Source organism: Chroococcidiopsis cubana SAG 39.79 (assembly GCF_003991895.1).
In the GTDB taxonomy this organism is placed as follows: Bacteria; Cyanobacteriota; Cyanobacteriia; order Cyanobacteriales; family Chroococcidiopsidaceae; genus Chroococcidiopsis; species Chroococcidiopsis thermalis.
This window is the reverse complement of the sequence record NZ_RSCK01000056.1, coordinates 1-43,222: the sequence shown is the minus strand read 5'-3', so window position 1 is coordinate 43,222 and position 43,222 is coordinate 1. Positions and strand designations below refer to the sequence as shown.

General features: G+C 44.8%; 38 protein-coding genes. 15 read left to right on the top strand and 23 right to left on the bottom strand.

From position 1 onward, the window contains the following. The coding region (locus DSM107010_RS25090) for a non-ribosomal peptide synthetase (RefSeq protein WP_148125936.1) at nucleotides 1-1,641 on the bottom strand (1,641 nt) is incomplete at its 3' end. Nucleotides 1,642-2,015: 374 nt separating this feature from the next. Here DSM107010_RS25090 and DSM107010_RS25085 point away from each other — a divergent pair. Together DSM107010_RS25085 and DSM107010_RS25080 are read left to right on the top strand one after the other, a co-directional pair. Continuing rightward, nucleotides 2,016-3,434, top strand: coding sequence for a 1-acyl-sn-glycerol-3-phosphate acyltransferase (locus tag DSM107010_RS25085; RefSeq protein ID WP_106168294.1), 1,419 nt, complete (start codon nucleotides 2,016-2,018; stop codon nucleotides 3,432-3,434). Between the two features lie 125 nt (nucleotides 3,435-3,559). Continuing rightward, on the top strand, nucleotides 3,560-3,742 hold the full coding sequence (locus DSM107010_RS25080) for a hypothetical protein (protein WP_015154178.1): 183 nt from the start codon (nucleotides 3,560-3,562) through the stop codon (nucleotides 3,740-3,742). 225 nt (nucleotides 3,743-3,967) lie between these two features. On the opposite strand, the gene DSM107010_RS25075 is transcribed toward DSM107010_RS25080, so the two are convergent. After that, entirely contained in the window at nucleotides 3,968-4,417 is a 450-nt protein-coding gene (locus DSM107010_RS25075) for a response regulator (RefSeq protein ID WP_106168295.1), read from the bottom strand. Between the two features lie 365 nt (nucleotides 4,418-4,782). Then, a complete protein-coding gene (locus DSM107010_RS25070) occupies nucleotides 4,783-5,430 on the bottom strand; it encodes a hypothetical protein (protein WP_106168296.1) in 648 nt (215 codons plus the stop codon). Nucleotides 5,431-5,914: 484 nt separating this feature from the next. Here DSM107010_RS25070 and DSM107010_RS25065 point away from each other — a divergent pair, with 484 nt between their 5' ends. Beyond that, nucleotides 5,915-6,394 (top strand): hypothetical protein, encoded by a 480-nt coding sequence (locus tag DSM107010_RS25065; RefSeq protein WP_041462430.1) that lies wholly within the window; start codon nucleotides 5,915-5,917, stop codon nucleotides 6,392-6,394. Nucleotides 6,395-6,451: 57 nt separating this feature from the next. Then, nucleotides 6,452-7,099 (top strand): hypothetical protein, encoded by a 648-nt coding sequence (locus DSM107010_RS25060; protein ID WP_015154173.1) that lies wholly within the window; start codon nucleotides 6,452-6,454, stop codon nucleotides 7,097-7,099. Between the two features lie 332 nt (nucleotides 7,100-7,431). On the opposite strand, the gene DSM107010_RS25055 is transcribed toward DSM107010_RS25060, so the two are convergent. From DSM107010_RS25055 to DSM107010_RS25045, 3 genes are all read right to left on the bottom strand, one after another. Then, a complete protein-coding gene (locus tag DSM107010_RS25055) occupies nucleotides 7,432-9,639 on the bottom strand; it encodes a BUD32 family EKC/KEOPS complex subunit (RefSeq protein WP_106168298.1) in 2,208 nt (735 codons plus the stop codon). A gap of 86 nt (nucleotides 9,640-9,725) precedes the next feature. Next, a complete protein-coding gene (locus tag DSM107010_RS25050; protein WP_127024177.1) occupies nucleotides 9,726-10,496 on the bottom strand; it encodes a hypothetical protein in 771 nt (256 codons plus the stop codon). Nucleotides 10,497-10,514: 18 nt separating this feature from the next. After that, nucleotides 10,515-11,363 (bottom strand): vWA domain-containing protein, encoded by an 849-nt coding sequence (locus DSM107010_RS25045; protein ID WP_015154170.1) that lies wholly within the window; start codon nucleotides 11,361-11,363, stop codon nucleotides 10,515-10,517. 186 nt (nucleotides 11,364-11,549) lie between these two features. Here DSM107010_RS25045 and ispF point away from each other — a divergent pair, with 186 nt between their 5' ends. After that, a complete protein-coding gene (ispF, locus tag DSM107010_RS25040) occupies nucleotides 11,550-12,029 on the top strand; it encodes a 2-C-methyl-D-erythritol 2,4-cyclodiphosphate synthase (protein ID WP_015154169.1) in 480 nt (159 codons plus the stop codon). Nucleotides 12,030-12,095: 66 nt separating this feature from the next. Here ispF and arsS read toward each other — a convergent pair whose 3' ends face one another. The 8 genes from arsS to pedR form a co-directional block, all read right to left on the bottom strand. Further along, nucleotides 12,096-13,094, bottom strand: coding sequence for an arsenosugar biosynthesis radical SAM (seleno)protein ArsS (arsS, locus tag DSM107010_RS25035; protein WP_106169820.1), 999 nt, complete (start codon nucleotides 13,092-13,094; stop codon nucleotides 12,096-12,098). A 97-nt stretch (nucleotides 13,095-13,191) separates the two neighbouring features. After that, the gene (arsM, locus tag DSM107010_RS25030) at nucleotides 13,192-14,160 is read right to left on the bottom strand and encodes an arsenosugar biosynthesis arsenite methyltransferase ArsM (RefSeq protein ID WP_106169817.1); all 969 of its coding nucleotides are present in this window, start codon (nucleotides 14,158-14,160) and stop codon (nucleotides 13,192-13,194) included. A gap of 171 nt (nucleotides 14,161-14,331) precedes the next feature. Then, a complete protein-coding gene (locus DSM107010_RS25025; RefSeq protein WP_015154166.1) occupies nucleotides 14,332-14,874 on the bottom strand; it encodes a hypothetical protein in 543 nt (180 codons plus the stop codon). A gap of 247 nt (nucleotides 14,875-15,121) precedes the next feature. Further along, complete coding sequence (gene ndhO, locus DSM107010_RS25020) at nucleotides 15,122-15,337, bottom strand: NAD(P)H-quinone oxidoreductase subunit O (protein WP_015154165.1); 216 nt, start codon at nucleotides 15,335-15,337, stop codon at nucleotides 15,122-15,124. 164 nt (nucleotides 15,338-15,501) lie between these two features. Beyond that, nucleotides 15,502-16,431 (bottom strand): DNA-formamidopyrimidine glycosylase, encoded by a 930-nt coding sequence (locus DSM107010_RS25015; protein WP_106216020.1) that lies wholly within the window; start codon nucleotides 16,429-16,431, stop codon nucleotides 15,502-15,504. Between the two features lie 3 nt (nucleotides 16,432-16,434). Continuing rightward, nucleotides 16,435-16,809: a photosystem I reaction center subunit IV gene (locus DSM107010_RS25010; RefSeq protein WP_015154163.1), complete on the bottom strand. Its 375-nt coding sequence runs from the start codon at nucleotides 16,807-16,809 to the stop codon at nucleotides 16,435-16,437. A 150-nt stretch (nucleotides 16,810-16,959) separates the two neighbouring features. Continuing rightward, a complete protein-coding gene (locus tag DSM107010_RS25005; protein ID WP_127024174.1) occupies nucleotides 16,960-17,622 on the bottom strand; it encodes a DUF6391 domain-containing protein in 663 nt (220 codons plus the stop codon). A gap of 117 nt (nucleotides 17,623-17,739) precedes the next feature. Then, nucleotides 17,740-18,015, bottom strand: coding sequence for a photosynthetic electron transport-dependent transcriptional regulator PedR (gene pedR, locus DSM107010_RS25000; RefSeq protein WP_015154161.1), 276 nt, complete (start codon nucleotides 18,013-18,015; stop codon nucleotides 17,740-17,742). A 341-nt stretch (nucleotides 18,016-18,356) separates the two neighbouring features. On the opposite strand from pedR, the gene DSM107010_RS24995 reads away from it, so the two are divergent. Beyond that, nucleotides 18,357-19,334: a carbohydrate kinase family protein gene (locus DSM107010_RS24995; protein WP_041463004.1), complete on the top strand. Its 978-nt coding sequence runs from the start codon at nucleotides 18,357-18,359 to the stop codon at nucleotides 19,332-19,334. Nucleotides 19,335-19,454: 120 nt separating this feature from the next. Here the strand turns inward: DSM107010_RS24995 and DSM107010_RS24990 are convergent, their stop codons facing one another. From DSM107010_RS24990 to DSM107010_RS24980, 3 genes are all read right to left on the bottom strand, one after another. Continuing rightward, entirely contained in the window at nucleotides 19,455-20,354 is a 900-nt protein-coding gene (locus DSM107010_RS24990; protein WP_015154159.1) for a hypothetical protein, read from the bottom strand. Between the two features lie 110 nt (nucleotides 20,355-20,464). Then, nucleotides 20,465-21,784: a 3-isopropylmalate dehydratase large subunit gene (locus tag DSM107010_RS24985; protein WP_015154158.1), complete on the bottom strand. Its 1,320-nt coding sequence runs from the start codon at nucleotides 21,782-21,784 to the stop codon at nucleotides 20,465-20,467. 237 nt (nucleotides 21,785-22,021) lie between these two features. After that, nucleotides 22,022-24,166: a peptidase domain-containing ABC transporter gene (locus DSM107010_RS24980; RefSeq protein ID WP_127024171.1), complete on the bottom strand. Its 2,145-nt coding sequence runs from the start codon at nucleotides 24,164-24,166 to the stop codon at nucleotides 22,022-22,024. 556 nt (nucleotides 24,167-24,722) lie between these two features. On the opposite strand from DSM107010_RS24980, the gene DSM107010_RS24975 reads away from it, so the two are divergent. Then, a complete protein-coding gene (locus tag DSM107010_RS24975) occupies nucleotides 24,723-26,120 on the top strand; it encodes a beta-barrel domain-containing protein (RefSeq protein ID WP_106167004.1) in 1,398 nt (465 codons plus the stop codon). 144 nt (nucleotides 26,121-26,264) lie between these two features. Here the strand turns inward: DSM107010_RS24975 and DSM107010_RS24970 are convergent, their stop codons facing one another. Beyond that, entirely contained in the window at nucleotides 26,265-27,665 is a 1,401-nt protein-coding gene (locus DSM107010_RS24970; RefSeq protein ID WP_199755727.1) for a tetratricopeptide repeat protein, read from the bottom strand. A gap of 299 nt (nucleotides 27,666-27,964) precedes the next feature. After that, nucleotides 27,965-28,672, bottom strand: coding sequence for a DNA/RNA nuclease SfsA (sfsA, locus tag DSM107010_RS24965; protein ID WP_015154154.1), 708 nt, complete (start codon nucleotides 28,670-28,672; stop codon nucleotides 27,965-27,967). Between the two features lie 101 nt (nucleotides 28,673-28,773). Here sfsA and DSM107010_RS24960 point away from each other — a divergent pair, with 101 nt between their 5' ends. Beyond that, complete coding sequence (locus tag DSM107010_RS24960) at nucleotides 28,774-29,538, top strand: HpcH/HpaI aldolase family protein (RefSeq protein WP_106167006.1); 765 nt, start codon at nucleotides 28,774-28,776, stop codon at nucleotides 29,536-29,538. 210 nt (nucleotides 29,539-29,748) lie between these two features. Here the strand turns inward: DSM107010_RS24960 and ftsH are convergent, their stop codons facing one another. After that, complete coding sequence (gene ftsH / locus DSM107010_RS24955) at nucleotides 29,749-31,695, bottom strand: ATP-dependent zinc metalloprotease FtsH (RefSeq protein WP_015154152.1); 1,947 nt, start codon at nucleotides 31,693-31,695, stop codon at nucleotides 29,749-29,751. A gap of 232 nt (nucleotides 31,696-31,927) precedes the next feature. Here ftsH and DSM107010_RS24950 point away from each other — a divergent pair, with 232 nt between their 5' ends. The 3 genes from DSM107010_RS24950 to DSM107010_RS24940 all read left to right on the top strand — a co-directional run bounded on the left by DSM107010_RS24950 (nucleotide 31,928) and on the right by DSM107010_RS24940 (nucleotide 34,017). After that, nucleotides 31,928-32,155, top strand: coding sequence for a hypothetical protein (locus tag DSM107010_RS24950; protein WP_106167007.1), 228 nt, complete (start codon nucleotides 31,928-31,930; stop codon nucleotides 32,153-32,155). A 54-nt stretch (nucleotides 32,156-32,209) separates the two neighbouring features. Further along, nucleotides 32,210-33,445, top strand: a complete 1,236-nt coding sequence (locus DSM107010_RS24945; RefSeq protein WP_106167008.1) for an AI-2E family transporter — start codon at nucleotides 32,210-32,212, stop codon at nucleotides 33,443-33,445. Nucleotides 33,446-33,786: 341 nt separating this feature from the next. Continuing rightward, nucleotides 33,787-34,017 carry a DUF2949 domain-containing protein gene (locus DSM107010_RS24940; RefSeq protein WP_015154149.1) on the top strand — a complete coding sequence of 77 codons (231 nt, stop codon included), beginning with the start codon at nucleotides 33,787-33,789 and terminating at the stop codon, nucleotides 34,015-34,017. A 232-nt stretch (nucleotides 34,018-34,249) separates the two neighbouring features. Here the strand turns inward: DSM107010_RS24940 and DSM107010_RS24935 are convergent, their stop codons facing one another. After that, on the bottom strand, nucleotides 34,250-35,401 hold the full coding sequence (locus tag DSM107010_RS24935; protein WP_106167009.1) for a pyridoxal-phosphate-dependent aminotransferase family protein: 1,152 nt from the start codon (nucleotides 35,399-35,401) through the stop codon (nucleotides 34,250-34,252). Between the two features lie 498 nt (nucleotides 35,402-35,899). Between DSM107010_RS24935 and DSM107010_RS24930 the strand changes: the two genes are divergently transcribed. After that, a complete protein-coding gene (locus DSM107010_RS24930) occupies nucleotides 35,900-38,221 on the top strand; it encodes a metallophosphoesterase family protein (RefSeq protein ID WP_106167010.1) in 2,322 nt (773 codons plus the stop codon). Between the two features lie 103 nt (nucleotides 38,222-38,324). Here the strand turns inward: DSM107010_RS24930 and DSM107010_RS24925 are convergent, their stop codons facing one another. Further along, nucleotides 38,325-39,590, bottom strand: a complete 1,266-nt coding sequence (locus DSM107010_RS24925; RefSeq protein ID WP_106167011.1) for a molybdopterin molybdotransferase MoeA — start codon at nucleotides 39,588-39,590, stop codon at nucleotides 38,325-38,327. Nucleotides 39,591-39,789: 199 nt separating this feature from the next. Between DSM107010_RS24925 and rpmG the strand changes: the two genes are divergently transcribed. The 3 genes from rpmG (at nucleotide 39,790) to DSM107010_RS24910 (ending at nucleotide 42,456) form a co-directional block, all read left to right on the top strand. Further along, nucleotides 39,790-39,984: a 50S ribosomal protein L33 gene (gene rpmG, locus DSM107010_RS24920; RefSeq protein ID WP_015154144.1), complete on the top strand. Its 195-nt coding sequence runs from the start codon at nucleotides 39,790-39,792 to the stop codon at nucleotides 39,982-39,984. 2 nt (nucleotides 39,985-39,986) lie between these two features. Further along, on the top strand, nucleotides 39,987-40,202 hold the full coding sequence (rpsR, locus tag DSM107010_RS24915; RefSeq protein ID WP_015154143.1) for a 30S ribosomal protein S18: 216 nt from the start codon (nucleotides 39,987-39,989) through the stop codon (nucleotides 40,200-40,202). A 196-nt stretch (nucleotides 40,203-40,398) separates the two neighbouring features. Continuing rightward, nucleotides 40,399-42,456, top strand: a complete 2,058-nt coding sequence (locus tag DSM107010_RS24910; protein ID WP_106216051.1) for a ribonuclease catalytic domain-containing protein — start codon at nucleotides 40,399-40,401, stop codon at nucleotides 42,454-42,456. A gap of 46 nt (nucleotides 42,457-42,502) precedes the next feature. On the opposite strand, the gene DSM107010_RS24905 is transcribed toward DSM107010_RS24910, so the two are convergent. Continuing rightward, nucleotides 42,503-42,991, bottom strand: coding sequence for a TIGR00725 family protein (locus DSM107010_RS24905; RefSeq protein WP_015154141.1), 489 nt, complete (start codon nucleotides 42,989-42,991; stop codon nucleotides 42,503-42,505). Nucleotides 42,992-43,222 lie beyond the last annotated feature (231 nt).

The following is a 43,222-nucleotide window of genomic DNA, read 5'->3' as shown; positions in this document are numbered from 1 at the left end:
TGCAACTTCAGTCATAGGCAGATTGGACTGCTCCTTCACGCGATCGAGTAGTGGCAGTTGGGACAAGACTAGATCGGTGTTAACTGGCACGTCTGCATTTTGGAGCGATAACGGCTTGGCAGCGGTACGCTCTTTCTTGGCATTGTAGATGACGACCTTAAACCCCCGTACCAGTGTCCAAAATAGCTCTAAGACCGAAATATCAAAGGACAAACTCGTGACTGCTAACCAGACTCCAGGTGGGTTATGTTCGATAACTCCATCCATTCCAGTAAAGAAGTTAACTACGTTGCGGTGTTCTACCATCACACCCTTGGGCTTACCTGTAGAACCAGAGGTATAGATAACGTAGCTCAAGTTTTCTGGCTTCACGCCACTATCGGGATTGGCGATCGCCTGTTGCTCAATCTCGTCCCACATCGTATCGATGGGGATAACATTGACATGTGGCTCGACAACCAAATTGCTAATTAACTTTTGCTGTGTGACGATAACCGGAGCTTGAGAGTCCTGCAACATGAAGCTGATGCGCTCTGGTGGAAAGTCTGGATCGAGGGGAACGTAAGCACCGCCTGCCTTGTGGATTCCTAGCAACGCCACCATCATTAAGAGCGATCGCTCTACGTGCAACCCTACGAGAACATCGGGACCTACGCCTTGTTGTTGTAAATAACGAGCTAGTTGATTGGCTTTGGCATTCAACTCTGCGTATGTCAAATGTCGATCTTCAAAAATTGCAGCAACCCCTTTTGGATTTTGTACTACCTGCTGCTCAAATAACTGATGGATGCATTTATCTCGGGGATAGTCTGTCTGAGTATTATTCAATTCTACAAGTAGCTGCTGTTGCTCTTGTGGATTTAATAGAGATAATTCAGAAATGGGCTGTTGTGCGTTAGCAACTATACTTGCTAGTAAAGTCTGAAAATGACCGTTCATCCGTTCAATTGTGTCTGAATCAAATAAACTAGCGTTATATAACCACCTTCCCCTTAATCCATTACTATTTTGTTCTATCAATAAAGCTAGATCCGCCTTTGCTGTGTTATCTTCTATTCCCCAAAGACTTGTAGCTAAGCTAGAAAGTTCGATGTCTTGTAAAAAAACATTTTCGTTAAAGGTCAATGTTACCTGGAATAGAGGTGAATAACTTGGATCTACCTCCATCTGTAATTTTGATATCAAGACTGAGAGAGGTACAATTTGATGATTTTGTGCTGACAAAATAACTGCTCGTACTCGCTCTAGTAGTTGCTGAAAACTAGGGTTTCCAGACAAATTTGTGCGAAGAACTAGAGCATTAATAAAAGTTAAGTCTATTGATGAATAATTCTGTTTAACAACAGGGGAACCTACTACGATATCTTCCGTACCTGTATAGCGGTAAAGCAAAGTATTCAATGCCGCTAATAAAGTTGTAAATAAGGTGACACCTTCCTGTCTGCTGAACAAGCTGAGTGCGGTTGTTAGTTTCCGAGACAGCACAAACGATTGAGAACTACCTCGATAAGTTCGATCTGTGCGTCGCGGTCGATCTGTAGGGAGTGATAACAAAGGTGGTAAACCTGCTAATTGTTGTTTCCAGTAGGTGAGAGAAGACTGGATCGAAACCGATTGCTCAAAATCTTTTTTAGTGAACATAATACTTTCTTTACTATGTTGTTTACTTGGTCTGTCTATTTTTAAAATGCTGTATTAAAATGAAAAATTTACGAAGTTCGGGTATAATCGAAAGTGGGACTTAGACATTTATTTATTGCTTGTCACTCGGTGCTTGTTGCTCTGTACGCTACTTATAACAGTATGCAAACCGATTGTTAGCGATCGCGTTCAGGAATATGTATAACTTGATGTATGCGTTGTATGTTTTCTGCTCAAACAGTAAGAATAGGATGCGCGATCGCCCGTATTCGGCAACATTAGGAAGTATCAACTCTTTTGACTTCAGCTACTCAACTTAACTTTCAGCACGAATGGTTTAGCATAAAAGCAAGTGGGACTTCAAAGGTTTGTTAATGGTTCGCGCCCAACCTTCGCTAGAATTTATTCCTCCAGCTCTCAATCCCTTTGTTCTGCGGGGAACTCAACTGCTGTTACCTGTCCTGCTACGATCGCAAACAGCGATTACTCACATTCAAGCAGAGAATACAGAAGTGTTAGTCGATCTTTATCGCGCTTTTGGGGCTGGTAAAACTCGTTTTATCATGGCGTTCCGGCATCCCAGCCCTGACGATCCATTTTGTATGGCATACCTGCTGCATCGTCTAGTCCCACAGGTAGCACGCCAACAGCAAATATCGCTGCCACGTCCAATTCACGCACATTTTCTCTACGATCGCGGTATTCCTTTGTGGGCGGGAGCGCATGTGAGTTGGTTATTTTCCAACTTGGGTGGCATTCCCATTCATCGAGGCAAGGTCGATCGGCTCGGGTTGCGAACAGCTCGAAATTTGTTCGTCAACGGCAGTTTTCCCATGGCAGTCGCTCCAGAAGGAGCCACTAACGGACACGGTGAAATAGTTAGTCCTTTGGAACCTGGAATCGCTCAGTTAGGATTTTGGGGCGTTGAAGATTTGCTGAAGGCTGGACGCGCCGAACAAGTTTTCATCGTGCCAATTGGAATTAAGTATTCCTACGTTCAACCTGCTTGGCAACCTATAGAAAAGTTATTGAGCGAATTGGAAGCAGATAGTGGTTTGAAGCAAGGGGGGGGAAAAGAAAAAATTGCCTCAATGGATGAAGCCCTGCTCTACCAACGACTTTATCGATTAGGCGAACACCTGCTGTCCTTGATGGAAGAATTTTACACTCGGTTTTACCGTCAAACATTGCCAATTTCAGTTAATGCAATTGCTACCGATACAGTGTCAGTAGAAAATACTTCAGGATTAAAACGATCTAGTTCCGAACGAGATTTTGCAGCGCGGTTGCAGGCACTCATGGATGCGGCATTGCAAGTAGCAGAGCAGTATTTCCACTTCCAACCTCAAGGTAGCACGATCGAACGCTGTCGTCGTTTGGAACAAGCGGGCTGGGATTGGATTTATCGAGAAGATATTAAGCAAGTAGAAGCCCTGTCTCCTGTAGAGCGAGGATTAGCCGATCGCATTGCCCAGGAAGCTAACCTGAGAATGTGGCACATGCGACTCGTAGAAAATTTTGTCGCCGTCACGGGCAAGTACGTTCGAGAGAAACCGACGATCGAGCGGTTTGCCGAAACAACTTTGTTAATGTGGGAAACGATCGCCCGAATTAAAGGTAGTAGTACCGTTCGTCGTCCTCGACTGGGTAAGCAATCAGTACAAATGACAGTAGGCGAACCAATTTCAGTTTCAGATCGTTGGCAAACATATCAAACTAGTCGTCGCAGTGCTAAGCAAGCTATTACAGATCTGACAAGAGATCTGCAAACTGCTTTAGAACAAACGATCTAACCTGCTGCTTAAATCTCCTCAAGGCGATCGCTCCTTCAATTTTTACTTTTTATTTCAACACGAGTCGTCTCTGAAAAATATCGGTAATTTAAAGATATATCTCTTCTAAAGTCAAGGAGGAGGAGATGGCAGAGCAAGACTCACATTCTAAGTTCTGGAATTCTGATTTTTGGGATAAATCTGTCCGAGCAACTCTAAGCCCGGTCATGCACAATCCCAGGCTGACACCAAAAATTTTATTTCTTTTGGCTGTAGTACCGTTTACCGTTGTTATCCTCGTGTGGGTGTTGACTCTGCTTGAGCAATAGAACCAGGTAAGTTACGAGCTTGGTTGGAGGCGATCGCCATGATGGGATTGGGACTATTTTGGTTTTTTGTGTTCTGCTTTATTGTTCTGATGGGCTTAGCACTTTTAGCGGAAGTCTTGTTCTACAACGAAGAGCAGCACTTTTGATAGCATGTCTAGGCGTTTAAGCCACGCTCCTATGCTTCTACGCCGCTGCGAAGCATTGTACCGTTTTATTTTTTTCGATTTACTGACAAATAACAGAGAAGCTGCGGGAATTTCTTTGACTACTCAGAGGAAACGGGGAAGCAAAGATCGCTTCTACTTGTGGAATTAATTCCTCCCACTCAATTGGCTTGTGGACTATTCCACTCACTAACTTCTGACATTCAACCGAAATAGAATCGCGACGACTAGGTGCAACTAGAATAACTGGTATGCGATCGTTGCGATAATTTTGACGCATACAGCGCGCGACTTCCATCCCATCTATTCCTGGCATCATCAGATCGAGTAAAACTAGGTCAGGCTTTGCTCGTTCTATCTGGGCGATCGCTGCTGCTCCCGAGTCTGCAAGTATAACTTCATAACCTTCAGCCTCCAAGATAACCTGGAGTAACAAGGCGTGGTCGTAAACGTCATCGCAGACAAGAATATTTTTAGTACCGTTCTTTTCAAAACGAGTAGATAAGTCCATCAGATGAAAATCTAGATAAATTTAATTTGTTAAAAACAGGCTTTATTAAACTACGGTCTTTGATATTTAAATTCCGCTATGATTCAATAGCTATAATTACTTACCAACAAAACTTAATATACCTCTTGTTCCAAAGCGATCTGAGGATAAATTAAGATTATTTTAATAATAGAGCGATGGAGCAGGGCGATCGCCACCTTGGGGTAGTAACCCAATTTTGGCAAATCAGCTCGTAACTATACTTAAAAAAATAAGTCCGCACCTGCGAACTTATCAACCTTCACTCAAATTGACTTTTTTAATTCATTGCTCTCACGGAAGGTCTATACGAATTGCAATAGGAACTTTTATGTCTACTATTTTTCCTATCTCACACTAGACTCTACATAAGTTTTCCGAGGGCTACGCGCTCCAACAACAGCACCAATCAGCGAGGCAATTAAACCCAGTAACGAACCAAATACGAACCACCACAAGCTTCTAGCAGTAGCATTAGCAATATCACGAGCTTGTTCTGCACTGATATTAGGTAGGTTTTGCGGATTAACCCCTTGGACTTGGTTAGATATGACTCCAGCCGCATTGGAAGCAGCAGAAGCTGCCAAACCAAAAGCTCCCGTGACTCCAGATGTTACTAGCCAAGAGCTAAGAGCTAAAGTAGTCGCCCAAAGAATTGCACCGTTAAGTAGAGCTGTACTGCGATTCATTGGTCCACAGCCACGAGCTGTCACCCAACCACCAATTAACAAAGAAATTAACAAACCAATAGCCGACCAAATTCCCACGTTACCAGCAACATCAGCAGCGTTTGTTCTTGGTGCGCCAGAACCCGCAATGCTGGTTGCGCCAATCGCTGCAAATAAAGCACTTAAAATCAACTGAGTTGCTATTGCAATTACGATACCTGAAATAATTGGACCCCAGCGAATGCGATCGTGGTAATCGACAACGGGAGTGTTGGTAACGGTGCGTTCAGAAACAGCATCGTTAGTTGGTCTATTGACGTATGCCATATTCTAATTTACTTCCTCGATCCCTTAGAACTTAATGCTTATTTCTTTTTATGTAATAGGGATGTATTTTTAAATTTAAATTGAAATCTATAACTTTGCTATCTATCAGTAGAAATATCCCTATAGAATTATTCAATTTTTCTATAAAAGATCTTGCTAGCAAGGCTTTGTGCTAGATTGCACAGTGCATTTGGGCAAGAATATTGACTTATATGAAAGTAAGTCGCGACGTAGTTTTAATTCCCCACTTCAGTACGTATTTCGATTGATACGGTAGCAGTTACTACTTCTATCGCTGGCAGGATGGCTTACCCCAATTATTGAATCATGATGAACGAAATATTGCAGTTGCGTTGTTGAGGCAATCTGTTTGTAAATAGTGTTGCAAACATTGCTCAAACAAGAATTTTTCCAACAGCGCGAATTTACAAAACTGCTATATCCCTCGGTACAGTCTAGCTAGATCGGGAGAAACAGAAAGTCTATGGAAAAAATCCACCCCCGCCGGAAGTGGACGCAGATAATGGCACTGGTGTTAACGGCATTACTGACATTGCCAATTCTTAATGCTTGTGGTGGCAGTCCGAACACGTCTGCACCTCCGCCTCCTGTTGCAGATAATGTTGGTAGAACGCAAACCTATCCTTCAAACCAACCCCAAGCAAGAAAGGGACTGTCTACAGGACAAAAAATCGCGATTTTGGGTGGGGCTGCTGCACTCTACTACATCTACAATCAGCATAAAAATAGGAAAGGACAAGGACCGCAAGGACAATACTACCTTTCCAAAAACGGGAGAATTTATTATCGCGATGCTCAAGGTCGTCCTCATTGGGTCACGCCGCCACCAGAGGGAATTCGAGTTCCAGAATCGGAGGCGAGGCAGTACCGCGACTTCCAAGGATATAACAACAGATCGACGGGTCGCGATTTGACCGACTTGCAGCCAGCGCCAGCATTGTGACACTCGCGGCAGCAAAGGTATAGAACAGCAAGTGAAATAAAACAGTAGGAAGGAAAAATGAACTTTTTACAAAATATGTTTGGCGGTCAGGATGGAGAGCGAGACTACAGAGACTTCGTGAATCGATACGAACAGGGTTTACCGCACGAAGGCTATTCAGACGACGAAGTTTATAATCGATATCAACAAGTATCCAGACACGTACCTCCTGATATTTACCAAGAGTCCGCACAAGAAGCCTTTAGCCGCATGTCTCCGCAAGAACGGATGCAGTTTGGTCAATATCTTCAGCAGCAGGCGCGGGGGCAAAACTACGATTTTCCCGACCTTAACCAAGATGGCATAGACGATCGCCTCCAAGACCCCAACTATCTCGCCCGCGCAACGGGTAATATTCATCAGCAACAACCAGACCTACTCGGTCAGCTAATGGGTGGTGCTACGGGAGCTATGATGGGTGGTCAAAGAGGTGGTAACTTATTTAGCAATCCATTAGCAAAAGCAGCGATGGCTGGGATTGCAGCGATTGCTGCCAAGAAGATGATGGGTGGTGGTAGATCGGCAGATTACGGACAGTACGGGAACGTTCGCCCCGCTAGCGAAGACCCCTACGGCGATCCAGCGGATTACGGGCAGTACGGGAACGTTCGTCCCGCTAGCGAAGACCCCTACGGCGACCCCGCAGATCGCCGAGGATTGTGGTAGTAACATCACGTCCGTTCAAATAACCATATCACCGTAGGGGCGGGTTTTCATAGAGATTTTCAGACATAGTACCAATATCTCAATAAACCCGCCCTTACAGAATTTACGGTCAATCAACCGGATATGAGATAAATCGTAGGGGCGGGTTTTCACAGAGATTTTCAGACATAGTACCAATATCTCAATAAACCCGCCCTTACAAAATTTAGGGTCAATCAACCGAATATGAGATAACAAGCCAAATTTTAGATAATCGAGTAGATGGCGATCGCATCATATTTTCTCCCTTTTGTATTGCTAAAGCCGCCACACATGACGTATTGTTCTCCCAGTTAGTAACCATCTACTACAAGCGGTTTTTGCTCGTCGAGCAGTTTTTGTAATAACTGAATACCTGTCGGAGTCCAATAGTACCTTTTTCTTGCATCGGTGTGATAGTGAATGTCGATCGCAAAGTCGGAGGCATGTTTGGCTTTGGTTTTGGTCAGCCATTCTGGTGAAACTCCTAGACGACGACTGACTTCTTTTGTTGGTAAAGAGTTTGCCGGAATATCAGATAATTTTTTTTGTGATTTCAAACTTTTTTCTGATTTTAGACAACATAATTGCTCGATTCCCGCTTCCATCCAATGCACGATTCCCGCTGTATCTTTGTAGTAGTGAATGTCAGCTAAGAATCGGTCTGGATGCTGGTAGCGTTGAGCGTGACACCAACTCAAAGAACACCCCAGTTGGGCGGCGACTTGGGCAGTTGTTTGGGTTTTTGGCTGGGACGGTTGTAACTGGACGGAGGTTTGAGCGCAATCGATTTTAGGAACAGATGGATTTGCTAATTCAGTTGATGCAGTAGTAACGTAACTCAAGTCAGAAATTTTGCTTTCCTCTTGTCCTCCATTGCGTTTATCGATGATTTTTGGTTGATGAATGATAGGGTTTGTTGGAATTTGAACTCGATTTATTTGTTTCAACCGATTGAATATAGGTGCGATCGCCTGCACAATTGTTGACTTCAAGTTTTGCAACTGCAAGCCTAAATTTCTCAAAAGTGAATGACAGGCTTTCAAGAAATTATCTTTTGTACTATTTAACCAGTTCAGAAGTTTCTCTGTTTTTTGCTTCACCAAAGTTCCAAACTGAGTAGGAATTGACGATATTTTTGTATTACTGTTATGAATTGAACTAACTGGTTTGATGTATTTTGTATAGTCTGACTTAAGCGATCGCGGGTCCCATCCTCCTATCTTTTTTGGAGATGTAGCTAAAGGCTGAACTGGTTGAATTTCACTTGAAAGCGCAGTTATTTTCACTACTGTTTCTAATCGATCTTCTCCTTGCGCTTCAGGAGATTCTCCCACTGCTAACAAAGGGCGATCGATCGCCCGAGCGACTCCAGGAGATGCTCTCATAGCCCCCCTTTTTAAGGGGAGCCACTTGCGTGCGGAGGTGTCCTCCGTTGAGCAAAGTGGCGTGGGTTGGGGGGATCTTTCCTTCAACCAAGAAACAATCGAATTGAGCAGTTGACTAGAACTAGAATGCCGCTCGACTGAATTTTTATGATGCGATTCTACCCACTGTTCGGTGGAGAGAACTGTTTCTAAACTGGGGATATTTTTAAACTCTTTAAATCGGCAAATCTGCTTCATCTTTCTTGTCAATTCTGGAATCGGATCGCAGAATTGAGCTAAATATTTGAAAATATCCCCTGTATCAGGATTTTGAAAATCTGACCGTGAAAATAGCAACCCTTCTCTAGCATCTAGTTGATAAACTTCCCAAAGTTTTTTATCTTCTGCCAAAGCCAAAATAGATAAATAGATTGCTAATTGAGGGAAAAAATCAATTTCCAAACATCTTTTTTCTAAAGATTTTCGCAAAGGGTGTTGGTAATCAGACAATCCTTTGATATTATCATCAACTGAGTGGCGATCTTCTGAAAAGTAGAGACTGTCATAATCAATGAGTTTGAGCGAAAACTGTTGAAAAGATTTAACTACCAAAACATTACCATGTTGCAGATCGCCGTGAGCAATACCAGCATCGTATAAGTTTTTACATAATTCACGCCATCGCTCTGCCAAAGAGAGTAAAACATTTCTTTTCCCAAGATTTGCTTTAATAAACTTTTTTAAATTTTCCCCTTCTACCCATTCCATTTTCAAGATTGGGTAGCAATCGCCTTGTACTCTAATTCCTGCTTCTAAAAAGGTAGAATCTACAAAATAATTTCGACATGAACTATTTTTTAATCGGGTTAAAGCCTGTTTATAGTGATTTTTGACCTCAAAGTTACTCCGGTAGAAACATCTCACTGCCCAAAGTTTGCGAGGTGATGAAGTTTCAAATTTAAAAGCGATCGCGAAACTTCCAGCCGCCGACCAAATATCTTTAGTTCCATCAGGCTTAATTCTTTCTACGGCTTTTCCCGCGACCAAGCTTGCATCCAAATCGCGCTCAATTTTGGTTTGAGGATCTTTTTTACGAAAGGCAAATTGAGGATTGCGAATTGCGCTACAGTATTCCGAACGACTGGGATATTTCATAATTCAGTTGTCAGTTATCAGTTATCAGTGACTAGTGGCTGGTGACTAGCGACTAGCTGAAGAATTCTACTACTAGCCACTAGCCGCTAGCTACTCACTTTTATTACTACTAATGTCGTATCATCATTTTTAATCAGTTTTTGTTGTCTGAGTTTGTTGATAAAGCGATAGAAATCCTGCTGTTGGTGAAATTGAAACGCTTTTTTCCAGTCTTCTCCTTGGGCTTCATAATCTGATATAAGCCATTGAGATAAGGCATCTGTTGCTAGTAAAAAGATATCTCCGTACTCATACCATCCTGCGGCAAATTGAGGCGGAAATGAAGTGTATTCCGGTAAACTTTCAAAACAGAGCGTTGTGCCTTTAAAATCTCGTGCAGCGGTCAGAGGGAAGGTGAGTAGATTGTCAGTTTCCTGCTCTAGTTTGAATAAACAAGTATCTCCTACGGCTACAGCTTGCCATTGATTTTTGGCATAATGCTCTAAGTTTTGTAGCTCTAAGTTTTGTAGTTGCAACCCCAAAAAAGTAGCTGAGCCGCGATTTTTAATTTCTGAGCCTCCTTGCCACCATTTACGATTAGGAGATTGAAGTTTAGTTAAGTAATATTGTCGCCAAATTTCTTGAGATGGCTGCAACCAATCCTCATGCGATCGCCGGATACTCTCAATCGGGTTTTCTGCTACATGACAAAAAGATTTGACGAGAATCTCCGCCCATTTTTGCGGGTATAGCGAAGTACTAGCCCCGTCTGCTAGAGCTACTAAACTACCATCGGGGCTGTTCTCAAAGCGATCTTGAATGTTTTGCTCTAGTTCGCCAACTTTAGGTAGAGAGAAATAGCGGATTTCATAAGACATTGAATTTAGGTAGATAATCTACCCGCGAAATTCTGCTTTTGTTCCTATTTCTAATAGTTGAATCAGGGTTTCGAGTTTGGCATTATACACAAAACCTTTAGCATATGGAGTTGGATTCAACCCAGATGCCGCAGCTCGTTCGAGCATATTTGGGGGCAATTCGCTAGAAGTTTCAAATAAAAATTGAGCGTAACTATCTCCCTTGGGTAACTGGGTGGGAGCAGCGGGAAGGACGACTTCTTGTGCTGCATTGCCAGAGATATGAGCGTTGAGTAACAAAGTCTTGCCATCATCCGTTTCTAGTCCAGCGAGTGCCTCAGCTGCTTTGCGGGTTGTGGGTAAGGAGTCGGCTTCACCATCGGTAATATTAATTACAACAGGGGGAAAGCTAGAGGGATGCGTTTCAATCCAGTCTTGGACTAATTGATGCGCCATTTCAAATGCTTCTGTCATAGGAGTTTCTCCCACCGCCGCAGGTTCGATCCAGATCGGAAATTGGTCGTCGATTTCTACTAATCCGCCTGCTCCATCCGATACTTTTCTTTTGATAGTTTCGACTCGCAAGCAATTTTCAGTCAGTTCTTGAATGGTGACAACTGGTTTCGCGGCTAATGTTCCCGAAAAAGCATTGACGGCTGCATCTTTTAGCTTGCCATAGCCCAATACTGAGATGTCGCAGCTATTTTTAATGTCCTCGCCATCAGTACAAGCTAAGACTGTCTCGCGCAATACCCGATTCACAGCCTTAGCGCATTCTTTCGATTTCGTGCCTGCGGAACCAAACGGATAGCACATAGAGAAAGATTGATCGATCAGGATGACTAGGTATCCCGGCGTGGCGCGACTAATTTCTTGGGTGTAAGACATAGCAGTTAAGTCCCAAAGATTTGTGGGAGCGATTATACAAAATCTCCCAACTTGGCTAAATGACTGACTGCGCCTGGTAGATTAGTGTTGGCGATCTAAAATCTCTTTTTGGCGATCGCAAAGTTTTAAAGTTGTATTGCCAATAATTAACAACTCAATTACATATATTCACAGGAGATTCATTCTATGCAAAAAATTCGCATCGGTAACGGCTACGACATCCACCAACTAACTACAGAACGCCGTTTAATTTTGGGAGGGGTAGAAATTCCGCATGAATTGGGATTGTTAGGACATAGCGATGCTGACGTACTCACCCATGCAATTATGGATGCCATGCTGGGGGCGCTGAGTCTGGGAGATATTGGCTTGTATTTCCCCCCGTCCGATCCGCAATGGAAAGGTGCAGATAGTTTGGTACTGCTGAGTAAAGTCAACCAATTGATTCAAGAAAGGGGTTGGCAAATTGGTAATATCGATTCCGTAGTCGTAGCAGAACGCCCAAAACTAAAACCTCATATTACAGCCATGCGCGATCGCCTTGCCACCGTTCTGCAAGTGGAGCCAGAACAAATCGGCATCAAAGCGACTACCAACGAAAAATTAGGTCCCGAAGGACGCGAGGAAGGGATCTGCGCCTATGCTGTGGCTTTACTGGTGCAGTAAGGCAGAAGTCAAAAGTCAAAAGTTAAAAGTCAAAACTCAAAAGTAATTCTCCCTGGTCCCTGCTCCCTACTCCCTGCTCTCTGTCAACGCTCCACCACAACTGGAACCGCTCCCAGCCGTGCAGCCGTAACAATAGGGTGCGGTTTGAATTTCATCGATTACGTCTAAAGTCCCTGCTGCCAAAATTTTCGCTACTGTTAAAGTTTCCCCAGCACGAGTTTTGGCAGGTAAATTCATCATTTGATTAAAATCACAGTCGTAGATATTCCCTAAATAATCTACAGAAAGTTCGTCCCGACACATTAAGTGTTCGACTGTATTCGGATTAAAATTAGACTCTAGAAATTCCAAGTATGAAGCGTACAGTTTTTTTCTTTGTAGGTGTAGCAGCGTGCGCCCTACTGGTAAATTAGTAATTGTAAATAAGTTATTGAATGTGATTCCAAAATGTTCTTGCAAAAAGATTTTATAATCCTTTTCTAGCTTATGTTGGTCGGGAGTCAGAGAGAAGCGATCGCTGACTGGTAGTTGAGGATTATATACCAAGTCGAGAATTAATTCAGGCTCTTTACCATAACCCAACCGATTTAGGGTTTGTATTGCTGCGATCGAAGCGTCGAAAACTCCTTGTCCTCGCATTTTATCCACATTGGTAGCCATATAGCAGGGGAGTGAAGCAACGATTCTCGTTTGATGTCGAGTGCAATATTCTGGCAAATCTTCAAAACCAGGTTCAAAGTAAATCGTTAAATTAGATCTAACAATAACTTGCTTACCATGTTGGCGTGCGGCTTCAACTATAGGTTTAAAACCGTAATTCATTTCTGGAGCGCCACCAGTTAAATCAACAATTTGAATTTCAGGAAATCGTTCGATAACTTGAATTAATTGACTGCAAATTACGGGTGAAAGTTCCTCTGTTCGTTTTGGACTTGCCTCAACATGACAATGAGTGCAAGCCAGGTTACAGCGCTTACCTAAATTTATTTGTAAAACTTTGATTTGACTTTTAGTTAAAGGCGTTTTTAATTTACGGGCGAAAGGTGTAATTGATGTTTGAATCATGATTTGATCGGTACTTTTCTTTTGCGATCGATAGTCAATGGTCAATTTTCGATTCATCTCAACCATCAACCATCAACCATCAACTATTAACTATTAACTAACAACATCCGCCCCCAGTATAGTGCCAAGTTGAATTAGTCACTATAACTTCAGTTGGCATCAAAGCAGCGAGTTTGGCTGCTGTTTTATCGCAGACTGCGGCTGGAATTCCTTGTTGAAGTACGTGTCCGGCTGAGTCATCAAAAAAGGATTCTGTACCAGCATAAATGGCTGTTTTTCCTGTAAAAATACAGGCTCCATCATCTGGGATTGGCACTTTGAAAGATACAGAATCGAGGCTTTCTAAAAGCAAATTTTCTTCCAGGTTGTATGTATGACAATCTAACAACCGATAGGGACGACGCGCCCGAATTTCAACTTGTCCAAAACCAGCATCTACGATCGTCTGAGTATACTCATCATATGTAAGTGCGCCTGACAGACACATCGCCCGCAGTCTTTCATCTTGTTGCAGGTGTACTGGAATCGGACGAGTGGCGATTGGATCGCTCATTTGCAAGCGTCCGCCTGGTTTTAGCACTCGCCAAGCTTCTTTTAAGGCAAGAGTTAAATCATCTGGCTCAAATATATTAAACAGACAGTTCTGCGCTACTACATCCACAGAGGTATCTGGTACGGGAAGATTAAAAGCATCACCTGCCCGAATTTCGACGAAACTAGGATCGAACCAAGGATTTTCTGTCACAGCAGCTTGTAGGTTCCGTGTAGCTGCTTCGCGCATGGCTGCAACTGGATCGACAGCAATCACAGCACCAGGACGGCGAGAAAAATAAGCGAATTGTAATGCCTCTAAACCACCACCAACGCCTACATATAGTACTGTCGGCTGGTTAGCTAGTTCGGTAGGGTGGACAGTTGTACCGCAACCGTAGTTCATTTCCTGCATTGCCAGGGGAATTTTGAGTCCGGGTAGTTGCAGGGGACTGCTTTGCACGCAGCATAGACCGATTTGGGGTGTTTCTGCGACTTCGGAGTAAAACTTTGCTGTTGTCTCTAAATAACTCATTGTCAGCTGGAGTAAAATGCCGAGATGAATATGGCGTATTCTTTGGCACTGTGTTCTACTCTAGCGGATTTTTACTCTCGCGAATCCTCATAAAGAAGTAGCGGTTGACATCTTGACGCAGCAGAGATAAGCTGGCGATCGCCCAAGCACAGAAGTTAGAGAAAATCCGTGTCAAAGCGATCGATTTTTTGTTGCTTGTTCTAAAAAATGACGCACGCCTTCGCTCATTTGTAATAAATTAGGTTCGATTTTTTTACCTAAAAAATCCTCAACCACATGGGCTATAGTCCCAGTCAGAAACCAAGGCACTCCCTTCATCTGATGCGGATCGATACTCATTGCTCCCCGACTCTGAATTAAAGTTGTATCGCCCTCAGCAATGAATTGATTTTTCCCACCACAATGTACGGCTTCTGTGAAAGCATGAGTTTTGATTTGCCATTCCAGCGTCAGATTTGATTCATCCCAGGTATTGTATTCCGTCCAAGACAGCATATCTTCGCTGAGAATTGCTCTAGCTGCGGCAGGAATTTCACCGCCACCATGCCATTCATTTATGGTGTAAACTTTGCCATTTTCTTCGCGCCGAGATTTGATTTGAACCGATCGCACGTTGTGCATGTAGGGAATGAGATCGTTCAGCTTATCTCGGTATGTAGCATAGACAAGGTGACATGGAAAAGGAATGCGGGTATCAGCCGAAATATTTGTCATTTAGTTTAAAGTTTCTTAAATTCAGTTACAACTAATCCTAAAGATTGTCAAAAAGCGATCGCCTTTTTACAATCCGCCAGAGAATTAGCTAACTGAGTATAACCCCTGGTGTAACCCTGAAACTACAGTTTTGTCTCCTTGATAATTTACGCACTTGAAGCTTCAGATCTCGATCCCCCCTAACTTCCATGAAAAAGGGGGGAATTTAAAGCCCTGTTTTTATCTCAGTTGGGAGATCTCTTTTAAATTACTTGAATGACTCTAGTTGATCGACTCGCAACCAAATATTCGGAGTTGGTACATGTCCAAATACGACTAACGCATAGTCACCTTTAATATCTAAAACCTCTCCTTTGGTTTCAAAAATATAGCTGGGAAAGCGAGAATCGCTAGCTTGTGCTTCTAGGCTATTTTCTAGCTGTTCGCGCACGGCACGAACCATATCCCCTCTTTTAATCGCCATATGCTGCTCTTTCAGATTGCTAAACTATTTCTTTTCGCATTTTACAGTTATCAGGGAGCAGGGAGCAGGGAGTAGGGAGTAGGGAGCAGGGAATAAGAAATAGGGAATAGGGAATTGATATTAATTCCCTATTCCGAATTCCGAATTCCGAATTCCCTCGCCCCTCATTTCTGGCATTGCGGACAGAAGTGAGCCGATCGCCCAGCTAAACGTAGTTTTAGTATGGGAGTATTGCAGATGCGGCAGGGTTTGCCCGATCGGTTATAAACCCAAGCTACACCGCCATAATTACCGTTAACGCCTTGAACGTTGAGAAAATTACTAAAAGTCGTGCCACCAGCGTTGATACTCGCTTCTAACACTTCAAGAATGGCGGTTCGCAGGCGCGATATTTGTGGCGATCGCAAATCCGCACATAAGGTCTGGGGTTGCACGCCAGCGCGAAACAGCGCTTCATCAGCGTAGATGTTACCGATTCCTGCAACGATTGATTGGTCTAATAAGGCATTTTTGATCGGACGACGGCGATCGCGCAATTTTGTCGCAAAATATTCCACAGAAAAATCTGAAGAAAACGGATCGGGACCCAATGTTGCTAATCCCGTCACGACTGATTCAACCGCTCGTTCTGGAGGAACCCACCACATCTGTCCGAAAGTGCGTTGATCGACGAAGCGCAATTCCCAATTCTCAGCCAAAAACAATCGGACTCGCGTATGTTTGTGTAAAGGCTCGTCCTGTGGAAGCCATAACAGCTGTCCAGTCATTCGTAAGTGAACACCAAGAAATTCGGAATTCGGAATTCGGAATTCGGAATTTGGGATTAGTTGTGACTTGCGACTTGCGACTTGCGACTTGCAACTTGGAATTGCTCCCTGCTCCCTGCTCCCTTTGACTAACTCTGCCAGCAGATACTTCCCGCGTCGATGCCATTGGGCGATCGCTTTTCCCGAGATCCCGTTGAGAAAATCTGCCACAGAAAACGGGTAGGCGATGGTGCGATCGAGCAACACATCCCCACCCGTAATTTCTCGATTCAGGGTGACTTGATTTGCACCCCGTCGAACTGTTTCTACCTCTGGCAATTCAGGCACGATTTATCGTTTTTCAGTTCCCTGATTGCCACCACCTTCTACCAGTGGATCGCTACTACCGGATTCTTGTACGGCAGCACCTTTAGCTGTAGATTGTCCAGCTTGTCCTGTTTTGCGGATATCTTCCTGAATTGGAGTTTGCTGACCACCAGAAGCCACAGGCGTAGCCTTCTTCGCTTTAGCTTTTGGTTTTTCTATTTCTAGAAGTTCAAAATCAGCAAAGTTGTTAGTATTTACGCCAGCATAGTTCACTTTATCAAAGCGAACGATGACTGGATACTTGATGCCGCTTTTGTCAACAGAAGCAACAAGACCAACATCTTGATACCAGTAGGATTCTCTTCTTAAGATCCGCACCTTAGAACCACGTTCAACCATGAGTATCTTCCCTGTTATAGATAATTGCTAATCGAGCGGGTTAATAGCATCAAGATACAATGTTTTGGTAATCTCACAATCAACTGTTAAGTTATTTATCTAAAGCGGTCATTGGTCATTCGTGAGTGACTAGTCACCAGCCACTAGTCACTAGTCACTAATAACTAATTCCCGCCAGCGAACTTGGACGAAGTGGGCAGTGCGTCCGGTTTCGTCGCGAACATCTGCGATATTAACTATTTCCAAATTGAAGGGGATAGCTGTCGTGACATGGCGCTGTGCTAGCATTCCCAGTTCGGGAGTTAAATTGGCGGCGGCTGTTGCTGCTACTCCTAACCCCAACATCTGCTCGATCGGCGATCGCGGTAACAACAGATGCATACCCATGACTAGTCCCAAGCCTAGCAACAATCCTACCGACACATTCGTACCGCAACGGGGATGCAAGGCTAAATTCCACTCTCCATTGGTAAGACGCTGAAGGGCAGCCAGCACTGCCCGCTGTAGTTTGATTTTATTCACCTGACCGTAAATGTAAAAGCCTCGTTCAGTAGATAGACCGCCTAACGATTCGTTGTCTGTTTGCTGGGACGAAAAACGAGGATATGGCGATCGCCCTGACTGGCTTAAGAGCCAAACTGTAGCGTGTTCTAGTGCATGAACTTGCCTCAGCATCAACAGTTCTTTCAACCCGGGAACAAAGGGAAGATGCTTGACTAAATCCGCGTCTTGGGTAGGTTGAGGAATATTCTCCCCAAAATTGAACCAAGGGATTAACGATTCAAAAACGTTGTCTGGGGCGAAATTGTTCATACCAACACCGCTAGTAGCAGCCCGATCGGAGACTTTTCTCTTAATCTAGCGCTTACTACTTTAAAGCAGTCGAGCCGCGAAATTTCGCGACTCGACTATTGTTAGAAAATTTAATTGCTAGAAAACTTCGCGATCGCCACTCACGGGTAAAGGGCAGCAGTTAACATCGTTAAGACAGACTTTTCCCCACTGTAAAGCCCATCGTACCAAAGATACGCGATTTTCTGTAGCTGTTTTGGTCAAAATATTACTAATGTGATTGTCAACAGTACGCTTGCTGATTTCCAACTTTTCTGCTATTTCCTGATTGGTCAAGCCAGCAGCTACCAAATCGATGATTTGTAGCTCTCTTTCTGACAGGGAAACAGGGTTTTGAGACTCGCCACCAGCCATGAAGTATTTTTTCCTTAGTAGATCTACTCACGCTCCTCTTTCAATTCTAGAGGATTCTTCTAGTGACGATCCTCTATCGTTTTAGAAGTTTGACTAGTATTTTTGCTCTATAAGCTGACATTGGAGCAAAAAGAGAACTGTAATAAATTTAGTAAAGCTTAATTAAGTAATATTTGTTACTTAAAGAAGAAGTAGTGAGTGGCTAGCGGCTAGTGGCTGGTAGAACCAGATTCTTAGTTTCGGTCTAGTCACTAGTCACCAGTCACTAGCCACTGATAACTGACAACTGTTTCTGTTGTAGGGTAATGGTAAAGTCGTACATTCATTAAATGCTGGCTGGAATGAGTAATTCTCGCGTGCTGTGCTTGGGTGAAATTCTGTTCGATCTGATTGCCGATCAACTAGGGCGATCGCTCGAACAAGTTGAGTCTTGGACACCCTATCCTGGTGGCGCACCTGCTAATGTCGCCTGTGCTTTGGTCAAGCTCGGTACAACTTCTAGTTTCATTGGCTGTGTGGGTAAAGATGAACCAGGAAATACCTTAGTAGAGTTACTGCAAACTGTAGGAGTCGATACAACGGGGATTCAACGCCATCCCACAGCACCAACAAGGCAAATCTATGTTACCCGCACTGAGTCGGGCGATCGCATTTTTGCAGGTTTTGCCGACTACGACACGGCAGAATTTGCCGATACGCATCTACAAGCGTCTGCTTTGCCTGTATCCCTATTTGAGGACGCTGATTTTCTCGTACTGGGAACTTTAGAACTTGCTTATCCCGAGAGTGGTGCTAGCGTCCGTCGCGCTTTACAACTCGCAGACCAATACAACGCCAAAATTTTGCTAGATGTCAACTGGCGACCTGTATTTTGGCAAGATCCCGATAAAGCTGTAGCAACAATCTTAGAAATCGTACCGCAAGTCGATTTTCTCAAACTTTCCAAAGAAGAAGCACTCTTGCTGTTCCAAACAGCCGATCCAGGAGCGATCGCCTATCGCCTCAATACCGTCGAAGGAGTGCTGATCACGGATGGAGAAAATGGTTGCGCTTACTGCTTGTCTGAAAATGAAGGCAAAGCCCCTAGTTTTTCCGTGCCTGTCGTCGAAACCACTGGTGCGGGTGACAGCTTTGTAGCTGGCTTCGTCCACCAGTTATGTCAACGGGGTATTCACAGCCTCGCTGATGCCGCAATTGCCAAACAGGTTGTCACCTATGCTAGTGCGGCAGGGGCGCTGACGACAACCAAACCAGGCGCGATCGCCGCCCAACCCACCGCCGCAGAAGTGGAAGCTTTTTTAACAAGGAATGAGGAGTAAGAAAGTGGTGTGGGGAGAATTCGGAATTCGGAATTCGGAATTCGGAATTAATTGCGAGTTGTGAATTGCGAATTGTCTTGCTCCCTCAGCTCCCTCAGCTCTCTTCCCCTGCTCCCTTCCTCAAGGATTTGGCGCTGACTGAGTGTTGCCTGGGGAAGAAGGGGTTGGGAAGGAAGGATTTTGCTGGCTGGTGGGAGCAGATGTTTGTGGAGCAACACTGCTAGAACCATTGCGAGGAGAAGCATTCATGCCATTACTATTACCACCCAAGCCGCTAGGAGCGATCGCGCTTTGACTGGGAATTGCTGAGGTATTACCAGGAAGGTTTGTCGCGTTGGAATTAGCGCCTGTCGTTCCATTACCGCTATTCGGGCTGAAGGGGTTGAGATAGGTAAAGTTGTTGCCTTTAGCAGGTTCGAGATTAGATAATCGGGACGATGATGAAGATGTAGACGAGCCACCAGCACCACGACCGTAGGCAGTTGATAAATTACTACTACTGCCAGGACTAGCACTATAGGGACTGTTGCTGATGCTAGTAGGAGACTGGTATCGACCCATTGTCGATTGAGAGTAAGGGTTGTCTACATTATTGGATAAAGAATCGTTCAACGACGCAGGCGATCGCCGTTGATTTGCGACTCTTTCATCTAGCGGATCTGTGGTATCTAGAGTACTACTACCACCGCTACTAGAGGAGTTTGTACTAGTTCCACCAAAAGCAGAGTCGCTACCCAATCCAGTTCCAGCACTGCTATCAGCAGGGAGATCGATGGGATTTGCAGTGTCAAGGGGTGCGACTTGACTCGGTTCGGCGTTGTTTTCCCCTGAAGGATTTTGTCCGCCGTTTGGATTACCAACAGCACCACCTGTACTCACAGCAGGTGGACGAGATGGCTGTAGCGATAATAAAGGAATGCACAGCAAGACTCCACCACCTAAAACTGCCGCGATCGCCATCACAATCTTTTGCTGCGGACTCAAATAATTATAGGTTCTAACTAAATTTCGCAAATTCATTGTAATTTTTCCTGATAACGGTAATGGGTAATGGGTAATAGGCAAGAAGTAAGTAGTAAGAGGTAAGAGACAGAATCTTAACTTACGACTTACGACTTACAACTTACGACTTACAAAAACTCTCTCGGATCGGTGACGTAACCCGTCAAGGCAGAAGCGGCGGCGGTGTAGGGGGAAGCGAGATAAATTTGTGCTGACTTATCACCCATGCGACCAGGGAAATTACGATTAGTCGTAGAAACGCAAACCTCTGGCTTGTTCATCCGCCCGAAAGTATCTTTTGGTCCCCCTAAACATGCTGCGCAGGAGGGCGCAGTGGGTTCGATACATCCAGCTTGCAGGAAGATTTCTGATAGAGTCTGCCCTTCGTATTTGAGTGTAAACAAGTCGTTGTAAACTTTTTGCGTCGCAGGTACGAGGTAGGTAGGTACTTTGACTTGCTGTCCTTTGAGAATATGGGCGGCGTGGATAAAGTCTTCAGTTTTACCCCCTGTGCAGGAACCAATGTACACGCGATCGATCTTGACATCGCTGCATTCTCGTGCCAAGGCGCGATTATCTGGAGAGTGGGGTTGAGCGACAACTGGCTCTAACTGCGAGACATCGTAACGGCGATCGCTGTAGAATTTGGCATCGGAGTCGGTGTAGACTGGCTCGAATGGTTTATCGGTACGGGCGCGGACGTACTCGAAAGTGGTATCATCAGCCGCGATCGTCCCATTTTTACCCCCAGCTTCGATCGCCATATTACACAGGGTCATGCGGTCTTCCATTGTCATGCGGCTGACGGTTTCCCCAGCAAATTCCATCGTCCGATAGTTGGCTCCAGCAACGCTAATATCGCCAATAATGTGCAAAATCAGGTCTTTTGCCAATAAGTAATTGGGCATTTCGCCATCGAGGACGAATCGCATTGTGGCAGGAACTTTAATCAGTAACTTGCCCGTACCCATAATAAATGCTGCATCGGTATTACCAATTCCTGTAGCAAATTGACCGAAAGCGCCAGCATTACAAGTATGGGAGTCAGTCCCAAATAAGACTTCTCCGGGGCGGGTATGCCCTTCTTGGGCGAGGGCAATGTGACAGACCCCTTTATAATCTGGGTTAGCTTTAAAATTGCTGCGATCGGTGATGTCGTAGAAGTATTTAATTCCTTGTTCGTGGGCGAAATCGCGTAGAATATCTACGTTGCGATTGGCGCGTTCGTCGGCGGTAAAGATGTAGTGGTCTGGGATGAGGACGATCTTTTCAGGGTTCCATACTTTTGTATCTGCACCAAACTCGCGCTTGAAGACACCGATAGTTCCAGGTCCACAAACATCGTGTGTCATCAACAAGTCAACATCCACCCAGATATTTTCCCCTGGTTCGACCGCGTTTCGACCGGAGGCTTTAGCTAAGATTTTTTCTGTCAGGGTCATCCCCATAGCGATCGCATTCCTCTCTTCCGACACATATCTACAGGATCTATGCTACTTCGCGATCGGCGGTTGCGTTTTAAAGATACAGCAAAAAGATACAGCAAAAGGTCTTGCTTGGTTGCAAATGTAGTTGAATTTCTGGCTGTTGCTGATGGAGATTAATGCCCCCTTTTACATGAGATCCCCTCAACCCCCCTTATCAAGCGGGGCTAGGGGGGATCTACATAGATTGTTATGGATTGTTTACGGATGCAAAAATTCTATATGCTCTCCAGGGTGCGCTTGCAATTCTGCGATCGTTCCCTGAGCATACATTCTCCCCTGGCGCAGGAAGATAACCCAGTCAGCTAAATTAATTACGCGAGGACGATGGCTGATCAAAATTGTGGTTTTGCCGCGACGATGGTGAAGCAACTGATTTAACACCTGCGATTCACTTGCCGGATCTAGCCCTGCCGTGGATTCGTCGAGAATTAAAATGGGCGGATTGTTAACAATAGCACGAGCGATCGCCAATCTTTGTCTTTGTCCGCCAGAGAGACTCGCGCCAAATTCACCTAAAACTGTTTGATACTTATCAGATAACTTCGCGATAAACTCATCTGCTTGGGCAATTTCGCACGCTCTGACAATTTGATCGAAGCGAACGTGGGGCATTCCTAACCGAAAGTTTTCAATAATCGAACGACTCCAAAAATGCGGTTCTTGAGGTACTAAAATTGCTTGTTGTCGCAGGCAGTCTAACGAAATATCTTGAATATTATATCTTCCAATCCGAATGTTACCCGACTGTGGCGTATACAAACCTGCAATCAGTTTAGCTACCGTGCTTTTACCGCAACCTGACTTACCAATCAGCGCTACAACTTGACCCCCAGGAATAGTTAGTGAAAAATCTTGCACGACATCTGTTCTACCAGGGTAATGAAACTCAATTTTAGAACAGACAATATCAGATGTATCGGAAATATCTACCCAAGGTTTTTGCTTTTCATCTTTGATTTCTGGTGGATGGGTAATCACTTCTTGCAACCGAGAATTAGCAGTTTCAATCCGAGCGAATTCATCGACAAAATCGAGTGAGGAAATGATAAATGTAGCTACATTACGGTTTAACGTAGTAAATGCTAGTAGCTGACCGAGACTGAGTTCTTTCCCTATGACCAAAGTACTGCCAAACCAAAGTAGAGCTACTCCACCCACGTCTGCAACTAGCCCAGAAAAGGTATTATTGACAATACCGATTTGCATTGTCCCAAATGCAAGATTTGCTAATTGACCGAAACGACTTTGATATTCCTCCCAAAACTGGGGAGCCGCAGCAGTTGTTTTGAGTGTTAGCGCTCCCTTGAATGTTTCTACTAAAATTCCTTGATTTTCTGCTTCCGTAACTAATAGTTTACGAGTTTTTTGCTGCAAGCTTGGCAAAAATAAAATTGTCGATAAAGTCATCGCGCCTGCTAAGAATACAGCAAATACAGTCAGTTTTTGACTATACATTAGCATGAAAATAAAAGAAACTATAGCGACAAATAACTCTCCTGGTAAGCTGATAATAGCTCGCGAGAGCAATAAATTTATTTCTTGAATATCTCGCAGTCTACTAACAATTTCCCCACTGCGCCGTGACTCATAGTAAAGTAGGGGCAATCGTAAAATTTGCCGTCCAAATTCTAGAATTAAACCTAGTTCTATTCTCTGAGCGAAATGAGCGATCAAATTGCTTTGCACCAGTGCCAAGCCACGCCTGACAAAACTCAGTGCGATAACTGCCAGTACTACAGATGTCAGTAGTTGAAGATCGCCCCGAATCAGCACGTCATCTGTCAAGATTTGGAGGAGAAACGGAGTCGCTAAAGACAGTAAACCAACGGCGATCGCGCACCCAACAGCTTCGGCAAGAATGGCGCGATATACCCAAAGTCGCTGTATCCACTGTTCAAAGCGATTGTCTTGTTCTCCAACTTGAGCGTAAAAGCGGACGGGATCGGGTTCTAGTAGCAGCAAAATCCAATCTGTCCAGCCTTCTAGCAACTCCATGCGCGACAGATAACGCATTCCAATCGCTGGATCGGCGATCGTGTATTTTTTCCCCTGCTTGCCATACAAAACTACCCAGTGATTGCCTTTCCAGTGAATAATGGCTGGTAAGGGGAGTTGTTGTAGCTTCCACAAAATTTCTGGAGATGCCCTGACAGAACGAGCATTAAAGCCTAAAGCTTCTGCACCTCTGCGCAAACCTAGCAGTGTTGTCCCTTGCGATCCCGTACCTACTGCTTCTCTAATACTATTAATTTTCAGCAGTCGTCCGTAGAATTTAGCAATAGCGGCAAGACAAGCAGCGCCGCAATCTTCTTCACTGTGTTGGAGAACAAGCTTTTGTTTCACGTTTTTTGGTTCTACAATTAAGCTGACTATTTCTCAGACAAACAGATGGAAGCGTTTCTGTTGAAATGTCTAGAAGAATCAAAAATTTGTCTGAATTTGCTCAAGACTTTGTTTGCTCAAGACTCAGATAGTGTAATCAACTGCACAAAGCCGCGATCGCAAATTAATAAACCTTAATGTCTTGAGAACGAATGCAATACTGCTTAATTGTTTGCCTCAATTGCAGGCAACGCTCTCCAATTGCCCGATCGATCTTCGATCGATTTACAACTCAAATAAAGTTGCTGTACAGTAGCGATACTTAAAATTCTAGACTTACAAAAAATATGTTGCAATTTAAACCAAAATTCTTTATGATTTTGCTGCCAATAGCAATTTTGGCATCAAATTACACAAATAAAAATTCTTTTTGTCAGAAAAATTAAGCCGAAAAATCAAGCTAAAAATCAAGAATTATGAACTTTCAAGTTGGCAATATTTGGAGTGAAAAAAATAGCTGACACCCACTCCTATCCTCCTTCTTCTGCCCGATGGAAAACTATTTAAGTACTAGCTAATGCAGTCGGAACCAAATAAAAACAGTGTCTTGCGTTTAGTCCGCCAGGACACGCGCAAGAACCCATCACCTGAAGCAAATCCTGCTTTCTTACGCCCAGTGCAGAGTAATGAGTTTCTCCCCCCCGTGAGCCTGTGGACGACTTTAGGTGGGTTGTTGCTACTAGGTACAGTAGCTATAGGGCTGGCTCTGGCTGCTACGATTCATTACAAAGCAATGGTAAAGTCTGCTGCTACTATCCGTCCAGCAGGAGAGACGAGAATAGTCCAAGCCGCGATCGCTGGCTCCATACAACAGATTTTGGTTAAAGAAAACCAATCAGTCAAAAAAGGACAGGCGATCGCAATTATCGATAACGCTCAACTCTTGACAAAACAGCAACAGGTGACGGGCAGTATCAAAAATAACGAATTACAACTGGCTCAAATCGATGCTCAATTACTATCCCTCAAAAGACAGCGTGAGTTTGAGTCAGGCTTAATCGAGCGCAATGTTGCTGCGGCTACTGCCCAATTGCAACGCTATCAACGGGAATATCAGGATCGACAAATCACATCCCAAGCTCAAGTACAAGAAGCAACAGCAGCACTAGAGTTATCGAAAGTCGAGATGGAACAGTTCAAGCAACTGGCAAATACAGGAGCGGTGACGCAGTTACAAATTAAAGAAAAAGAACAAGCATTTGCTGCTGCTGAAGCTAAACTCAAAGGAGCCAAAGCCGCGCTAAATCCTACAAGTGCAGCGATCGCGATGGCAACAGAACAAGTTGCCCAAGAGCGAGCTAAGGGCGAGATCTCCCTAGCTAATTTAAATAAAGACCGAGAGGTGTTGCGTCAACGTCGTCTTGCCCTAGAAAATGAGATCGATCACGCCGCTAGAGAACTACAGCAAGTCCAGCACGAGCTGAAAAAAGCCGTTCTCTTAACTCCTGACGCTGGTAAAGTCTTGAAACTGGAGTTACGCAACCCCGGACAAGTCGTAAATGTAGGGCAGTCGATCGCGCAGATCGCTCCTACTCAAGCGGCGCTAACAATTAAAGCGCGAGTAGCTGCTCAAGACATCAGTAGTATTCAAATCTGCCAGAAAGCGGCAGTTGCAGACTGTAAAACCGGAAGAGTGCAGTTGCGGATTTCTGCCTATCCTTATCCCGATTACGGTATTCTACGAGGTGCGGTAAGGGCGATTTCTGCCGATGCGATCGTCCCCCAAAGTCAATCACCCAATACTGCCTCACCATACTACGAAGTCACGATTCAGCCAGAAAAACCTTATCTAGTCAAAGGCGATCGCACCTACTCGCTCAAACCTGGAATGGAAGTTAATGCAGATATTGTTGCCCAAGAAGAAACCGTGCTGAAATTTTTACTCAGAAAGGCAAGGTTACTGACGAGTTGGTAGTTGATGGTTAATGGTTGTTGGTTGATGGTTGATGGTTGTGGCTCCCTCAGCTCCCTCAGCTCCTCCGCTCCCTTGTCCTCCTTGTCCTCCTTGTCCCAATGCGTGAATTTTGAATTTTGAATCTTGAATTTTGTCTCCGGCTCCCTACTCCCTACTCGAAAGGCTATTTTTAGCAATATCGCGAACTTTGGCTTTCAAATTGGGTGGGGCAGCTTTTTCTGCTTGTGAAAAGAGGCGATTGGCAGTTTGTCGATCGCCTTGTTCGACGCGGATCAGGGCTTTATTGACCAAAGCTGCAACATTGTCTTTTTCTTGTAAGAGGACGCGATCGTAAGTGGATTCTGCTTTTGGCAGTTGTTCGGTTAGTTTGTAAAGCTGAGCTAAATTCAATTGGAGTTCCAGTCTTTCTGGCTCTTGCCTGACGAGTTTTTCCATTAACGGAATGGCTAAATTTGGTTGTCCTTGTTGGATACGTAGGTTTGCTAGCTCGACTAAGGCATCAAAGTTGCCAGGATCGTTTTGTAGAAGTTGCTCGTAGGCTTGAATTTTGCTGTCTGTGTCTGAAGCAGCTTTGGGTGCGATCGCTAGTGGTTTTCCGCCCCACAATGAGGTGACAGCAATTCCTACAACTCCTAAGATACCTATACCTGATAGGATTAGGGGCAGGCTTTTGCTACCGAGCATCTGTTTGAAAATAAACGTTTGCTCAACGGGAGAAAGTAGCTGTTGCTTTAAACCACTGCCCAAATCTTGTTTAGGTTGCGTTTGGTGCAATCTTTTCAACTCTGATACAAGCCATAGAATCGGTGTAGCTGCACCAGTTGGTTTAAGTTGGGGTACGCCTGCAAACGTGACTAGCGGGATGGCAGAGTAAAATTTTTGATAGTTCGTTTTGGCTGCATCTAGACGAGATAGGAGAGGTTGAATTTTTTCCTCAATTTGTAGCAGACTTAACGGTTCTGGGGCAAGTAAATCGCATTTGGTGAAAACTAGAGCGATCGCGTATTTGATATTATGTTGGTTGACTAAAGAGGCGATCGCTGCCACTTGATCGATCGTTTGCGTTAGTTGTGGTAGGTAAGCAGCATTGTTTACTAACGCTTCTGCATTAATAAACGCACAGCAACCATGAGAACTCAACACGAGTTTTTGATATTTAGGGTTATTAAAGTCGCAAGATTCCCCTGGTAAATCCCACCAACTAAAATCGCAGAGAGTCTTGGTTTTCCACCAGCCATGACGCTTCAAACTAAAGTTGAAATTGGCAATTTTCATTGTGGGGGGCGGATATTGACCTGTTTGCGTAATATAGTTCAAAACTTTTTCAATCTTTTCTTGCTCTTGACTGTTGTGGCTATCAAACCATAATTTTTGCGGGCGTTCTGCTGTGAAACCCGAATGCAGTTCGATGTAGCTGCCAGCCAAAAACACTGTTTTGCCAACTCCTCTTTGACCGATACTCAATAAATTTAATGTCTTGGTGGCACTGCTAGATTGCTGATTCATGTGCTGTAAGATCGTCTGTTTTAGAGTAGTAGCGGTCATGAGGAACTCGGAAGTCATAAGTTAGAAGTTAGAAGTGTATCCTATAACTGAAATTGAACGTATAGCAGTTAGATACATATATTTTTTTACTATTCACAAATAAATTTAAAAATTAAACATATAATTTTGCTGTTTTAATATTTAAATTTTGGATGATTTTGATTATCGGTCGCAAGTCAAAAAAAGCAGGCAAAAAATTAGTTCTCGGTAGTTATTATTTATCAATTACCATGAAAGATTGTAAAGATGAAGTCATAGATTTCAATCAAGTTAGAGTTAACTGCAAATTATCGATACATTCATATTTTTAGATCTGCCAAACCCAAATAGCGCACTCCAACCGGAGTTACCTCAAAGCGGCAAGGCAAAACCTCCAAACCTAGTTGCATAGCTTCACGCAACAGGTGACCGTAGACTGGATCGGCAGCATCACCAGGAGCAAACTGCGTACAGTCACCCCGGTTAATAGCATAAAACATGACTGCCCTTGCGTGAGGCAAAAGCGCGCTCAATTCTCGTAAATGCTTTTGTCCTCGTATCGTTTCGGTATCAGGGAACATAGCTAATCTTTGCTGCGCCCATGTCGTGCTTTTAACTTCAATATAAATCGGGCGATCGCCAGTCAATAAAAAGTCTACGCGACTTTTCCGATCTGCACCATAGGGGACTTCGCAGCGAATTTGGCTATAGCTACCGAGTTCGGGAAACAGTTTTTGTGCCAGTGCCAGCTTGACAATACGATTGGGTAAAGCAGTATTCACAACTACCCAGGTAGGCTCGTTGTCGTTGACTTCAATCGCCTCCCAAGTATAAGGTAATTTGCGCGTAGTAACCGAGCTATACGACACTAGTACCCGACTTCCAGGCGTACAAATCCCCGTCATCGGACCAGTATTTGCACAATGTGCCGTTACCACTTCCCCCGTTTCCAGCTCAATATCAGCCAGAAAGCGCTTATAGCGTTTGAGTAAAATTCCAGCATGAAGAGGTGGATAGGTGTAAAGCATAAAAGAAAGGGAGCAGGGGAAAAGAGCTGAGGAAGCTGAGGGAGCTGGGGAGGCTGGAGGAGAAAAGACAAATTACCAATTACCAATTACCACTAATCACTATGTATCAAAACCAACTCAAACACAAATTACACCAGGGCGAGGTTGTCTTGGGATTATTTACCAACTGCGCTTATCCGGCATTTATCGAAATTTGCGGACATGCAGGTTTGGATTTTGTTGTGATTGATTTAGAACACGGTTCTCTTAATACTCTAATAGCGGAAGATTTATGTCGCGCTGCTGACTGCGTGGAGTTAGCACCAATTATTCGTGTCAGTCAGAACAATCCAGCCCAGATCCAAAAAGCGCTTGATGTTGGTAGTGCGGGGGTACAAGTGCCGCAAATCGAGACGAAAGCCGATGCAGAAGCAGTGGTAAGGGGAGCAAAGTTCAGTCCATTGGGGGCGCGAGGGTTGTCACTCTATACCCGTGCCGGGGTTTACACAGCCGCCGGAACGCAAAGAATCGAGCAGTTAAATGAAACATCTTTAGTTGTCGTTCAGGTCGAAGGCAAACAAGGTATTGATAACTTAGCAGAAATTGCCAGCGTTCCCCACATTGATGTTATCTTTCTCGGTCCTTACGATTTGTCGCAATCTTTAGGAATTGCCGGACAAGTACGAGATCCCCGTGTCGTTGAGTTGATGCGGACTGGAGTAGAAACTATCCGTCAGGCTGGCAAAGCAGCGGGGACATTTGCCGACACTCCAGAAATTGCCCAGCAATGGATTGCAACTGGCGTGCAGTTTGTGGCTTTAGGTGTAGATGTAGGAGTTTTCTTGCGTGCTTGTCAGGCGTTGGTTAAAGCCGTGCGATCGCAGTAAACTTTCATTGATAGTGGTTTGTAATTAGGTAAAACAGACGATCTGTAGGGGCGCACGGCTGTGCGCCCCTACAAATGTCATGCACGCAATCGAGAATTGCTATGAATTAAATTTCATTCAAAGGCAAATAAAAAACGATCGCCCCCAAAAGAGCGATCGCTAACTGATAACAATGTAGAGACGTTACATGTAACGTCTCTACATTGTTATCTACACCAAAACAGATTGCATCAAAGGCTGATCTTGAGGTAGTTTACCCGATCGCAACCACTCTTCCATATCAGCTGGAGCTTGAGCGCGGTTGAGTCGTTCCCGCAGTTCTGCACCTTCAAGAATTTCTTTGTGTAATAACAACTGAGCTGTTTCTTCCAATAACTCCTTATTATTGGACAAGGTAGCCAGCGCGATGTGATGCGCTCCATCAACTATTTCTTTCACCTCGCGATCGATCTCCTCGGCGACTCTCGGACTGACAGAACGGCGAGGATTGCCATATCCACCGAGAAACTCTTGCTGAGTCTTTTCAAACGCTACAGGTCCCAATTCATCGCTCATACCATACAGGGTAACGGCACGCTCTGCCAAGTCAGTAGCTTTTTGAATGTCGTCACTCGCACCAGTCGAGACTTTACCAAAGATTAACTCTTCTGCCGATCGCCCGCCCAATAGCGTAGCAATTCGACCGCGAATTTCATCCTCTATCATCAAAAAGCGGTCTTCTTCTGGTAACTGGAGAGTGTAACCCAAAGCACCAACACCGCGAGGCACGACAGAGATTTTCTCGACTCTACCCGCACCTGGCATCAAAGCGGCGATAATCGCGTGACCGACTTCGTGATAAGCAACCGTCTTTTTCTCGGTTTCATTGAGTACCCGCGATCGCTTTTCTAAACCACCAATAACTCGTTCGATTGCTTCGTTAAAATCCGCTTGAGTAACAGCATCGCGATTTTGTCGTGCCGCTAACAGCGCCGCCTCGTTGACTAAGTTAGCTAAGTCAGCACCAGCAAAACCGGGTGTCCGGGTAGCGATCGTACCTAGATCGACATCCTCGGCTAATTTGACGCTTCTCGCGTGAACTTTAAGAATCGATTCTCGACCGATTTTATCAGGACGGTCTACCACTACTTGACGGTCAAAACGACCAGGACGACGTAATGCAGGGTCTAAGACTTCAGGACGGTTCGTTGCAGCAATGATAATGACACCCGTATTGGCATCAAAACCATCCATTTCAGTAAGTAACTGGTTCAGGGTTTGTTCTCGTTCGTCATTACCACCAGGGAAACCATTCGCACCACCGCGAGACTTACCCAAAGCATCTAACTCGTCAATAAAGACGATACAGGGAGATTGTTGCTTCGCCTGGACGAACATGTCGCGTACTCGCGCCGCACCGACACCGACGAATAGCTCGATAAATTCCGAACCGGAGATACTGAAGAAGGGGACACCAGCTTCACCCGCGATCGCTTTTGCTAGCAGAGTTTTACCTGTTCCAGGAGGACCTACCAACAGCACGCCTTTGGGAATTTTCGCACCTAAACGGGTATATTTACTCGCATTTTTCAGGAAATCTACGATTTCTTGTAGTTCTGCCTTGGCTTCGTCAACCCCGGCTACATCGGTAAACTTCACGCCAGTACTACCTTCAGAGTAGATCCGCGCTTTACTTTTACCAACAGTTAAAGCTGCGGGACCGCCGCCACCTTGACGGTTGAGTAGAAAACCCCAGATCCCAAAGAAAATTAATGGAGGTACAACCCAACTAAGAAGAGTACCGATCCAGCCACTATTACTGGGTGCTGGGGCAGTAAACTTAACATTGTGATCGCGCAGGATCTTAGGTAAATCTAAGTCAATTGCAACTGGCGTAGTCGTGAGAACTTGGTTTGCCGGAAGGCTACTTTCCGGTTGGTTAGGATCTGCTTTAAGAGTAAACTCAATGCGATCGCCCCCTACAATAGCTCTATCTACCCGATTTGCTTCTACTTGTGCAATAAAGTCACTATAAGCAACTTGTGGCTGTCTAGCTCCAAAACTGGGAACAATAAAGTTGAGCAGTAATAGAACAGTCAACAAAATGAGTAAACTGCCACCAAACTGCCGGACTCTAGGCGGTTTGAACTGGCGATTATTATTGGTTTCAACAGGCATTTTGATTAATTTTTATGCATCATTTTGTACGTATTGTAAAGATTTTCTACACTCTAACTGGTTCGGTGACTACCCCATATATCTATCGCAACAGCCGAACTTTTTCAGTTGTCAGTTATCAGTTATCAGTAAGAGCGTGAAGAAAAGGAATAGGAAACAGGAGGTAGAAGAGCAACTACCAACTACCAACTACTAACTACCAAATACCAAATACCAAATACCAACTCACTTCATGAAAGATAGTTATATGAATGCTTTTGAGGGATGGAAACAACAGTTAGTATTTATTGCAGAGCTGATGATTATCTCTGCCGTTCTGTCTTATCTGATTAAATATGGTGGTGCTTACTTGCCTTTGAGTGGTACATCAAGCCAAGCACTATTTATAGTATTATTACCTACCGTCGTTATCGCGATCGCGCTCTATTTGCGATATCTATTTCATAAAAAGCAGGGGTAAACAGCGAGAGCAACTACCAACTACCAACTACCCATTACCTATTACCTATTACCAATGAACCTCGGTCAATGGCTCGGTTTATTAGCAATCGTTGCTTCTATTTATATTCTGTGGCAAATTCGCCAAATTCTTTTATTATTATTTGCCGCAGTTATTTTATCGACTGCCTTAAATCGGTTAGCCAGAAGATTTCAGCGATCGGGAATGCGGCGATCGCTTGCTGTTATCTTATCAGTTGGTATATTTCTAGCTGGAGTTATTGGTTTTTTCTGGTTAATTGTTCCACCATTTATCGAGCAGTTCCAAGAGCTTACAGTCAGGGTTCCTAGAGGTTTAGATCGATTCAACATTTGGATAGAGCAATTAGGAACTCGCGTTCCCCAGCAAGTAGCTCCATACTTACCAAATGTAGATAGTCTTAGCAAACAAGCACAGCCATTCTTTGAGCGCGTCTTGGGCGGTTCTTTTGCTTTCGTAACTAGCTCTTTAGAATTTATTATCAAGTTTTTACTTGTATTAGTATTAACGGGGATGATGTTAGCTAATCCCCATGCTTACCGTCAGGGTTTTGTGAGATTATTTCCTTCATTTTATCGCCGTAGGGTAGATGGAATTTTACACGAATGCGAGGAGTCGTTAGGCAAATGGCTGACTGGTGCTTTAATTAGCACGAGCGTAGTTGCACTGATGAGTATGGTGGGACTATCAGTGTTGCGAATACCAGCAGCTTTGGCATTGGGAGTTTTAGCAGGGTTTCTCAATTTAATTCCCAACGTCGGTCCCACTATCAGTGTCATTCCACCTATGGCGATCGCACTGTTAGATACGCCGATCAAATCCGTACTCGTATTCGTTCTCTATTTTGTGATTCAACAAATTGAGAGTAATTTTTTGACACCATATATCATGGCGCAGCAGGTATCTTTACTACCAGCCGTGACTTTACTAGCTCAAGTATTTTTTGCCACGTTCTTCGGCTTTTTAGGTTTATTACTGGCGCTACCTCTAACTGTAGTAGGCAAAATTTGGTTTCGCGAAGTCTTGTTAGAAGATGTACTAGACCGCTGGCAGTGGGGTGGAAAGCAAGATACTACTGGACTCGATTCATTGTGCGGGTTGCACGATGCCAGTATGACAAAGGAAAATCTTTCAAATTCAGATGATGTAACTAGTCAAGAGCGAGCGATTGTAGATGAATCCACAGGAGTAGATAGTAGAGCAGCAGAAGAGCAAGGGAGCAAGGGAGCAAGGGAGCAGGGGAGCAATCCAAAATCCAACAACAAACTCTAAAATTAATTCACGTACCACCTTGAGCGCACCACACACCACTTCTCATCACTCAATTCCAACTTTTGGCTGACGAATCTATTCCTTTTCGTAGGTACGAATTTTTTTCTCTAGAAATATAACTGAAATGTGAAGAGGTTTAAATTATTTTTAATCATTGCACTAAGTTAAGTGAAAATCATTTAAGTTGCGCTACAATTCTATTCCACCCCCGATTTGTAACTGTGCAACAATAATGTAAATCCTAGACTAAGAGCTTGCTGATTAAGTAAGAATACTCATGACAGTCTGGGAAAAGTGACAGATAAAAGACTGGCTACTACTTACTCATTACTTAGTCTTTGATGCTTAATAATCAGTTGGAACAAAAAGGTGAAGTCCAAATGTCACCAGCAAAGTACATGCAGTTTCTGCAATTTCTACAAGAAGACTTATCAATTTCGGCAGCATCGATTGATATGGCTACCCGCCATCGAGAACAAGATCCTGGTCCTTTGCCAATGATCTTATGGCAATATGGCTTAGTCACGCTCGAACAACTAGATCGAATTTATGACTGGTTGGAAAGAGCGTAGCAGTACCATGAACGATTTAGTCAAATTCAAGCGTGTCACAGTAGAAATTTTAAATAGCAATGCACAAACTAAAATTTCTTTTTTGGCGAAGTTGTAGAAATTTTACTCATAAATTTAAACTTACACAAAGAGAGCGGGATGAATTATCAACCCGCTCTTTTGATTTAAGTTGTCATCTGTCATCTGCCATTTGTTGTCTAGCCAATGACGAATGACAAATGACGAATGACGACTAAGAAGCAAACACGCGAGCTGCTGCTGCAACGCCAGCTCCAGGGGTGAAACCTTCATACCCCAATTCGCGTAAAGCGACTTCTAAAGCACCGATCGCACTAAGAATATCGCGATCGCTCACAAAACCTAAATGTCCGATGCGGAAGATTTTCCCCTTCAAGTGGTCTTGTCCGCCTGCTAGAGCGATGTCAAATTTCTTCTTCAAAATCGAGCGAATTTGTTCGGCATCGACTCGATCTGGTGCTACAGATGTAATTGCCGGACTCGCGCAATTATCCGCTGCAAACAAAGGCAAATTTAAAGCTTTTACGGCTTCGCGAGTCGCTTGAGTCAGGCGTTGATGACGAGCAAAAATTGATTCTAAACCCTCTTCTCTCATCATCTTTAACGTCGCGTGCAGTGCCACAATTAAATTCACTGGCGGCGTGAAGGGAGTCGTATTTTTCGCGGTCGATTTCCGATATTTACCCAAGTCTAAATAGTACTTGGGTAGTTTAGCGGTTTTGTAAGCTTCCCAAGCCTTAGCGCTAACAGCAACAAATCCTAAACCGGGAGGAATCATATAACCTTTTTGCGAACCCGATGCAATAACATCAATACCTAAAGCATCCATCGGGACGTTATACGCACCCAAGCTGGTGACAGCATCGAGAATCATTAAGGCTTCGCCGTGTTCCTTAACGTGACTGACGATCGCTTCTAAGTCGTTAAGTACGCCTGTAGAAGTTTCGCTGTGGGTGAGAATGACGGCTTTAATTTGCTTGTCTTTATCCGCTGCTAATTTCTGGGCAAATACTGCGGGATCGAGGGGTTGTCCCCATTCGGCAGTAATTTTCTCGACTTGAAGACCGTAAGCCTCGGCAACTTCTCCCCAGCGATCGCCAAACTTACCATTGCATCCTACCAAAACGCGATCGCCTGGGCTGAGAAAATTAATGATTCCTGCTTCTACTGCCCCAGTGCCGCTGGCTGTTAGCATCAAAACGTCACTCTCGGTTTGGTGCAGCCATTTTAGATTTGCTGTCACTTCTGCCAAGATGTTACTAAATTCGCTGGTGCGGTGTCCGATGGGATGTTTGGCGAGGGCGAGTAACGCTGCTTCCGGTACTGGCGTGGGACCAGGAATCATCAGCATTAACTTGTCGTTCATCATAAGTTTGTCCTACTATCTATCGAGGTGAATCCATTGGCTACACGTCAATCCAAGCGCGATCTCTATTTCGTGACTTGTGGTTTGCGATCTGTAGTTTATAACTCGTAAATCGATCTTATAGACGAATCTGGCGATTGCAATTGAGGAATCTTGGTTTTTTGTATGAATAAATTTAACGATTCATAAGCTGAATTACGAATTCTTACGGCGTTTGGTTGAGTTTTCCTATCATGGCAGCCTTTCATTTTATCACCCGATCGCCGAAAACCTGCTAAAAAGCGATCGATAAGCCAAGAGGCAGAGGACAGGAAGTAGAACGTTGAACATATACTATTGGTCGCAGGTATCAAATATATCTGAGATGTCTGTATATTTGGTAGATCCAGAACGAAACTTCTGAGTGCGTAACATTTGCAGGGGCGCACAGATGTGCGCCCCTACAGATCGCGTGTTTTACCCAATTGAAAACCGCTATTGACGAGCGAATAATTTGCCATGACAGATCGAGCTTGGGATAAGTTAATACAAGCATTACCAATTGTCTTGGCAGGTCCCATCCTACGACACGTAACTGCCGAATCTGTCACAGTGTGGGTAGCGCTCAAACAACCTGCTGAGGTAGAGCTGACGATTTACGAAACGGCAAATCAGGGTATGGTGCTAGGAACGAGCATACTGCAAGGGAGATACCCGACCGTAGCATTGGGAAAGTCTCTGCATGTGGTGGCGGTAACTGCTAAGTCTAATGGAAACAATCTGAATAGCGATCGCCTCTATGCCTACGACCTTCAGTTTTCGTTCGACGACCCACAGCAAAGCCCAAAAACCTTACAACAAGCTTTACAATCGCTCGACTTTCCTAGAGTCAACATTAGCTACTTTGCCCATCAAAAACCTACCTTTGTTCTGCCACCGCATCGTTTAGAAGATTTACGCATCGTCCAAGGTTCCTGTCGCAAACCACACGGGGGTGGATATGATGCCTTACCAATTCTTGACAGCTTAATCGAGGATAGAGCTGCTCAACCTCAACACCGTCCCCACCAACTGTTTCTCACTGGCGATCAAATCTATGGCGATGACGTTGCCGAACCTTTTTTGTGGGTTGCTAGTCCTCTGGGCGATGCTCTCTTGGGTTGGGAAGAAAAGTTACCTGTAGGTTGGCGAGAACCCGATGATATAGAGTACTATACACCGCAACAGCTACCGTTTGGACGACGAGCTGAAGTTGCCACTACTCACGCGGGTTTTACAGCTGGACTCCACAATAAACGTGGTAAGGTCAACAGTCACTTACTGAGTTTAGGCGAGTACTATGCTTGCTATTTGCTAGCTTGGTCGCCGACGTGCTGGCTGATGCAGATTCCCCCAGGAAAACAAATTAGCGATCGCCGCCAAATTAGCCGTCGTTGGGATCGAGAAGCACGGGCATTGCGGCAATTTATCCATACACTATGGAGAGTACGACGCGCTCTTGCCAATATTCCCACATACACGATTTTTGACGATCATGATGTCAGCGACGACTGGAACCTCAATCGTGCTTGGTGCTTGCGCGTTTTGGGACGACCTTTAGGACGCAGGACAGTACAAAATGCACTATTAGCCTATGCAATGTTTCAAGCATGGGGCAACACACCCAAGCAATTTACCGCAGGACAAGCGGGTGCAGAACTCCTGGCTGCTGCTGCCGACTGGTCGTCATCGAGCGGGACTGACACTGTTGCCTACGATCGCATTGCTCGTTATGTCGGAATGCCCCTCATCGACGCACAGACGAATTTACCAACTTTTGTAGAGGATGGTACGGTATTAATCCTCAAACGACATCCAGAAGCGATCGCGTGGCACTATACAGTCAGGAGCCATTGTCATGAAACGATCGTCTTAGATACGCGGACGTGGCGAGGTTATCCCATCGAGGAAAAATCCAGCGCGCCACCCATGCTACTGTGTCCGACTGCCTTCGAGCAACAACTGCGCCTACCTCTGCAACAATCGGCATCTGCAACCCAAATTCAACTTACCTTTGCGATCGCACCGACTAATGTATTTCATCTCCAAGCGATCGATTGGATTCACCATTGGCAATTGCGCCGCAACAAAGTCTTCGCCACAGATGTTGGCGATGCCTGGAACATCAATTTAGAAGCTCTCGCACAACTTTTGATCGTCCTATTCGAGCAACGCCGACAAGTTGTCGTCTTATCTGGAGACATTCACTACAGCTCGATGGTTCGCCTCACCCGTAAATCTAACTTAGGCGAATCTAACTCTGTTTTGACACAGCTAACTTGCAGTGCTTTGAAAAATGAAGAAACTCTGACGCGGATCGTTCACACCCGCTTAAAAGATTGGTTGCTTCCAGAACGAGTCCGCCATTGGAAAGGTTGGAGTAACCCACCAAACATGGTCGAACTTTCAGCGCCACAATCCCGCCGCGATCCCGATCCCTATCCATCGCATCCCCCTGATTGGAACTGTACCCTAGAATGGATACCACGACAAAACGCTCGCACACCCAGCTTTGGCAACGACGTAACCTGGCTAATTTCACCGAGAAAACAAGCAAACAGCAGCAAGCGTCATTGGCTTCAGCTTCTCTGTTTTTGGCAATCTCCCCTACTTCAAGAAGGACGAGAAGCGATCGGCAGAAACAATTTAGCTTTAGTACAATTTCAACTCGCAGAAACGAGCCATTCCTACACAGCCATCCAAGACATATATTGGTTTTCTACCTGGCAGCCAACCCAAATCGTCTACAGTCGCTTTAAAAGCCATCTCGCAGATCGCCCATCCCTACCAAACAAAGCATAACCTCACAACCGCTCCCATCTACTTCGCGCTCTTCTCTCTTTGCGACTTTGTGTCTAACGCCCTATCGGGCTTCGCTTCGCTGATGCGTGACATTAAACTCACCCTAACTCATGATCGGAAAACCAAACTGTAAAACTCTTACTTCATCCCCAGATGCAACCGCAGTTTGCCCCACAGGAATTATTGCCAACCCATTAGCTTGAGCAAAATTAATCAAATTGCCAGAGTTAAGACTACCGCTAGCGGGCTGAAACTCAAAATAACCATCGATCAAATGCAGCTGTCCCCAAATATAAGTTTCTCGCTTGCCATCAGAACTCAAATCTTGACGCGATCGCGCTTTGACGTAAACCGGTCCCCAATTGTCAGCCAGTCCCGACAACTTCCGTAAAGCAGGTTGAACGAATCGCCAAAAACATACCAAAGCCGAAACAGGATTACCTGGTAGCCCAAAATATAGAACTGGCTTCCGTTCGGTAGCATGAGCAGGAGAAAACTTCGCCACTGTCAGCGGCTTTCCGGGTTTCATCGCCACAGCTCGAACGTGCATTTCCGCCCCCAAAGCCGTTAAGATCTCCTCCACATAGTCATAATCACCCACAGAAACGCCGCCAGAAGATAACACCACATCAGCAGTCGCGATCGCTTTAGAAAATGCTTTTTGCAGCACCAAAGGGCGATCGGGAACAATACCCATCGGTATTGGTTCTGCCCCCGTCTGCGTCACTAATGCTGTCAACGCATACTGATTTGAATCGACAAGTTGTCCGATTTCCAATGGAGTTTCAGGGTGAACTAGTTCATCTCCCGTCGAGATAATTGCCACGCGGGGACGACGATAGACTTTCAATTGATTGCACTGTGCGGCTGCTAGCACGGCAATTTGAGCCGCCCGCAGCATGGTTCCTGGGGCTAATAAGGTTTTTCCCGCTTGATAGTAGGATGCCTGGTGGCGAACAAAGGCTTGAGGTTGAGGAGCTGTCAAAATAGTGACGCGATCGCCCTCTCGCTGCGTTTGTTCCTGCATCACCACAGTATCAGCCCCTTCTGGCATCACTGCACCCGTGAAAATTCGTGCTGCTTGCCCTGCCTTAATCAACTGCTGTGGCGATCGCCCCGCTGGAATTTCATCAACTATCTCCAAAACCACTGGCTGTTGTGAACTAGCATATTGTACGTCCTCATAGCGCACTGCATAGCCATCCATCGCCGAATTATCCCAGTGAGGAAAGTCTAAATGACCGATCGCTGGTGCTGCCAATATCCGCTCGATGGCAATTAACAGAGAAACAAACTCTGCATCTCGTTGTTTGTCCAGGGGTTTCACCAAGTCTAAAATTGTTGCCTCCGCTTGGCTGACTGGCAGCATGGTTCTTAACTCCTCTTTGTTATTCAAGGTTTATGGGTAATTGGTGAGTGACTAGCGGCTAGTAGTTAGTGGTTAACTCCTCTCTAGTCACCAGCCACTAGTCACTAGTCACTGATAACTGACTTGCACAAACCTGATGAAATATATGATAATAAACGTTTGTGTTAAATTTTGGTAAGACCCCAGAGTTAGAAAAGCTATGGCTAAAGGTAAGGGTGTCCGTATTATTGTGACACTGGAATGCACTGAATGTCGCACGAATCCAGACAAGCGATCGGCAGGTGTGTCTCGATATACGACAATGAAAAACCGCCGCAATACTACAGCGCGGCTAGAACTGAAAAAATTCTGTACCCACTGCAATCGTCACACCGTCCACAAGGAAATTAAGTAAGCATGAGTTTCTACCGTCGTCGTTTATCTCCGATTAAGCCTCAAGACCCCATAGACTACAAAGATGTCGATTTGCTGCGGAAGTTTATTACCGAACGGGGCAAAATTCTTCCCCGTCGGCTCACAGGCTTAACCGCTAAGCAACAGAGAGATTTAACTGTAGCTATCAAGCGGGCGCGTTTATTGGCTTTGTTACCTTTCATCAACCCAGAAGGGTAAATTCTTGTCATGCGTCATTTGTCATTTGTAGAGAGATAGATTGCTGGTAGAGTTTGTAGCTGCGGGCAATTCATCTGCGTTTAAATTGACAAATCGAGTATTTTTGCAAATAGTTAGTTTATTTGTATACAGGACAAATGACTAAAGAAAATGAGTAGTAGAAATGTCAATCGCTAATGACAATTGACAAATGACAATTGACAAAGGAATGCTAGTCGAATTTAGGGTGCAAGGCGATCGCCGTTTGGGAGTGGTAGACCGTCCAGATGGTAAAACTCGTTGGTTTGTCATAGACGATCGCGGTCAATCCCACAGCCTTGCCCCGCGCCAATTTACTTACGAAATCCGAGGTCAGTCTTACAAACCCTCAGATATTGCCAACTTTTTAGCAGAAGTACAACCTTATCTCGACCCATCTAGCTTAGAGGTAGCGTGGGAGCTGCTGATAGAAGCGGGAGAAAGCGCCACTCCAGCACAGATGGCAAACTTATTATTCTCCGACCAGAGCCAAGCTCTGTGTTATGCCGCTCACTATTTGCTTTCTGAAGATAAGATATATTTCAAGCAAAAGGGAGATGCTTACGAGCCTCGTTCTGCTAGCCAGGTAGCAGAACGGAAACACCAGCTTGAAGTAGAAGCAACAAGAGCGCGAGAACAGCAGGAATTTCTGTTGCGTACCGAACGAGCGTTGAAGGGAGAAGCCGTAGAATGGCAGCGATACGATCGCCAGCGCCTGGATGCGATCGCCAAGTATGCAATACTTTTAGTTGAAGGAACTCGTCAGGGATTAAATCCAGATGCCCTCGTACGAGCTTATCCGCCACCAGCGATCGTGACGGAGACTATGAGTACTTTGGGGCGTAACGCGACTCCCGTAACAGCATTTCAACTTTTGGTAGATTTGGGTCTGTGGAGTCCGCATGAAAACCTTCACTTGCGTCGCAGTCAAATCCCCGTAGAATTCTCAACCGAGGTTATATCAGTGGCGCAGCAGCGGTTAGAATTTCCACCCCCCGACCCAGACACTCAACGGCTGGACTTAACTCATTTGAAAGTTTACACGATCGACGACCAGAGTACGAGCGAAATTGACGACGGTGTAAGCTGGGAAGTCTTAGCTGATGGGCGAGAACGCTTGTGGATACATATTGCCGATCCGACTCGTTGGCTCATACCAGAGGATGAATTAGATCTAGAAGCGCGGCGGCGCGGTACGACCATGTACTTACCAACAGGTATGAGTTCCATGTTTCCAGTGGCACTGGCGACGGGACCCATGAGCTTAATACAGGGTCAGGTTTGCTGCGCTCTCAGTTTTGGTGTCATTTTGGATGCAGCAGGAGCAGTCCAAGAATATACCATCCATGCCAGTTTAATCAAACCGACCTATCGGCTGACCTATGAAGATGTCGATGAGATGTTGGATCTGGGCGTACAAGCCGAGCCAGAAATCGCCGCGATCGCTAATTGGGCGCGCTGTCGTCAAGCGTGGCGACAGTCTCAGGGGGCAATTAGTATTAGTTTGCCAGAAACCGCGATTAAAGTTAAAGACGACGAAATTACAATTGAAGTCTTAAACGATTCTTCCTCCCGCCAACTGGTGGCGGAAATGATGATTTTGGCTGGAGAAGTTGCCGGACGCTACGGTCAAGCACATAATCTTGCCCTGCCATTTCGCGGTCAGCCGCAGCCCGAGTTACCCCCAGAAGAAGAGTTATTACAACTGCCGGCTGGCTTCGTGCGTGCCTGTGCTATGCGCCGTTGTATGCCTAAAAGCGAAATGAGTATTACTCCTACTCGCCATGCTGGTTTGGGCTTGGAGATGTATACTCAGGCAACTTCTCCGATTCGTCGCTATAGCGATTTGCTGACCCATTTTCAACTCAAGGCACACCTACGGGGTGAAACTCCACCGTTTTCAGCGGAAGCACTTCGTGAAGTGATGCAATCTGTGTTTGCCATGACTCAAGAGATGTCGTTAGTAGAAAGGCAAACCAATCGTTATTGGGGTTTAGAATACCTGCGCCGCCACGCTCAGGATGTGTGGCAGGCAATCGTTTTAATGTGGCTGCGGGAAGATTCGCGCTTGGCGCTGATCTTGATTGAAGATTTAGGGCTTCAGCTACCGATGACATTTAAACGTGGGGTCAGCTTGGGCGAACAAATTTTAATTAAAGTTGCCTACGTCGATCCGCGTCAAGATACGATTCAGTTTCAAGAAGTGTCCTATTCTGAGGCTGTGGCTGCGAATTGAAGCAGTAAGGTGGGCATTGCCCACCCGACGCTTGAACTGACCTTTTCTATAAAATTAGGGTCTTGACAGTTGCGATCGCTGCTGCAACACTACTAACAAAATAAATATTATTTACTGATAATTTTTGCCAGAAATTTTGACTTTCTATTTCAGAATTTAACAGAATCACTGGCTTATTTGCTTTCAAAGCTAAAGCAATTTCTGATATTGTACCTGCACCCGTACCGCAGGTGATAATAACATCACTAGAAAGAACGTTAATATTATTACGAGCGTTTCCCATCCCCGTTGCGATCGCGATATCTACCGCTTCAGAAGCATCATGGCGATCGCTACCAGGCAAGATTCCAACTGTTAAGCCATTTGCAGATTTTGCTCCCCGACTAGCCGCGTCCATCACGCCTACGTTTCTCCCACCAGTAAGCAATACCCATCCTTGTTGGGCGATCGCTTTACCTAATTCATAGGCAGAGGTACAGTCTATGACTGTGGCATTTTCTCCAGCTCCCATAACCCCGATCGCAATTTTTCTCATAATTACAACAACCTTCTGCTTCCTGTTTTCTGCCGTACTTATCTACTTTATTAAGAGTTCGATCGGCTTCTCGCGCAGTTGTTCCACATTTAATTCGGCTACAGGCAGCAGTTACAAGTCTTAATGTAGCTACATTTTCCCTCTTTGACTTCTAATAGGCAGCTTGTAAAAATAACTTGAGCAACTAAGTTATTACTCTTGGATTGATTTGATAGTTCCAATCGCCATGAA

Coding starts and splice junctions, on each gene's coding strand:
- DSM107010_RS25060 (WP_015154173.1), top strand. CDS start 6,452: ATGAACTTTTTACAAAATATGTTTGGCGGTCAGGATGGAGAGCGAGAC.
- DSM107010_RS24950 (WP_106167007.1), top strand. CDS start 31,928: ATGAAAGATAGTTATATGAATGCTTTTGAGGGATGGAAACAACAGTTA.
- DSM107010_RS24975 (WP_106167004.1), top strand. CDS start 24,723: ATGCAGTCGGAACCAAATAAAAACAGTGTCTTGCGTTTAGTCCGCCAG.
- DSM107010_RS24925 (WP_106167011.1), bottom strand. CDS start 39,590: ATGCTGCCAGTCAGCCAAGCGGAGGCAACAATTTTAGACTTGGTGAAA.
- DSM107010_RS25005 (WP_127024174.1), bottom strand. CDS start 17,622: ATGAACAATTTCGCCCCAGACAACGTTTTTGAATCGTTAATCCCTTGG.
- DSM107010_RS25010 (WP_015154163.1), bottom strand. CDS start 16,809: ATGGTTGAACGTGGTTCTAAGGTGCGGATCTTAAGAAGAGAATCCTAC.
- sfsA (WP_015154154.1), bottom strand. CDS start 28,672: ATGCTTTACACCTATCCACCTCTTCATGCTGGAATTTTACTCAAACGC.
- DSM107010_RS24985 (WP_015154158.1), bottom strand. CDS start 21,784: ATGGGGATGACCCTGACAGAAAAAATCTTAGCTAAAGCCTCCGGTCGA.
- DSM107010_RS24995 (WP_041463004.1), top strand. CDS start 18,357: ATGAGTAATTCTCGCGTGCTGTGCTTGGGTGAAATTCTGTTCGATCTG.
- rpmG (WP_015154144.1), top strand. CDS start 39,790: ATGGCTAAAGGTAAGGGTGTCCGTATTATTGTGACACTGGAATGCACT.
- DSM107010_RS24940 (WP_015154149.1), top strand. CDS start 33,787: ATGCTTAATAATCAGTTGGAACAAAAAGGTGAAGTCCAAATGTCACCA.
- DSM107010_RS25025 (WP_015154166.1), bottom strand. CDS start 14,874: ATGACAAATATTTCGGCTGATACCCGCATTCCTTTTCCATGTCACCTT.
- arsS (WP_106169820.1), bottom strand. CDS start 13,094: ATGATTCAAACATCAATTACACCTTTCGCCCGTAAATTAAAAACGCCT.
- DSM107010_RS24970 (WP_199755727.1), bottom strand. CDS start 27,665: ATGACCGCTACTACTCTAAAACAGACGATCTTACAGCACATGAATCAG.
- DSM107010_RS24930 (WP_106167010.1), top strand. CDS start 35,900: ATGACAGATCGAGCTTGGGATAAGTTAATACAAGCATTACCAATTGTC.
- DSM107010_RS25055 (WP_106168298.1), bottom strand. CDS start 9,639: ATGAAATATCCCAGTCGTTCGGAATACTGTAGCGCAATTCGCAATCCT.
- DSM107010_RS24960 (WP_106167006.1), top strand. CDS start 28,774: ATGTATCAAAACCAACTCAAACACAAATTACACCAGGGCGAGGTTGTC.
- DSM107010_RS25075 (WP_106168295.1), bottom strand. CDS start 4,417: ATGGACTTATCTACTCGTTTTGAAAAGAACGGTACTAAAAATATTCTT.
- pedR (WP_015154161.1), bottom strand. CDS start 18,015: ATGGCTGGTGGCGAGTCTCAAAACCCTGTTTCCCTGTCAGAAAGAGAG.
- ndhO (WP_015154165.1), bottom strand. CDS start 15,337: ATGGCGATTAAAAGAGGGGATATGGTTCGTGCCGTGCGCGAACAGCTA.
- DSM107010_RS25045 (WP_015154170.1), bottom strand. CDS start 11,363: ATGTCTTACACCCAAGAAATTAGTCGCGCCACGCCGGGATACCTAGTC.
- DSM107010_RS25080 (WP_015154178.1), top strand. CDS start 3,560: ATGGCAGAGCAAGACTCACATTCTAAGTTCTGGAATTCTGATTTTTGG.
- DSM107010_RS25065 (WP_041462430.1), top strand. CDS start 5,915: ATGGAAAAAATCCACCCCCGCCGGAAGTGGACGCAGATAATGGCACTG.
- ftsH (WP_015154152.1), bottom strand. CDS start 31,695: ATGCCTGTTGAAACCAATAATAATCGCCAGTTCAAACCGCCTAGAGTC.
- DSM107010_RS25085 (WP_106168294.1), top strand. CDS start 2,016: ATGGTTCGCGCCCAACCTTCGCTAGAATTTATTCCTCCAGCTCTCAAT.
- DSM107010_RS24990 (WP_015154159.1), bottom strand. CDS start 20,354: ATGAATTTGCGAAATTTAGTTAGAACCTATAATTATTTGAGTCCGCAG.
- DSM107010_RS24945 (WP_106167008.1), top strand. CDS start 32,210: ATGAACCTCGGTCAATGGCTCGGTTTATTAGCAATCGTTGCTTCTATT.
- DSM107010_RS24905 (WP_015154141.1), bottom strand. CDS start 42,991: ATGAGAAAAATTGCGATCGGGGTTATGGGAGCTGGAGAAAATGCCACA.
- DSM107010_RS25070 (WP_106168296.1), bottom strand. CDS start 5,430: ATGGCATACGTCAATAGACCAACTAACGATGCTGTTTCTGAACGCACC.
- DSM107010_RS24935 (WP_106167009.1), bottom strand. CDS start 35,401: ATGAACGACAAGTTAATGCTGATGATTCCTGGTCCCACGCCAGTACCG.
- arsM (WP_106169817.1), bottom strand. CDS start 14,160: ATGAGTTATTTAGAGACAACAGCAAAGTTTTACTCCGAAGTCGCAGAA.
- rpsR (WP_015154143.1), top strand. CDS start 39,987: ATGAGTTTCTACCGTCGTCGTTTATCTCCGATTAAGCCTCAAGACCCC.
- DSM107010_RS25050 (WP_127024177.1), bottom strand. CDS start 10,496: ATGTCTTATGAAATCCGCTATTTCTCTCTACCTAAAGTTGGCGAACTA.
- ispF (WP_015154169.1), top strand. CDS start 11,550: ATGCAAAAAATTCGCATCGGTAACGGCTACGACATCCACCAACTAACT.